Annotated in this window: 57 protein-coding genes, 1 pseudogene and 1 other annotated feature (1 of these 59 only partly in view); of the genes and pseudogenes, 29 read left to right on the top strand and 29 right to left on the bottom strand. The window is 51.3% G+C overall.

The annotated features are described in order from the left end of the window. Positions 1-255, top strand: the 3' portion of a protein-coding gene (locus OGX89_RS07100) for a MarR family winged helix-turn-helix transcriptional regulator (protein WP_126957487.1). Its footprint begins 309 nt before the window's first position; only the last 255 of its 564 coding nucleotides appear in the window; its start codon lies off the left edge, out of view; its stop codon occupies positions 253-255. Positions 256-292: 37 nt separating this feature from the next. Here OGX89_RS07100 and mppA read toward each other — a convergent pair whose 3' ends face one another. Next, on the bottom strand, positions 293-1,906 hold the full coding sequence (gene mppA, locus OGX89_RS07095) for a murein tripeptide ABC transporter substrate-binding protein MppA (RefSeq protein ID WP_003833254.1): 1,614 nt from the start codon (positions 1,904-1,906) through the stop codon (positions 293-295). Positions 1,907-2,090: 184 nt separating this feature from the next. Here mppA and mpaA point away from each other — a divergent pair, with 184 nt between their 5' ends. Then, positions 2,091-2,819 carry a murein tripeptide amidase MpaA gene (gene mpaA, locus OGX89_RS07090; protein ID WP_126957560.1) on the top strand — a complete coding sequence of 243 codons (729 nt, stop codon included), beginning with the start codon at positions 2,091-2,093 and terminating at the stop codon, positions 2,817-2,819. On the opposite strand, the gene ycjG is transcribed toward mpaA, so the two are convergent. Continuing rightward, on the bottom strand, positions 2,794-3,759 hold the full coding sequence (ycjG, locus tag OGX89_RS07085) for an L-Ala-D/L-Glu epimerase (protein WP_126317911.1): 966 nt from the start codon (positions 3,757-3,759) through the stop codon (positions 2,794-2,796). The genes mpaA and ycjG overlap by 26 nt on opposite strands. Before the next feature lie 115 nt (positions 3,760-3,874). Here ycjG and tpx point away from each other — a divergent pair, with 115 nt between their 5' ends. Beyond that, the gene (gene tpx / locus OGX89_RS07080; protein WP_286560148.1) at positions 3,875-4,381 is read left to right on the top strand and encodes a thiol peroxidase; all 507 of its coding nucleotides are present in this window, start codon (positions 3,875-3,877) and stop codon (positions 4,379-4,381) included. A 53-nt stretch (positions 4,382-4,434) separates the two neighbouring features. Here tpx and tyrR read toward each other — a convergent pair whose 3' ends face one another. From tyrR to pspE, 4 genes are all read right to left on the bottom strand, one after another. Further along, positions 4,435-5,979 carry a transcriptional regulator TyrR gene (gene tyrR / locus OGX89_RS07075; RefSeq protein WP_003833259.1) on the bottom strand — a complete coding sequence of 515 codons (1,545 nt, stop codon included), beginning with the start codon at positions 5,977-5,979 and terminating at the stop codon, positions 4,435-4,437. A 147-nt stretch (positions 5,980-6,126) separates the two neighbouring features. Continuing rightward, on the bottom strand, positions 6,127-7,188 hold the full coding sequence (locus tag OGX89_RS07070; protein ID WP_032943592.1) for a YcjF family protein: 1,062 nt from the start codon (positions 7,186-7,188) through the stop codon (positions 6,127-6,129). Beyond that, positions 7,185-8,582: a YcjX family GTP-binding protein gene (locus tag OGX89_RS07065; protein WP_126957489.1), complete on the bottom strand. Its 1,398-nt coding sequence runs from the start codon at positions 8,580-8,582 to the stop codon at positions 7,185-7,187. Before OGX89_RS07065 ends, OGX89_RS07070 begins: the two co-directional genes overlap by 4 nt. Positions 8,583-8,724: 142 nt before the next feature. Beyond that, entirely contained in the window at positions 8,725-9,042 is a 318-nt protein-coding gene (pspE, locus tag OGX89_RS07060; RefSeq protein WP_003833265.1) for a thiosulfate sulfurtransferase PspE, read from the bottom strand. Positions 9,043-9,197: 155 nt separating this feature from the next. On the opposite strand from pspE, the pseudogene OGX89_RS07055 reads away from it, so the two are divergent. Then, positions 9,198-9,323: pseudogene (locus OGX89_RS07055) on the top strand (LacI family DNA-binding transcriptional regulator); the annotation flags it as partial. 165 nt (positions 9,324-9,488) lie between these two features. Here OGX89_RS07055 and pspD read toward each other — a convergent pair. From pspD to pspA, 4 genes are read right to left on the bottom strand one after another with little or no spacing between them, the layout of a single operon-like run. After that, entirely contained in the window at positions 9,489-9,719 is a 231-nt protein-coding gene (gene pspD, locus OGX89_RS07050) for a phage shock protein PspD (RefSeq protein ID WP_003833267.1), read from the bottom strand. A gap of 8 nt (positions 9,720-9,727) precedes the next feature. Next, complete coding sequence (gene pspC, locus OGX89_RS07045) at positions 9,728-10,087, bottom strand: envelope stress response membrane protein PspC (protein ID WP_126957491.1); 360 nt, start codon at positions 10,085-10,087, stop codon at positions 9,728-9,730. Beyond that, entirely contained in the window at positions 10,087-10,311 is a 225-nt protein-coding gene (gene pspB, locus OGX89_RS07040) for an envelope stress response membrane protein PspB (RefSeq protein WP_003020509.1), read from the bottom strand. The genes pspC and pspB overlap by 1 nt, the downstream gene beginning before the upstream one ends. Before the next feature lie 54 nt (positions 10,312-10,365). Further along, positions 10,366-11,034 carry a phage shock protein PspA gene (pspA, locus tag OGX89_RS07035; protein ID WP_003020532.1) on the bottom strand — a complete coding sequence of 223 codons (669 nt, stop codon included), beginning with the start codon at positions 11,032-11,034 and terminating at the stop codon, positions 10,366-10,368. A 155-nt stretch (positions 11,035-11,189) separates the two neighbouring features. Here pspA and pspF point away from each other — a divergent pair, with 155 nt between their 5' ends. Together pspF and OGX89_RS07025 are read left to right on the top strand one after the other, a co-directional pair. Then, a complete protein-coding gene (pspF, locus tag OGX89_RS07030; protein WP_185879297.1) occupies positions 11,190-12,179 on the top strand; it encodes a phage shock protein operon transcriptional activator in 990 nt (329 codons plus the stop codon). Between the two features lie 94 nt (positions 12,180-12,273). Next, positions 12,274-12,918, top strand: a complete 645-nt coding sequence (locus OGX89_RS07025) for a quinolone resistance pentapeptide repeat protein QnrB9 (RefSeq protein WP_004201260.1) — start codon at positions 12,274-12,276, stop codon at positions 12,916-12,918. 41 nt (positions 12,919-12,959) lie between these two features. Here the strand turns inward: OGX89_RS07025 and OGX89_RS07020 are convergent, their stop codons facing one another. Beyond that, the gene (locus OGX89_RS07020; protein ID WP_126957497.1) at positions 12,960-13,370 is read right to left on the bottom strand and encodes a DUF4440 domain-containing protein; all 411 of its coding nucleotides are present in this window, start codon (positions 13,368-13,370) and stop codon (positions 12,960-12,962) included. 534 nt (positions 13,371-13,904) lie between these two features. Between OGX89_RS07020 and sapA the strand changes: the two genes are divergently transcribed. From sapA to sapF, 5 genes are read left to right on the top strand one after another with little or no spacing between them, the layout of a single operon-like run. Beyond that, positions 13,905-15,548, top strand: a complete 1,644-nt coding sequence (sapA, locus tag OGX89_RS07015; protein ID WP_003833288.1) for an ABC transporter substrate-binding protein SapA — start codon at positions 13,905-13,907, stop codon at positions 15,546-15,548. Further along, positions 15,545-16,510, top strand: coding sequence for a peptide ABC transporter permease SapB (gene sapB, locus OGX89_RS07010; RefSeq protein WP_003020545.1), 966 nt, complete (start codon positions 15,545-15,547; stop codon positions 16,508-16,510). The genes sapA and sapB overlap by 4 nt, the downstream gene beginning before the upstream one ends. Further along, positions 16,497-17,387, top strand: a complete 891-nt coding sequence (gene sapC, locus OGX89_RS07005; RefSeq protein ID WP_003833291.1) for a peptide ABC transporter permease SapC — start codon at positions 16,497-16,499, stop codon at positions 17,385-17,387. The genes sapB and sapC overlap by 14 nt, the downstream gene beginning before the upstream one ends. Further along, positions 17,387-18,379: a peptide ABC transporter ATP-binding protein SapD gene (gene sapD, locus OGX89_RS07000; RefSeq protein WP_003020556.1), complete on the top strand. Its 993-nt coding sequence runs from the start codon at positions 17,387-17,389 to the stop codon at positions 18,377-18,379. The genes sapC and sapD overlap by 1 nt, the downstream gene beginning before the upstream one ends. Before the next feature lies 1 nt (position 18,380). Then, on the top strand, positions 18,381-19,187 hold the full coding sequence (gene sapF / locus OGX89_RS06995; RefSeq protein ID WP_003020558.1) for a peptide ABC transporter ATP-binding protein SapF: 807 nt from the start codon (positions 18,381-18,383) through the stop codon (positions 19,185-19,187). A gap of 38 nt (positions 19,188-19,225) precedes the next feature. Here the strand turns inward: sapF and OGX89_RS06990 are convergent, their stop codons facing one another. Beyond that, positions 19,226-19,918, bottom strand: coding sequence for an EAL domain-containing protein (locus tag OGX89_RS06990; RefSeq protein WP_003833297.1), 693 nt, complete (start codon positions 19,916-19,918; stop codon positions 19,226-19,228). A gap of 442 nt (positions 19,919-20,360) precedes the next feature. Here OGX89_RS06990 and fabI point away from each other — a divergent pair, with 442 nt between their 5' ends. From fabI to osmB, 7 genes are all read left to right on the top strand, one after another. Next, a complete protein-coding gene (fabI, locus tag OGX89_RS06985) occupies positions 20,361-21,149 on the top strand; it encodes an enoyl-ACP reductase FabI (protein ID WP_020996373.1) in 789 nt (262 codons plus the stop codon). A 213-nt stretch (positions 21,150-21,362) separates the two neighbouring features. Beyond that, complete coding sequence (locus OGX89_RS06980; RefSeq protein ID WP_126957499.1) at positions 21,363-22,508, top strand: carboxymuconolactone decarboxylase family protein; 1,146 nt, start codon at positions 21,363-21,365, stop codon at positions 22,506-22,508. A gap of 89 nt (positions 22,509-22,597) precedes the next feature. Further along, complete coding sequence (locus tag OGX89_RS06975) at positions 22,598-24,532, top strand: exoribonuclease II (RefSeq protein WP_126957501.1); 1,935 nt, start codon at positions 22,598-22,600, stop codon at positions 24,530-24,532. Between the two features lie 265 nt (positions 24,533-24,797). Then, positions 24,798-26,789, top strand: coding sequence for a cyclic di-GMP phosphodiesterase (gene pdeR, locus OGX89_RS06970; RefSeq protein WP_063940813.1), 1,992 nt, complete (start codon positions 24,798-24,800; stop codon positions 26,787-26,789). 182 nt (positions 26,790-26,971) lie between these two features. Further along, positions 26,972-27,154: a YciZ family protein gene (locus tag OGX89_RS06965; protein ID WP_003833313.1), complete on the top strand. Its 183-nt coding sequence runs from the start codon at positions 26,972-26,974 to the stop codon at positions 27,152-27,154. Between the two features lie 95 nt (positions 27,155-27,249). Continuing rightward, positions 27,250-28,002 carry a DNA-binding transcriptional regulator YciT gene (yciT, locus tag OGX89_RS06960; RefSeq protein ID WP_003020580.1) on the top strand — a complete coding sequence of 251 codons (753 nt, stop codon included), beginning with the start codon at positions 27,250-27,252 and terminating at the stop codon, positions 28,000-28,002. Between the two features lie 268 nt (positions 28,003-28,270). Continuing rightward, entirely contained in the window at positions 28,271-28,489 is a 219-nt protein-coding gene (osmB, locus tag OGX89_RS06955; RefSeq protein ID WP_003020583.1) for an osmotically-inducible lipoprotein OsmB, read from the top strand. A 91-nt stretch (positions 28,490-28,580) separates the two neighbouring features. On the opposite strand, the gene yciH is transcribed toward osmB, so the two are convergent. The 5 genes from yciH to pgpB all read right to left on the bottom strand — a co-directional run bounded on the left by yciH (position 28,581) and on the right by pgpB (position 32,233). Continuing rightward, positions 28,581-28,907, bottom strand: a complete 327-nt coding sequence (yciH, locus tag OGX89_RS06950; protein WP_003833315.1) for a stress response translation initiation inhibitor YciH — start codon at positions 28,905-28,907, stop codon at positions 28,581-28,583. Beyond that, on the bottom strand, positions 28,908-29,645 hold the full coding sequence (pyrF, locus tag OGX89_RS06945; protein ID WP_003833316.1) for an orotidine-5'-phosphate decarboxylase: 738 nt from the start codon (positions 29,643-29,645) through the stop codon (positions 28,908-28,910). Between the two features lie 189 nt (positions 29,646-29,834). Continuing rightward, a complete protein-coding gene (gene lapB / locus OGX89_RS06940; RefSeq protein WP_003833317.1) occupies positions 29,835-31,004 on the bottom strand; it encodes a lipopolysaccharide assembly protein LapB in 1,170 nt (389 codons plus the stop codon). 6 nt (positions 31,005-31,010) lie between these two features. Beyond that, positions 31,011-31,319, bottom strand: coding sequence for a LapA family protein (locus OGX89_RS06935; protein ID WP_003020595.1), 309 nt, complete (start codon positions 31,317-31,319; stop codon positions 31,011-31,013). A gap of 149 nt (positions 31,320-31,468) precedes the next feature. Beyond that, positions 31,469-32,233, bottom strand: a complete 765-nt coding sequence (gene pgpB / locus OGX89_RS06930) for a phosphatidylglycerophosphatase B (protein ID WP_126957503.1) — start codon at positions 32,231-32,233, stop codon at positions 31,469-31,471. Positions 32,234-32,434: 201 nt separating this feature from the next. Between pgpB and ribA the strand changes: the two genes are divergently transcribed. Next, entirely contained in the window at positions 32,435-33,025 is a 591-nt protein-coding gene (gene ribA, locus OGX89_RS06925) for a GTP cyclohydrolase II (RefSeq protein ID WP_003020601.1), read from the top strand. 49 nt (positions 33,026-33,074) lie between these two features. On the opposite strand, the gene acnA is transcribed toward ribA, so the two are convergent. The 5 genes from acnA to topA all read right to left on the bottom strand — a co-directional run bounded on the left by acnA (position 33,075) and on the right by topA (position 40,473). Next, positions 33,075-35,750, bottom strand: coding sequence for an aconitate hydratase AcnA (acnA, locus tag OGX89_RS06920; protein WP_003833319.1), 2,676 nt, complete (start codon positions 35,748-35,750; stop codon positions 33,075-33,077). A 308-nt stretch (positions 35,751-36,058) separates the two neighbouring features. Then, the gene (locus OGX89_RS06915; RefSeq protein WP_185879298.1) at positions 36,059-36,235 is read right to left on the bottom strand and encodes a YciX family protein; all 177 of its coding nucleotides are present in this window, start codon (positions 36,233-36,235) and stop codon (positions 36,059-36,061) included. A 2-nt stretch (positions 36,236-36,237) separates the two neighbouring features. After that, positions 36,238-36,378, bottom strand: a complete 141-nt coding sequence (locus tag OGX89_RS06910) for a YmiA family putative membrane protein (RefSeq protein WP_213194281.1) — start codon at positions 36,376-36,378, stop codon at positions 36,238-36,240. 314 nt (positions 36,379-36,692) lie between these two features. Beyond that, the gene (gene cysB, locus OGX89_RS06905; RefSeq protein ID WP_003020610.1) at positions 36,693-37,667 is read right to left on the bottom strand and encodes an HTH-type transcriptional regulator CysB; all 975 of its coding nucleotides are present in this window, start codon (positions 37,665-37,667) and stop codon (positions 36,693-36,695) included. A gap of 208 nt (positions 37,668-37,875) precedes the next feature. Further along, on the bottom strand, positions 37,876-40,473 hold the full coding sequence (topA, locus tag OGX89_RS06900; RefSeq protein WP_003833325.1) for a type I DNA topoisomerase: 2,598 nt from the start codon (positions 40,471-40,473) through the stop codon (positions 37,876-37,878). 398 nt (positions 40,474-40,871) lie between these two features. Here topA and OGX89_RS06895 point away from each other — a divergent pair, with 398 nt between their 5' ends. After that, entirely contained in the window at positions 40,872-41,123 is a 252-nt protein-coding gene (locus OGX89_RS06895; protein ID WP_003020616.1) for a YciN family protein, read from the top strand. A gap of 108 nt (positions 41,124-41,231) precedes the next feature. On the opposite strand, the gene sohB is transcribed toward OGX89_RS06895, so the two are convergent. Beyond that, positions 41,232-42,278 carry a protease SohB gene (sohB, locus tag OGX89_RS06890; RefSeq protein WP_032934465.1) on the bottom strand — a complete coding sequence of 349 codons (1,047 nt, stop codon included), beginning with the start codon at positions 42,276-42,278 and terminating at the stop codon, positions 41,232-41,234. Positions 42,279-42,499: 221 nt separating this feature from the next. Between sohB and OGX89_RS06885 the strand changes: the two genes are divergently transcribed. Together OGX89_RS06885 and cobO are read left to right on the top strand one after the other, a co-directional pair. Continuing rightward, a complete protein-coding gene (locus tag OGX89_RS06885; protein WP_003833331.1) occupies positions 42,500-43,261 on the top strand; it encodes a YciK family oxidoreductase in 762 nt (253 codons plus the stop codon). Further along, on the top strand, positions 43,258-43,848 hold the full coding sequence (cobO, locus tag OGX89_RS06880; RefSeq protein ID WP_003833333.1) for a cob(I)yrinic acid a,c-diamide adenosyltransferase: 591 nt from the start codon (positions 43,258-43,260) through the stop codon (positions 43,846-43,848). The genes OGX89_RS06885 and cobO overlap by 4 nt, the downstream gene beginning before the upstream one ends. Positions 43,849-43,931: 83 nt before the next feature. Here cobO and rluB read toward each other — a convergent pair whose 3' ends face one another. The 3 genes from rluB to rnm all read right to left on the bottom strand — a co-directional run bounded on the left by rluB (position 43,932) and on the right by rnm (position 46,403). After that, a complete protein-coding gene (rluB, locus tag OGX89_RS06875) occupies positions 43,932-44,807 on the bottom strand; it encodes a 23S rRNA pseudouridine(2605) synthase RluB (RefSeq protein WP_003020625.1) in 876 nt (291 codons plus the stop codon). Positions 44,808-44,907: 100 nt separating this feature from the next. Continuing rightward, positions 44,908-45,528 (bottom strand): L-threonylcarbamoyladenylate synthase, encoded by a 621-nt coding sequence (locus OGX89_RS06870; protein ID WP_003833336.1) that lies wholly within the window; start codon positions 45,526-45,528, stop codon positions 44,908-44,910. Continuing rightward, positions 45,525-46,403: an RNase RNM gene (rnm, locus tag OGX89_RS06865; RefSeq protein ID WP_008784938.1), complete on the bottom strand. Its 879-nt coding sequence runs from the start codon at positions 46,401-46,403 to the stop codon at positions 45,525-45,527. The genes OGX89_RS06870 and rnm overlap by 4 nt, the downstream gene beginning before the upstream one ends. A 135-nt stretch (positions 46,404-46,538) precedes the next feature. Here rnm and trpL point away from each other — a divergent pair, with 135 nt between their 5' ends. From trpL to trpA, 6 genes are all read left to right on the top strand, one after another. Then, positions 46,539-46,583 carry a trp operon leader peptide gene (trpL, locus tag OGX89_RS06860; RefSeq protein WP_012905981.1) on the top strand — a complete coding sequence of 15 codons (45 nt, stop codon included), beginning with the start codon at positions 46,539-46,541 and terminating at the stop codon, positions 46,581-46,583. Further along, positions 46,560-46,654, top strand: a sequence feature (Trp leader region). (Overlaps the previous gene by 24 nt.) A 23-nt stretch (positions 46,655-46,677) precedes the next feature. Further along, entirely contained in the window at positions 46,678-48,240 is a 1,563-nt protein-coding gene (locus OGX89_RS06855) for an anthranilate synthase component 1 (RefSeq protein WP_126957507.1), read from the top strand. Continuing rightward, on the top strand, positions 48,240-49,835 hold the full coding sequence (gene trpD / locus OGX89_RS06850; protein WP_003020639.1) for a bifunctional anthranilate synthase glutamate amidotransferase component TrpG/anthranilate phosphoribosyltransferase TrpD: 1,596 nt from the start codon (positions 48,240-48,242) through the stop codon (positions 49,833-49,835). The genes OGX89_RS06855 and trpD overlap by 1 nt, the downstream gene beginning before the upstream one ends. Continuing rightward, positions 49,836-51,197 carry a bifunctional indole-3-glycerol-phosphate synthase TrpC/phosphoribosylanthranilate isomerase TrpF gene (gene trpCF, locus OGX89_RS06845; protein WP_370613117.1) on the top strand — a complete coding sequence of 454 codons (1,362 nt, stop codon included), beginning with the start codon at positions 49,836-49,838 and terminating at the stop codon, positions 51,195-51,197. Between the two features lie 10 nt (positions 51,198-51,207). Continuing rightward, positions 51,208-52,401 carry a tryptophan synthase subunit beta gene (trpB, locus tag OGX89_RS06840; protein WP_003020645.1) on the top strand — a complete coding sequence of 398 codons (1,194 nt, stop codon included), beginning with the start codon at positions 51,208-51,210 and terminating at the stop codon, positions 52,399-52,401. After that, a complete protein-coding gene (trpA, locus tag OGX89_RS06835; protein WP_126317892.1) occupies positions 52,401-53,207 on the top strand; it encodes a tryptophan synthase subunit alpha in 807 nt (268 codons plus the stop codon). Before trpB ends, trpA begins: the two co-directional genes overlap by 1 nt. 32 nt (positions 53,208-53,239) lie before the next feature. Here the strand turns inward: trpA and OGX89_RS06830 are convergent, their stop codons facing one another. Both OGX89_RS06830 and OGX89_RS06825 read right to left on the bottom strand, forming a co-directional pair. Next, positions 53,240-54,712: a GGDEF domain-containing protein gene (locus OGX89_RS06830; protein WP_003833346.1), complete on the bottom strand. Its 1,473-nt coding sequence runs from the start codon at positions 54,710-54,712 to the stop codon at positions 53,240-53,242. A gap of 186 nt (positions 54,713-54,898) precedes the next feature. Then, positions 54,899-55,174 carry a hypothetical protein gene (locus OGX89_RS06825; RefSeq protein ID WP_063940823.1) on the bottom strand — a complete coding sequence of 92 codons (276 nt, stop codon included), beginning with the start codon at positions 55,172-55,174 and terminating at the stop codon, positions 54,899-54,901. Positions 55,175-55,434: 260 nt separating this feature from the next. Between OGX89_RS06825 and OGX89_RS06820 the strand changes: the two genes are divergently transcribed. Continuing rightward, positions 55,435-55,761, top strand: a complete 327-nt coding sequence (locus OGX89_RS06820; RefSeq protein ID WP_286560136.1) for a hypothetical protein — start codon at positions 55,435-55,437, stop codon at positions 55,759-55,761. Here OGX89_RS06820 and OGX89_RS06815 read toward each other — a convergent pair. Continuing rightward, positions 55,754-56,874 (bottom strand): IS3-like element ISSen4 family transposase gene (locus OGX89_RS06815; protein ID WP_136754148.1). Its coding sequence is split into 2 segments (ribosomal slippage): positions 55,754-56,616 and positions 56,616-56,874, totalling 1,122 coding nucleotides; the frame shifts between segments, so codons are not numbered across the junction. The two genes, OGX89_RS06820 and OGX89_RS06815, sit on opposite strands and share 8 nt — an antisense overlap. Positions 56,875-56,946: the final 72 nt, after the last annotated feature.

The raw sequence follows: 56,946 nt of genomic DNA, 5'->3' as shown, positions 1-56,946 counted from the left end.
GCCCTGCTGCCCCCCACGTTTTTAGTGGAGGGTGAATCGGCAATGGGTGAACGGGCGATCGTGCTCAGAGAGCTGCTGTTAGAACTGTTACGCGGGATCCAGAGGACCAACAATGTGCCTGGCTTTGGTCTTTGCCATAGCTGTCGGTTCCACCAAAAAATTGATGGTCAGGGATTTTGTAATCTGACGAAAGAGAGATTGAGTGAAGAAGATTCATTGCTGATTTGCCGGGAGCATCAGCCGCCGGAAACATAAAATGGCTGATGCAAAATCACACCAGCCATTATCTCTGTTAGTGCTTAACGATATACATTGTGCGGCTATAGGCCACATCTTCAGGGTTAGTAATCGGATACCCTTTCAGCCACGGTTTAATTAAACGCCCGTTGGTATACTGATAAATCGGCGCAATAGGTGCCTGTTCCATCAGAATTTTCTCCGCGGCGTTATAATCGGCATTGCGCGCTTTCTCTGTATTCTCCAGAGTTGCCTGGGTCAACACTTTGTCGTACGCCGGATCATTAAAGCGGGAGATATTGCCCGTATGAGTCGATGTTAATAGCGACAAGAACGTAGAAGGCTCATTGTAGTCACCCACCCATGAGGCGCGGATCACATCAAAATTACCGGTATTACGGCTGTCGATATACGTTTTCCATTCCTGGTTCTGCAGTTTTACGTCAACACCGAGGTTCTTCTTCCACATAGAAGCCACTGCGATAGCAATCTTCTGATGATTTTCTGAGGTGTTGTACAGCAGCGTCAGTTTAAGCGGTTTCTGCGGGCCATAGCCCGCCGCGCGCAGCAGCGTTTTCGCCTGCGCGTTCAGCTCTTCCTGACTCATTTGCTCAAACGGTGAAGGTTCCGGCACAAATCCTGCCGTTACATCCGGCGTAAAATGCCATGCTGGTTTCTCACCGGTACCCAAAACTTTCTCCGCCATCAGACGACGATCGATAGTCATGCTGAGCGCCAGGCGCACGCGTGAGTCGGCAGTCGGTCCCTTCTGGGTATTGAAGGCATAATAATAAGTACCAAGCTGCGGCGGGGTGTAAACCTGACCCGGGATATCCTTCAACAGTTTCTGGTACATATTTTTCGGGAAGGACTCGGTAATATCAATATCACCAGCAAGATAGCGCTTGGTCGCAGCTGATTCCTGGTTGATCGGCAGGAAGGTGACTTTTTGCAGCACTGTTTTGGCGTTGTCCCAATAATGCGTGTTCGGCACCACTTCCAGTTTTTCGTTTACGACGCGATCTTTGAGCACATAGGCGCCGTTACCAATCAGATTGCCTGGTTTGGTCCACTCTTTGCCGCTCTCAACGTTGGCTTTTTGTACCGGATAGAATGCAAAACTCGCCGTCAGATTGGCAAACCAGGGCAGCGGTTTATCCAGTTGAACTTTCAAGGTCCGTGCATCGACAGCACTAACGCCAAGTTTATCGGGTGTGGCTTTGCCATCGATAATAGCCTGAGCATTATTAATACCCGCCAGCGCAGCAAACCAGGCAAACGGCGACAGCGTTTTTGGATCAACCAGACGCTGCCAGCTATAGACAAAATCCTGCGCCGTTACTGGCGTACCATCCGCCCATCGCGCATTGTCGCGCAGCGTAAACGTCCAGATGCGGTTATCGTTACTCTTCCACTGGGTAGCGACGCCAGGCACGATCTCACCCTTCTCATTCTGGTTGACCAGCCCTTCAAATAGATCACGAATCACCTGTATTTCAGGCAGCCCAACGGCTTTTGCCGGATCAAGCGACGCCGGTTCGTCTTTTATATGACGCACCAGTTCTTGTTTCTCTGCCAGTACCGTTCCGCTGGGAACATCAGCAGCCCAGGATAAAGAAATGCTGCTAACCAACAACGCACAACAGGTTACTGAAACAGAATGCTGCATAAGGTACCCTCAATTCCGGCTACTAAGTGAATGTGTAATTATTTGTATCGCCAGCAGGAAATGCAATTAACTTCCGACAAGAAAGTGATATTACACCTGAAAAGTTAAGTGTGTGAAAACGATTTGATTATCCATACATTTTGCACAACACTGCGAGTAACAATCCAAGCATTCAGAGATGACTATGACCGTTACCCGTCCCCGTGCCGAGCGCGGCGCATTCCCACCTGGAACCGAACATTACGGACGCTCCTTGTTAGGCGCACCGCTAATCTGGTTTCCTGCACTGGCAGCCGATCGTGAAAGCGGCCTGATACTGGCGGGAACGCACGGCGACGAAAACTCCTCGGTCGTTACCCTTTCCTGCGCATTGCGTACGCTTAACCCTTCCCTGCGTCGCCACCATGTGGTGCTGGCCGTAAACCCTGACGGTTGCCAGCTTGGGCTGCGCGCAAATGCGAACGGCGTCGATCTGAACCGTAATTTTCCCGCCGCAAACTGGAGAGCGGGCGAAACGGTGTATCGCTGGAACAGTAGTGCAGAAGAGCGTGATGTGGTGTTGTTGACCGGCGAAAGTCCGGGTTCGGAACCAGAAACCCAGGCGTTGTGTCAGCTTATTCACCGAATTCATCCCGCCTGGGTAGTCTCTTTCCACGATCCACTGGCCTGTATTGAAGATCCCAGAAGCAGCGAGCTGGGTTCGTGGCTGGCACAGTCGTTTGAATTGCCTCTGGTCACCAGCGTAGGTTATGAAACGCCCGGCTCTTTTGGGAGGTGGTGCGCAGATCTGAATTTACACTGCATAACCGCCGAATTTCCGCCCATTTCATCGGATGAAGCGAGCGAAAAATACCTGCTGGCCATGTCCAATCTGCTGCGCTGGCACCCTAGAGATGGAGCTGCCCGGTCGTAAAATGCAGGGCTGGCTCCGCATCGCTGGCCAGCCAGGTCGGGCCATCAAGATCGGCAAAGTTAACCTGCGGCGTAAGCGGCAACGCCGCACCGATCGCCCGGGAGGTACACAGCATGCAGCCCAGCATCAGCGCAAATCCCTGCTCGCGGGCTTCCGTTGCCAGCGCCAGTGCTTCCGTCAGACCGCCTGTTTTGTCCAGTTTGATATTGACCATTTCATAGCGTCCGTGCAGCGCTTTCAGGCTACTGCGAGTGTGGCAACTTTCATCTGCGCAGATGGGCAGCGGATGCACAAAATTCTCCAGCGCGGCATCATCCTGAGCCGGCAGCGGCTGCTCCAGCATCGCCACCCCTAGATCAGCCAACAGCTGACAGCGTGCCGCAAGGCCTTCTGCCCGCCAGGATTCGTTGGCGTCGACAATAATCGTGGCGTCAGGAACAGCCGCACGAATGGCAACCATCCGCTCACTAATCAAGCGAGCATCCAGTTTAACTTTCAGCAGTCTCGCACCATTTCCCCACAGCGCAGCCGCGCTCGCGGCCATTTGTTCCGGCGAGCCAATCACCACGGTTTGCGCCGTCGTCACCACTTCCGCCAGTTCACTTCCCACCAATTCCGCCAGCGACGTCTGCTGTTGACGCGCACTCAGATCCCACAACGCACAATCTACGGCATTTCGCGCAGCCCCTGCTGGCAGCAGCTTTTGCAGCTCTTCACGCGTCAGTCCGTTTTCCAGTTGTGGCGCAATGCTCATAATTTGCGCCAGGACAGAGGCATCGCTTTCACCGTAGCGCGGGTACGGTGTGCACTCGCCAATACCTGTGACGCCATTTTCTGTCAATTCGACGACAACCACATGCGCTTCGGTCCTGCTCCCACGGGCGATGACAAAGGGAGTGTGCAGCGGCCAGGCTTCCTCATATACCTTAACTGTTCTCATTTGTTTTCCTTAATGCAGTCCCTGAAGCGGATATCCGCAAATAGCGTTTGCCGTGTTAACTGTTGATGGCATAAACTAGCCTCGACGTTAACTATATGTAAACAGGAAGATAACCATGTCACAAACCGTTCATTTCCAGGGCAACCCGGTTGCAGTTGCCGGCTCCATTCCTCAAGCTGAAAGCAAAGCTCAGGCTTTTACCCTTGTGGCTAAAGACCTGTCTGACGTTACGCTGGGCCAGTTTGCAGGCAAGCGCAAAGTGCTGAATATTTTCCCAAGCATCGATACTGGCGTTTGCGCGGCATCGGTACGTAAGTTTAACCAACTGGCGACAGAAATCGACAATACCGTCGTACTGTGTATTTCGGCCGACCTGCCATTCGCCCACTCTCGTTTTTGCGGCGCGGAAGGTCTGAGCAACGTTATCACGCTGTCCACCCTGCGCAACGCAGAATTCCTGAAAAACTACGGTGTTGAAATCGCTGAAGGCCCGCTGAAAGGTCTGGCCGCACGTGCCGTAGTTGTTATCGATGAAAATGACAACGTCGTCTTCAGCCAACTGGTCAATGAAATCACCAACGAACCAGACTACACAGCGGCGCTGGACGTACTGAAAGCGTAAGCTGCGTTTGCATACAAAAATGCCTCCACATGGAGGCATTTTCATTTACGGCATTACTCTTCGCTTTTTTTCTGTTGGCTCAGGCCGTACTCGCGCAATTTATTGGCAATCGCGGTATGCGAAACGCCGAGGCGCTTGGCCAGCTTGCGCGTGCTGGGATAATTCATATACAGCTGCGTCAGCACGGAGCGTTCAAAGCGGCTGGTAATTTCATCCAGCGACCCTTCCATTACCTCTTCTCCGACCGCAACCGTTGCCGCATCATAATCCGGCAGCAAAATATCCTGTGGCCGCAGTTCATAGCCTTCAAGCTGGGTCAGCGCCCGGTAGATAGCATTTTTAAGCTGACGCACGTTGCCCGGCCAACCGTAACGGGTTAACACCGTGCTGAGATCGGCGGACAGCTTCGGACGCGGCACGCCCTGCTCATCGGCAAAACGCGCCACGAACAGTTCGGTGAGCGGCATAATATCTTGTGGGCAATCGCGCAGCGGCGGCAGGTTTAACGTCAGTACATTCAGACGATAATAGAGGTCTTCACGGAAAAGTCCTTTCTGCACCAGCTCCACAAGGTTCTTTTGCGTGGCGCAAATCACACGGACATCAACATGAACTTCGTGATCTTCTCCCACGCGACGGAACGTACCGTCATTGAGAAAACGCAGCAATTTGGTCTGCATACGCGGCGACATTTCGCCAATTTCATCTAACAGAACCGAACCGCCATTCGCCTGCTCAAAGAACCCTTTTTTACCTTCCGGCGCATGGCCAAACAGCTCGCTTTCAACCGCATCTTCAGGGATTGACGCACAGTTCAGCGCCAGATACGGTTTCGACGCACGCGGGCTTGCCAGATGGCAGGCATGAGCAAAGAGATCTTTGCCGGTGCCGGTATTACCAGTAATCAGTAGCGGCGCGCTCAGCGTCGCCAGCTTGCGCGCTTGTTCTACGACGTGTTTCATTTTGGTGCTGACGGCAATAATCTGGCTAAACGCACTGAGATCCTGCGTTGTCATATTTTGCAGCTGACGTCCCATTCGGATGGTGGAGCGCAACATCACCACCGCGCCGGTCAACATCTGCTCCTGATTTTCGCCCTGCAAATGGACGGGCGTAATTTCCATCAGGAAATTCTGCCCGTTAATCACGACATGTTCGCTATGGGAATCCTGCGGATTGCTTTCCAGCCAGCGCTGGAAGTTAAACCCATTGATTAACTGGGCTGCGGTATGGTTGCGCATCCGCTCCTGGGTGTGCGCAAAAAGTTGACAGCTCGCAGGGTTCGCCATCTCAACTTTGCTTTTCATATCAAGAGAAAGAACCGGCTCTGGCAACGCTTCAAGCAGCGCACTTAGTGCCAGATGTTCACGTTCGGAAGGCATCCATGGCACGGTACGCACATCCGTAACCCCTGAAATACGGCGAATTTCAGCCATCAGGCTGCTGAAGTTGGTGAACTCCAGCTCCGCAAAATTAAGGTAAATCCGCCCGATGGGGTCAATTTCGATGCCGCGTAAATCAATGCTTCTCAGCACCAGTAAATCGAGCAATTCGCGGGTCAGACCAAGACGGTCTTCACAAAAGACTTCCAAACGCATAGGAACCTTCATCAGGACAAGGGATTATGTAGTAAATGATAAGACAGTATTTGGTTCGCAGGAAGAACTCTGTCAACAAATATTGACAGCGCGCTGGAAAATTGGGCGCCGGGGCGTAAAGTTATACGATCGGCGCCTGTTTTTTAGCTAACTTTCGCGCGGAGATTTGTTTTTTTGTAAGGTCTCTTTCACCTGGCCAATCAGTTGACGGCGAAAATCGCCCAGTCGTGGCTTATCATCATCGATCCACGGCAGCGGTCGGCAAAGTTCCATAGCTTTAATGCCCAGACGCGCCGTTAACAACCCCGCGCCAATGCCCTGTGCGGCACGCGTTGATAAGCGGGCGGCTAAATCCTGCGACATCCAGTCCATCCCTACTTCCCGCACCAGCTCACTGGCCCCGGCAAAAGCGATATTCAGCAGCACCAGGCGGAACAGACGCAGACGGCTGTAATAACCAAGTTCAATGCCATACAGCGATGCAATGCGATTAATCAGCCGTAGATTTCGCCAGGCGATAAACGCCATATCCACCAGCGCCAATGGGCTGACGGCAATCATCAGCGTGGACTCTGCCGCAGAACGGCTAATCTCACGCCGGGCTTGCGCATCCAGTACCGGCTGCACAAGATGGGCATACAGACTGACCACCTCGCGATCGTTCTGCGTTTCATGAATTGAGGCATACCAACGCTGCAATGCTGGATGCGACTGATCGATACCCGCCTGCTGCGCCAGTTTTTCACAAAATGCACGACCTTTTCCGGTTCCATGGCTGTGGAGCAAGTCTCGCGCTTCATCACGTTCGTGCGCGCGCTGACGCAATCGCCACAATCTGCGCCACTCGGTCGCCACCGATCCGACACCTGCGCCGATAATCAATGCGCCTGCGGCACATCCTCCCAGCGCGACCCAGTCCTGAGTCTGCCAGGCGTTCATGGTCCACTGCACACCCTGAGCAACAACGCTCACGCCAAACAGCGCCAGCCCCCCCATCACCATCTTGCGCCACAGACTGCGTTTGGGGCGTAAGGCCGCATCAATGACGGCCTCCGCCTGACCTTCGTCTTCCAGGGGTTCATCCACTTTCGCCGGAGAAAAAGTCTGCGCCTCCGTTTCGTTGAACATTTGTTGTGCTTTAAACGCCGTGTTTTGTTCCACGTCCAGCGGACCTGAGAAATCGATACGCGGTTTTAACGGCTCGCTCATCGCAATTTATCTCCTATTAAAAACTCCAGCGCGGCATCGAGGCGGATATGTGGTAAGGGTTTATCGACATCCATAACCTGCGGGCGAAACGCCTCAAACTGAAAGCCCTGGCTGTCCCAAAATGCCTGCCCAGGTAAACGCGCGGGCACTTCCCCCGGATAGACTGTCAGCGGTTCGCCATCGCTCAGACGATTACCACGCAACGCCGGGATCTTTTCACCTTTCACATCGATCAAGCCGCTGGTGGTTGCCTGCACCGATGCCAGCCCCAGACAATCCATGCTGATACCTTCGAACGCAGCGTTTTGCCATGCGTCCTGGATCAGCTGCTGCAATAACGACACCATATTGGCGTGCTGATCCACCGTGACGTGGTCGGCTTTGGTGGCGGCAAACAGCAGCTTGTCGATCACTGGAGAAAATAGCCGACGAAACAGCGTACGCTGCCCGTAATGGAAGCTTTGCATCAACTGAGTAAGCGCCAGGCGCATGTCGTTGAACGCCTGTGGCCCGCTGTTGAGCGGCTGCAGGCAATCGACCAGCACAATCTGGCGATCAAAGCGCAGGAAGTGATTCTTATAAAACCCTTTGACGACCTTTTCGCAGTAATAATTGAATCTTTCGCGCAACATGCCCGCGTTGGTGTGTTTGTCAGCCTGCGCCATCTTTGATTCCCCCCAGGCATCGACATCCGGCCACGGGAAGAATTGCAGCGCAGGCGCGCCCGCCATATCCCCGGGCAGGACAAAACGGCCCGGTTGAATAAAATGTAGGCCCTGCTGTTTACACTGATGCAGATACTCCGTCCAGGCGGCAGCAATTTCCGCCAGACGGTTTTCATCAGCAGGCGCCAACGGATCCAGCCCCTGGCATAACTGCCGCCATTTTGCCGACCATTCGCCCCGCTGCCCCTGCAATAATCCGGTCATTTGCCGCGACCAGCTCAGATAATCCTGGGCAAGCATCGGTAAATCGAGCAGCCACTCCCCCGGATAATCGACGATCTCCAGGTACAGCGTGGAGGTGTCTTTAAAGTGGCGCAGTAAAGAGTCATTGGATTTATAGCGTAGCGCCAGACATATTTCACTCACGCCGCGCGTAGGGGTCGGCCAGGTCGGCGGAGAGCCGTACAGCTGAGCCAGTCCCTCATCATAGGTAAAGCGCGGAATGCCAAAATCGCGTTGAGGAACCCGTTTCACGCCGAGCAAACGCTCTTCGCGCACGCAGCTGAGCAACGGCAGACGTGCACCGGCATGAATATTGAGTAACTGATTTACCATCGCGGTGATAAACGCCGTCTTACCGCTGCGGCTAAGTCCGGTAACAGCCAGGCGTAAATGCCGGTCTACGCCGCGATTAACCAGCGAATTGAGTTCATTTTTAAGTCGCTTCATCGCCATCCCGTTTTGCTGAAGGAACCGAAGAAATTATAACAAACAGGAAGTAAAGATAGGGGTCAATTCTTACTTATCAACTACCTGGGCAGTTCCTGGCGGCATTATTCTTACCGCCAGGAGCAGAAGAACTGCGTACGGATTATTTATTCTCTACTTTAGGAAGCGAGATCTGGTTGATGCCACCTTCATTCGTCACCTGCGTATAGCCCATTTCAGTCAACATATCCTTCGCTTGTCCCGATTGACGCCCGGAGTTGCAGTACAGCTTTACAGTGTCGTTCTTATCAGGAACTTCAGCTGCAATACGTGCCTTCATCTCTTTTAACGGAATATTGACGGCCCCCTGAATATGCTGCTGTTGATACTGTTCAGGAATGCGAACATCGATCCAATGTTCCGCAGCATAAACCGGCATGCCGATGGCCAGAGCCAACGCTAATACACCTTTTTTCAACATAATATCTTCCTGACTGATAGTTGGATTTACCTCTACACTATACGCCAGTTCTTAAGAAAATATTGCGACCGCATTATCACCGTCTGCAGGCGCGGACGATTGTTCCTCAGGTTACCCGTGCTGCAGTTAGCCTGTTGATTTTTCTACCCGCATTTGATGTTCCTACCCAACAATTAGGTGAGCAAAGCTATAATTTATTATTTAATCTGATTGCAGGTGAGAAAGGATTACAGAATATCACTATAGGAACACAAATATTGCTGACCGACTTCCTGATATAAAACCTGTGTATTAATGCCCTGCGAAATAGATTTTTTAGTTCACCTTCAATACCCGTGGTAACGACCCAAAAGAATTTTGACAGCCCCAAAATTATATTTGTGAGCTGCCGCAAATTAACTGAGGGAATGTTGATTAATTGTTGCTTGCTTTTGCTGATTCAAATATCAGGGTTGATTACCTGAATAACGTTTCGACAATTTTGCCGCAGCCCGACTCAACACCGGTTCCAGAACCAACGCCAGCAGCATTTTTAGCGGGCGTCGGGCGACGGACTTCACCGCCCACCCTGCTACACCCGCCGGGCCGTAGCGCAGCGCGGTCAGAAGCACCAGCTTACCTGCTATTTTAAAGCCCGGCTTAACCCTTTGCCCGGCACGTTGCCAGCGATTGTTCATTTCTGTCCTCACAATTGACGGAAGCGACTACGTAAGGAAAAAGTATCGGACGTCACATAACGCTCCATTTCACGTAAACGCTTTTCACTAGCCGCCAGCTCGCGATCGACGGCATCCAACAGCTCACCGCTTGATGGCTGCTGCTCGCCGGAAACCACATTGTCCGGCATCGGATCCAACACAAAGGTCAGCACGATGTAAGCGACGAAGGTGAAAAAGGCCAGGCCAAAAAAGACTGACAACACCACCAGGATCCGTATCAGCTTCACAGGCACATCGAGATAATGCGCAATCCCAGCGCAAACCCCCTTCACCATGCCCTGCTGCGGAATACGCCACAGTTTTTTGTTCAGGTTAACGCCTCCCATTAGCGGTCCCTCCAGTTTGGATGTTCAGCATCGAGGATGTCTTCCAGCGCCTGAATGCGCTCGCGCATCCGCTGTGCGTCATCGTTGAGTTCGACCAGACGTTGCTGTTCACTTTGCGACAGTTCGCCACGACTGGAACGGTTGCTGTAGTGCAGCCAGAGCCAAATCGGTAAAACGAACAACACAAAGATGGTTAACGGGATGGCCAGAAATAGCGCGCTCATGAGTACTCCTTACAGGTGATGAGCGGCGGCGCGTTCGGGCGCCGCCAGATGTTATTATTGCTTGTCTTGCTGCATTTTGGCTTTAAGTTGCGCCAGCTGCTCGCTGATTTCATCATCTGCTTTCAGGTCAGCAAATTGCTGATCCAGAGACTTCTGTTTACCGAAGTTATGGCTTTCAGCCTCGGCTTCCATCTGATCGATACGACGCTCGAAAGATTCAAAGCGCGCCATCGCTTCATCGAGTTTACCGCTGTCCAGTTGACGACGAACATCACGCGAAGAACTCGCTGCCTGATGACGCAGCATCAACGCCTGCTGACGAGCACGGGTTTCACTGAGTTTATTTTCCAGCTCACCGATCTCTTTTTTCATACGCGCCAGCGTATCGTCAACCAGCGTCACCTCATGCTCCAGAGAGGCAATTAAATCGGTCAGTTTCTGCTTTTCAATTAACGCAGAACGCGCCAAATCTTCTTTCTCTTTACGCAGCGCAAGTTCTGCTTTTTCTTGCCACTCTGCCTGTTGGGCACTGGCCTGTTCGATACGGCGAGATAATTGTTTCTTTTCTGCCAGCGCACGCGCTGAGTTAGAACGTACCTCAACCAGCGTGTCTTCCATTTCCTGGATCATCAACCGCACCAGTTTCTGCGGATCTTCAGCCTTTTCCAGCAACGCATTAATGTTGGCGTTCACGATGTCGGCAAAACGAGAAAAAATACCCATAATGTAATCCTCACTTACTGTTCTGATATCGGGCTATGCCCTGCTGTTTTCATAATGCACTTGGCGTGCCAACTTTTTATGTAATTGATTTTATTGTAATTATATAATTTTACCTGCCAGGCTAATTAGCGTAAATTGGTGAATAACACTAACAAATGGTGAATTTCATCATGGCTGGATACAAAGATAATCTTCTGGGTGAAGCGAACAGCTTTATTGAAGTGCTGGAGCAGGTTTCTCATCTGGCACCGCTGGATAAACCTGTACTGGTTATAGGTGAGCGCGGGACCGGGAAAGAACTTATTGCCAACCGCCTGCACTACCTCTCCACCCGCTGGCAAGGCCCGTTTATTTCGCTTAACTGCGCGGCGCTAAACGAAAATTTGCTTGATTCCGAACTGTTTGGTCACGAAGCGGGTGCCTTTACCGGCGCGCAAAAACGCCATCCGGGACGTTTCGAACGCGCCGACGGCGGTACGCTGTTTCTCGATGAACTGGCAACCGCCCCGATGTTGGTACAGGAAAAATTACTGCGGGTTATTGAATATGGCGAGCTGGAGCGCGTTGGTGGCAGCCAGCCGTTGCAAGTTAACGTACGACTTGTTTGTGCGACCAATGCCGACTTACCTCGCATGGTCAGCGAAGGCACTTTCCGCGCGGACCTGCTGGATCGCCTGGCCTTTGACGTGGTGCAACTCCCACCGTTACGCGAGCGTCAAAGTGACATTATGTTAATGGCCGAACATTTTGCCATTCAGATGTGCCGCGAGATCGGGTTACCTCTGTTTCCGGGTTTTAGTGCCGAGGCCAGAGAAACGCTTCTCCACTACCGTTGGCCGGGCAATATTCGTGAACTGAAAAACGTCGTGGAGCGATCCGTTTACCGGCATGGAACCAGTGATTACCCGCTGGATGAGATAATCATTGACCCCTTCCGCCGCCACACTACGCAGCCGCAGCCACCGGAAACTAAACCGATGTCTGTAGGGTTACCGCTGGATCTGCGTGAATTCCAGCAGCAGCAAGAGAAAGACTTTCTACAAACCAGCTTACAGCAGGCAAAATTTAACCAGAAAAAAGCCGCTGAATTACTGGGTCTGACTTACCATCAGCTTCGCGCTTTGCTGAAAAAACACCAGATTTAAAGCACATTTGCAGATGTCATATTGGCGGATTTGACGCATAACCTCATCAGGGTTTACCATGACGCCATTACTGTATAAAAAAACAGGTACAAATATGGCTCTGGCACTCGTTGGCGAAAAAATTGACAGAAACCGTTTCACCGGTGAGAAAATTGAAAATAGTACATTTTTTAACTGTGATTTTTCAGGTGCCGACCTGAGTGGCACTGAATTTATCGGCTGTCAGTTCTATGATCGTGAAAGCCAGAAAGGGTGCAATTTTAGTCGTGCAATGCTAAAAGATGCCATTTTTAAAAGCTGTGATTTATCCATGGCGGATTTTCGCAATGCCAGTGCGCTGGGCATTGAAATTCGCCACTGCCGCGCACAAGGCGCAGATTTCCGCGGCGCAAGCTTTATGAATATGATCACTACACGCACCTGGTTTTGCAGCGCATATATCACTAACACAAATCTAAGCTACGCCAATTTTTCGAAAGTCGTGCTGGAAAAGTGTGAGCTGTGGGAAAACCGTTGGATGGGTGCCCAGGTACTGGGCGCAACGTTCAGTGGTTCAGATCTCTCCGGCGGCGAGTTTTCGACTTTCGACTGGCGAGCAGCAAACTTCACACATTGCGATCTGACCAATTCGGAGTTGGGTGACTTAGATATTCGGGGCGTTGATTTACAAGGCGTTAAGTTGGACAACTACCAGGCATCGTTGCTCATGGAACGTCTTGGCATCGCGATTATTGGCTAGTCTTCAGGGAGCGGTGAATATTCCGCCCCCTGCACTGCTTTTTACCCCTCAGGCATCGCTGAAGAGTGGTGTGTGGAAATTTTCCACTCTTTACCGTCCCATGCATAAGTGAATGTGTAGGTACCGGTGTCTATCGCCTTATTACACCCCAGGCGAATGGTACGCATGTCAATTTTCCCGGTCGGCTTTTTCGCAAGAAAATGCTCGAAATAATCAACACGCTCAGCGTCCGTTAAACGCGCTTTATTGGATACAGTAGGCAGCAATACCGCATCGCTAAGATAATTTTCAGATACCGTCTGCGCGTTACCTGTTTTCAATGACTCGTTCCACTTATCAAATAGCGCTTCGATTTGCGCTTTATTCACCTTCACACAGTCTGGAGTCGACGCAGCAAAAACGGCTCCAGGCAATAGGGCAAGTGAAACAACAAGGCTCAGTAATTTATTCATACAATTCATTCCATTAGAGGTTATATGGCAACAGAAAACCGTTCATAACCAGGATCAAAGCCAAAATGCATTTAATAACCAATGGAAATCATCACCATAAATGGGTGAGAAGATTAAGATGCCATGAAGAAAAAATGGAATTAACATATTGAAATAATTATAGATACTTTAGCTATTACAACTCACATAACGTGTACTACTTCCTGAATGATTATAGTTCAGCATTGATAGTGACACTCTAAATGCTCGCTCCACACTTCGTTATCGATGCCATACTCCATCTTCCGAGTACACACTGATATCAATCAGTAAACAACGACAGGAACGCCCCCACGTTTATAGCAAGTCAGATGGGCCATGAAAATGCTAAGATAGTTAACAGAGTAGATTCAAAGTAGATAGCAGGTATGAATTTTGACCATGTCGCGGTGTTGAACTCGCGCTTATCGAGCCTGTTACTCCCAAAAACAAACGGTAATGGCAAATGTCATTAAGTATTAGTAAGATAGCCTCTTTATATAATCCATTAAAATTATGCGCCTGGTTTTATCATCTCTGATCGTGATGGCTGGATTTCTGAGTGGTCAGGCTGCTGCTGCGCCTGAGCAAGCTCCGCATGCTGATATCCGTGACAGTGGGTTTGTCTATTGCGTCAGCGGGCAGGTCAATACGTTCAACCCACAAAAAACGAGCAGCGGTCTCATCGTCGACACGTTAGCGGCCCAATTGTATGACCGACTGCTTGATGTAGATCCCTACACCTATCGGCTGGTGCCTGAGCTGGCTGAAAGCTGGGAAGTGCTGGATAACGGCGCAACCTACCGTTTCCATCTGCGTCGTGACGTTCAGTTTCAGAAGACTGCCTGGTTCACCCCCACCCGCAAACTAAATGCGGACGATGTGGTGTTTACCTTCGAGCGCATCTTTGATCGCCACCATCCGTGGCACAATGTGAACGGTAGCAGTTTCCCCTACTTCGACAGCCTGCAGTTTGCCGATAACGTCCAAAGCGTGCGCAAACTGGACAACAACACCGTTGAATTCCGCTTAACGCAACCGGATGCCTCCTTTATGTGGCACCTTGCCACACACTATGCCTCCGTAATGTCGGCCGAATATGCCGCTAATCTGGCAAAACAGGATCGCCAGGAGTTGCTCGACAGACAACCCGTCGGCACAGGCCCGTACCAGCTTTCGGAGAATCGTGCCGGCCAATATATTCGGTTGCAGCGACATGAAAAATTCTGGCGTGGTACCCCCCTGATGCCGCAGGTCGTAGTGGATCTCGGCTCTGGTGGAACCGGACGCTTATCGAAATTACTCACTGGCGAGTGCGACGTCCTGGCCTGGCCTGCCGCCAGCCAGCTCAGCATATTGCGTGATGACCCTCGCCTGCGCCTGACGCTGCGCCCGGGGATGAACATTGCCTATCTGGCGTTCAACACCAATAAACCGCCGTTGAATAACCCTGCCGTGCGGCATGCGCTGGCGCTGGCCATTAACAACCAGCGCTTAATGCAGTCTATCTACTACGGGACGGCAGAAACCGCGGCATCTATTTTGCCTCGCGCCTCGTGGGCTTATGATAACGAAGCTAAAATTACAGAATACAACCCGGCAAAATCGCGCGAGCAGCTAAAAGCGCTGGGGCTGGAGAATCTAACATTACAACTTTGGGTCCCTACCAGCTCTCAGGCCTGGAACCCCAGTCCGCTGAAAACCGCCGAGTTGATTCAGGCAGATATGGCTCAGGTGGGTGTGAAAGTGAAGATCATCCCGGTAGAAGGTCGTTTTCAGGAGGCGAGATTAATGGATATGAACCATGATCTGACGTTATCCGGCTGGGCGACGGACAGTAACGATCCTGACAGTTTTTTCCGGCCGTTGCTCAGCTGTGCCGCCATCAATTCGCAGACCAACTTTGCCCACTGGTGTAATCCGCAGTTTGACAGCATTCTGCGCAAGGCCCTCTCTTCGCAGCAGCTTTCATCGCGAATAGATGCCTATGACGAAGCGCAAAATATTCTTGCACAAGAGTTACCTATTCTGCCGTTGGCCTCTTCACTGCGTCTACAGGCTTATCGCTACGACATCAAAGGATTGGTACTCAGTCCATTCGGTAATGCCTCTTTTGCCGGCGTGTCCAGGGAAAAGAAAGATGAGGTGAAAAAACCATGATTATCTTCACCTTGCGTCGATTTTTATTGCTACTGGTAACCCTGTTCTTCCTGACCTTTATTGGCTTCAGTCTGAGCTACTTTACGCCTCATGCGCCGTTACAGGGTGCATCGCTGTGGAACGCCTGGGTATTCTGGTTCAATGGTCTCATTCACTGGGATTTCGGCGTATCCAGTATTAACGGTCAGTTGATCTCAGAGCAGCTGAAAGAGGTGTTCCCGGCCACAATGGAACTGTGCATTCTTGCCTTTGGTTTTGCACTAATGGTTGGGATCCCCGTTGGTATGCTGGCCGGTATCACGCGGAACAAATGGCAGGACCGCTGCATCAGCGCATTGGCTCTGATGGGGTTTTCTATCCCCGTTTTTTGGCTGGCGCTGCTGCTAACATTGCTCTTCTCACTGACCCTCGGCTGGTTACCCGTTTCCGGGCGTTTTGATCTTCTCTACGAGGTGAAACCTGTTACCGGTTTTGCCATTATTGATGCGTGGATCTCCGACTCGCCCTGGCGCGATGAAATGCTGGTCAGCGCTATCCGTCATATGGTGCTCCCGGTGCTGACGCTCTCCGTTGCGCCCACCACCGAAGTCATCCGCCTGATGCGTATCAGCACCATTGAGGTCTTTGACCAGAACTACGTCAAAGCGGCGGCCACACGCGGTTTGTCACGATTAACGATTCTGCGTCGTCACGTCCTGCACAACGCTCTTCCGCCGGTGATCCCGCGTCTGGGCTTACAGTTTTCCACCATGCTGACGCTGGCGATGATCACCGAGATGGTCTTTAGCTGGCCAGGTCTTGGCCGTTGGCTGATTAACGCGATTCGCCAGCAGGATTACGCGGCGATTTCAGCGGGCGTGATGGTGATTGGTTCCCTGGTTATCATCGTTAACGTCATCTCTGATATTTTGGGTGCTATGGCTAACCCTCTGAAACATAAGGAATGGTATGCCTTACGATAGCGTCTATAGCGAAAAACGCCCGCCGGGTACGTTGCGCACCGCATGGCGCAATTTCTATGGTGATGCGACTGCGATGATCGGCCTGTACGGCTGTGCGGGACTGGCTATTCTGTGTATTTTTGGTGGTTGGTTTGCCCCTTACGGTATCGATCAGCAATTTCTCGGCTATCAGCTTTTACCGCCGTCATGGTCGCGCTATGGCGAAGTCTCATTCTTCCTCGGGACTGACGATCTGGGACGTGACGTTTTAAGTCGTCTGCTCAGCGGCGCGGCCCCGACCGTTGGCGGCGCGTTTGTCGTTACTCTTGCCGCCACGCTGTGTGGCCTGGTATTGGGCGTAGTTGCCGGTGCGACGCACGGATTGCGCTCTGCGGTGCTGAACCACATTCTGGACACCCTACTGTCGATCCCTTCTCTGCTGCTGGCGATTATTGTGGTGGCCTTTGCCGGGCCGCATCTGACACACGCCATGTTTGCCGTCTGGCTGGCGCTGCTGCCGCGCATGGTGCGCTCCGTTTACAGCATGGTGCATGACGAGCTGGAGAAAGAGTACGTCATTGCCGCTCGCCTGGACGGTGCAACCACACTGAATATTCTGTGGTTCGCCGTTCTGCCCAATATCACCGCTGGCCTTATTACTGAAATCACCCGCGCACTGTCGATGGCGATTCTGGATATCGCCGCGCTGGGTTTTCTCGACCTTGGCGCACAGCTGCCGTCCCCGGAATGGGGAGCCATGCTCGGCGACGCGCTGGAGCTGATTTATGTCGCACCTTGGACGGTGATGCTGCCAGGCGCGGCAATTATGATAAGCGTGTTGCTGGTTAACCTACTGGGTGACGGCGTGCGCCGCGCAATTATTGCGGGGGTGGAGTAATGCCATTACTGGATATCCGCAACCTAACCATTGAATTCAGGACCGGTGACGACTGGGTAAAGGCTGTTGATCGTGTCAGCATGACATTGAATGAGGGTGAAATCCGCGGGCTCGTCGGCGAATCTGGATCCGGCAAGAGTCTGATCGCTAAGGCCATTTGCGGTGTCGCTAAAGATAACTGGCGCGTAACCGCAGACCGTATGCGTTTTGATGATATCGATCTGCTACGCCTTTCCGCGCGTGAACGACGCAAACTGGTCGGTCATAACGTCTCCATGATCTTTCAGGAGCCGCAGTCATGTCTCGATCCGTCCGAGCGTATCGGACGTCAACTGATGCAAAATATTCCGGCATGGACCTACAAAGGTCGCTGGTGGCAGCGCATCGGTTGGCGCAAACGCCGTGCGATTGAACTCTTGCACCGCGTCGGGATAAAAGACCATAAAGATGCCATGCGCAGCTTCCCATATGAGCTGACCGATGGCGAATGCCAGAAGGTCATGATCGCTATTGCATTAGCGAATCAGCCGCGTTTGCTGATTGCCGATGAACCAACGAATGCGATGGAGCCAACCACCCAGGCGCAAATTTTCCGTCTGCTAACCCGTCTGAATCAAAACAGCAATACCACCATTTTGTTGATAAGCCATGACCTGCAAATGCTCAGCCAGTGGGCTGACAAAATCAACGTGATGTACTGCGGACAAACGGTCGAAACCGCGCCAAGTAAAGATTTGGTCACCATTCCACATCATCCTTATACTCAAGCGTTGATTCGCGCTATTCCTGATTTTGGTAGCGCAATGCCGCACAAAAGCCGCCTGAATACCATGCCAGGAGCCATTCCATTGCTGGAACAATTACCCATCGGCTGTCGTCTGGGGCCACGCTGCCCTTATGCACAACGCGAATGTATTGAAACCCCAAGACTGACCGGAGCAAAGAATCATCTCTACGCCTGTCATTTCCCGCTGAACATGGAGAGAGAGTGAGATGGTAGAAACCCTGCTCGAAGTTCGTAATCTGAGCAAAACCTTTCGCTACCGGACAGGTTTATTTCGCCGCCAGACCGTTGAGGCCGTTAAGCCCCTAAGTTTCACCCTGCGCGAACGTCAGACGCTCGCCGTCATTGGTGAAAACGGCTCGGGGAAATCTACGCTGGCAAAAATGTTGGCGGGTATGATTGAACCCACCAGCGGTGAGCTGCTGATTGACGATCATCCGTTAAAATATGGCGATTATTCATTTCGTAGTCAGCGGATCCGTATGATTTTCCAGGATCCGTCAACATCGCTTAATCCTCGGCAACGTATCTCGCAGATCCTCGATTTTCCGCTACGTCTGAATACCGACCTCGAGCCTGAGCAGCGTCGTAAACAGATCGTGGAGACCATGCGCATGGTCGGATTGCTGCCCGATCACGTAAGTTATTACCCACATATGTTGGCCCCAGGGCAAAAACAGCGTCTGGGCCTTGCCCGCGCGCTCATTTTACGCCCCAAAGTCATTATCGCCGACGAAGCCCTGGCCTCTCTGGACATGTCGATGCGTTCGCAGCTCATCAATCTGATGCTGGAATTGCAGGAAAAACAGGGGATTTCGTATATCTATGTGACCCAACATATTGGCATGATGAAGCACATCAGCGATCAGGTATTAGTCATGCATCAGGGCGAAGTGGTAGAACGCGGCAGTACAGCGGATGTTCTGGCGTCCCCTCTTCATGAGCTTACCCGCCGCCTGATTGCAGGTCATTTCGGCGAAGCGCTTACCGCTGATGCCTGGCGAAAAGATCGTTAACAAACGGCTGCCCTCCTCAACCGGGGGGCATTCTGCCATCAGTGACACAATGTGGGTAAGAGCAGCGTATCAACTTCGGTAAACGCGACTGAAGGGTAAAGGGCACCACCTTGCATTGCCCAGACACCTGCGGTACTGGCCTCGTCGATAAGTCGTACTGTTTCTACTCCCTTCACCACAACACGGTCGCAATATTCCCTGATATTTTTGATCAGCACCGGGAACATCGGTTTTTCTACCTGTTCCAGGAAGAAACCGCGATCCAGCTTCACAACGTCAAAATGACCGCAAACCAGCGGACTGGCCCCTACGCTGCCGGAGCCAAGATCGCCCAACCACAATGCGTTTGGGCCGTCGCGAAGTGAATTAATCAGCAGATTATTCAGGCACATGGTATTCGACAGAAAACGTTCTGAAAGTTCCAGTGCAATAAATGGTAGAGCATGTAAGGCCGACTTGATGGCTGGATCACCAATCGCCAGCAGTGCCATTTCGTCAATGAGGTTCAGGGTGCAAATAAGGCTGTTGTGCTCAAACCAGTCACGCTTTTCGGCAATTAATCGAATTTGCTCGAGCATGAAATTACGCTTTTGTTCGCTATCCCACGCTGAAATGATGAAATCTGGATGCAACGGGTGAACCGTATCTGAAGTAAACCGGGCGTTAATCTCCACACCCAGTAATTTATCTGTTGTGTCTCTCATCGGTTCCGCGATGAAATGATAGTGCATAAGACCACTCCAATTGATCATAACATCCTGATAATGCACTTCTAATCACAATCAATCAATAATATCGATCAATGATTCGATATTGATCGATAAAAACAATATATCATAACAAGCTGAATATTGTCACATTTATTGTTTTAAGAAAGTTCCTACCTTGCTATGTTTATTAACATCAGCTAGCAATGAAATAATACCATTTCAATGCCTTTGAAACCTCGTATTTTCTCTGATTCACCGACGTTAGATGCCTGAACGAAGCACAAGCGGAGGGGGATGATATACTCCCCACATGTAATGACGTGACAGGTCACGTGAGGCGGATAACCATTCTCCAGGGAAAAAGCGTGGGATATAATTTCAGGCCAATTTCGAGTGTGTTTAATGCGTCAATCATAACTCATTGATTGATATAATATAAGTGTTAGCCAAAAGGATTAAAGCCATGGGTTTTTTATCAGGTAAGCGCATTCTGGTGACAGGCCTTGCCAGTAAATTGTCTATCGCATGGGGAATCGCTCAGGCGATGCATCGCGAAGGTGCCGAACTGGCGTTCACCTACCAGAACGACAAGCTGAAAGGTCGTGTGGAAGAATTTGCAGCGCAATTAGGCTCCAACATTGTTTTGCAGTGTGATGTGGCTGAAGATGCCAGCATTGACGCCATGTTTGCTGAACTGAGCAAAGCCTGGCCGAAATTCGACGGTTTCGTACACTCCATCGGCTTCGCACCTGCTGACCAACTGGATGGCGATTATGTGAACGCAGTTACCCGCGAAGGATTTAAAATTGCGCATGACATTAGCGCTTATAGCTTTGTTGCGATGGCAAAAGCATGTCGTTCCATGCTAAACCCTGGCTCTGCGCTACTGACGTTGTCCTATCTGGGGGCAGAGCGTGCAATCCCTAACTATAACGTGATGGGCCTGGCGAAAGCCTCATTGGAAGCAAACGTCCGTTATATGGCTAACGCAATGGGGCCTGAAGGCGTACGCGTAAACGCAATTTCCGCAGGTCCAATCCGCACCCTCGCCGCTTCCGGTATCAAAGATTTCCGTAAAATGCTGGCCCATTGCGAAGCTGTTACGCCGATTCGCCGCACTGTTACCATTGAAGATGTGGGCAACTCTGCGGCATTCCTGTGTTCCGATCTTTCTGCCGGTATCTCTGGTGAAGTCGTACACGTTGACGGTGGTTTCAGCATCGCTGCAATGAATGAACTAGAACTGAAATAATCTTCCACTGTTCTCTGGGCGGCCCGCTGTCGCCCATGATGCTCGTTTTTAATTCCCCTCTACCCTGTCCCATATATGCTTTTCTGATATTTATTATCACGTAACAATCTTTCATCCCCCCTTCTGCTTACGTCAGGATATTGCAGCGCAAACGATCCGGCGAGTGGTATGACGACGTGTCCGGGTCGCCACTTTTTAGACCAAGGACCGCCCATGGAACAACGCCGAATTGAAGGCAAAAGCCACTGGTATCATGAGACGCAATCCAGCATGTATCCACAAGATGTTCTGCCGCTGGTGCCGGAAGCCGCTCATGTCGACGACTGCTTTTTACTGGAACTGCCGATATCTGATGACGCCCTTTTACCTTTTCAATCCTGGTTAATCCCTGCCCGTAAACTTGCACAGATTCTCTTCCCGACCCACGTAAACCTGAGTCAGATGCACACATTCAGCGCCTATGAACGGATGAGTACGGCGTTAACCGTCGCTCAGGTATATGGCGTCCAGCGATTATGTAATCACTATGCCGCGCGTCTAGCACCGCTTCCTGGGCCGGACTCCTCGCGGGAAAGTAACCATCGACTGGCGCAAATCACCCAATATGCTCGTCAACTTGCCAGCTCTCCTGCCGTGATAGGCGCGCGCGATCGCCAGCATCTGGATGCTGTCGGGCTAACCACCAGCGATAGCATTCTGATGAATCAAATTATCGGATTCGTCGGTTTTCAGGCCCGTATCGTGGCCCTGTTTCAGGCCTGGTGTGGACATCCGGTGCGCCGAATTCCGGGTCTCGATATACAACAATTCGCTCACGCTGCGCCATTTAATGCAACAAACACAACCTGGCACGCTGCGCCATTCCCGATAGAAAAACATCTTAATCATGATGAGTCGGTAGACAGACGTTATCCCGAGGAACTGCAAGCGTTACTGCCATTACTGATACATTCCCCCGTCATTTTGGATTTACTCGGGTCGCTCATTTCCAGCACGCAACGTAGCGGGATACCGGTACAGGCATTTTCATTGGCGACGCTGATGACTTCACGGATTAATGGCAGCGTGGCCTGTTTTAATGAACATGCGTATTCAGCTCATGAATTAACCGAGGCCATTACCGTTCTTCGCCAGGATGAACGTGAATTACAACGTTGGGAACAACGACATCCGGTTGAGCGCGTTACCCTACAGGCGGTACAATGGCTGACCCGGGCGCCCGACCGCTTTAGCACCGCACTGTTAACGCCTTTGTTCGATCAGGGAATCTCTTCAGAGCAGGCCATTAACCTGCTAGCCTGGAGTGGATTGTGCGGATGGTTGAATCGCTTGAAAATCGCGCTGGGCGACACTGATTAACCGATCCACTTACTGAAAGAGCGCTTGCTGCCACTGGCAGAATCGCGTAAAACTGTCAGCCGCTCTTTTAGCCACGAAAATAGACAATTATGCTTCAGGACAACCCGCTGCTAGCGCAGCTTAAACAGCAACTACATTCCCAGACGCCACGTGCTGAAGGGGTGGTAAAAGCCACGGAAAAAGGCTTTGGCTTCCTGGAAGTCGATGCACAAAAAAGCTATTTCATTCCACCGCCGCAGATGAAAAAAGTGATGCATGGCGACCGTATTGTTGCGGTTATCCATACAGAAAAAGATCGTGAGTCTGCTGAGCCGGAAGAACTGATCGAACCCTTCCTGACGCGCTTCGTGGGTAAAGTTCAGGGCAAAAATGACCGTCTGTCCATTGTGCCGGATCATCCGTTACTGAAAGATGCTATTCCTTGTCGTGCAGCCCGCGGCGTTGAACATGAATTTAAAGAAGGCGACTGGGCTGTTGCAGAAATGCGCCGCCATCCGCTGAAAGGCGATCGCACCTTCTACGCCGAGTTAACCCAATTTATCACTTTTGCTGATGACCACTTTGTCCCGTGGTGGGTCACACTGGCACGCCATAATCTGGAAAAAGAAGCCCCAGACGGTGTAGCAACCGAAATGCTGGACGAAGGCCTGGTTCGTGAAGATTTAACCGCCCTCAATTTCGTCACCATCGACAGCGCCAGCACCGAAGATATGGACGATGCGTTGTATGCTGAAGAACAAGCTGACGGCACACTACAATTAACCGTCGCCATTGCCGACCCAACAGCCTGGATTGCAGAAGGCAGCAAGCTGGATAAAACGGCAAAAATTCGCGCGTTCACCAATTATTTACCGGGGTTCAATATCCCGATGTTACCACGTGAATTGTCTGACGATCTCTGCTCTCTGCGCGCGAACGAAGTGCGCCCGGTTTTAGCTTGTCGTATGAGCATTACTGCCGATGGCACGATTGAAGACAACATCACCTTCTTCGCCGCAACCATCGAATCTAAAGCGAAGCTGGCCTATGACAATGTTTCCGACTGGCTGGAAGGTACAGGCGAGTGGCAACCAGAAAACGACGCGATTGCGGAACAAATCCGTCTGCTGCATCGTATTTGCCTGAGCCGAGGAGAGTGGCGTCATAACCACGCGCTGGTCTTTAAAGATCGCCCGGATTACCGTTTCGTTCTCGGTGAAAAAGGTGAAGTACTGGACATCGTCGCTGAGCCACGCCGCATCGCAAACCGTATCGTGGAAGAATCCATGATTGCGGCAAATATTTGCGCCGCCCGTGTGCTTCGCGACAAGCTGGGCTTCGGTATTTATAACGTCCATATGGGATTCGACCCGGCCAACGCCGACGCTCTGGCCGCGCTGCTGAAAACCCACGGTATGCACGTCGATGCCGAAGAAGTACTGACACTGGAAGGTTTCTGCAAACTGCGCCGCGAACTGGATGCACAGCCATCCGGTTTCCTCGACAGCCGAATTCGTCGCTTCCAGTCTTACGCTGAAATTAGTATTGAGCCAGGTCCACACTTTGGGTTGGGTCTGGAGGCATATGCCACCTGGACTTCCCCAATCCGTAAGTATGGCGATATGATCAACCACCGTCTGCTTAAGGCCGTCATCAAAGGCGAAACCGTCGCCCGACCTCAGGATGATACCACCGTGCAGATGGCAGAACGTCGTCGCCTGAACCGGATGGCTGAGCGCGATGTGGGTGACTGGCTATACGCCCGTTTCCTGAGTGATAAAGCCGGAACCGACACCCGCTTTGCGGCCGAGATCATCGACGTCAGCCGCGGCGGCATGCGCGTACGTTTGGTTGATAATGGCGCTGTTGCCTTTATTCCTGCCCCCTTCCTGCACGCCGTGCGTGACGAACTGGTCTGCAGCCAGGAAAGTGGTACCGTACAAATCAAAGGTGAAGTGGTTTACAAAGTCACTGATGTGATTGACGTAACTATCGCCGAAGTTCGCATGGAAACCCGTAGCGTTATCGTGCGTCCAGCAGCGTAAACTGACAAATCCAACGACCTTTCTCTTTTTTGAAAGGTCGTTTTCTTTTTTTACCGACCAAATTTCAACCACACACTACACTTCTCTCATCCAGTCAAAATTTTTTTTTACTATTTTTCAGTTCCGCTGGCTTTGCTTTTTATGGATTCTGGATTACATATAAATATATAAATAAAACAATACGTTCAGCCATAATCACCCTGAATGAATCATGGCTACCCTTACTTTTGAGGCTTTATGCGCTTTAAACGGGATAGTACACATCATGAAAGACGTCCGGGAGCTGGTTACGTTGTATAGCTATGTGGGCACTCATAACCCCTACTGGCGTTTGTCAGAGGATTGCAACATCCTGCATTTCTCTATTGATGAAACAGCAGAAGCTGAGCAGACCATCGAATTATCACCCGAACAGGCCGACCGCATTCGCGAGATGACGGTAATTACGTCAAGCCTGTTGATGACGTTACCCATTGAAGATGACGATATTCCGGTACATTTGGTCGGGCGGAAAATCAATAAGCGCGAATGGGCCGGTAGCGCATCAGCCTGGGATGACACCCCTTCCGTCGCACGCGACCTGGCTCAAGGTCTCTCTTTTGCCGAACAGGTGGTTTCAGAAGCCAATTCCGTTATTGTCATTCTTGACCGCATGGGCAACATTCAGCGTTTTAACCGTTTGTGCGAAGAGTACACCGGACTCAGAGAACGTGAAGTCATTGGACAAAGCGTATTCACACTGTTTATGAGTCGACGTGAAGCCGCAGCCTCCAGACGTAACATCGAGGTTTTTTTTCGCGAAGGCAACTCATATGAGGTCGAACGTTGGGTGAAGACCTGCAAAGGTCAGCGCCTGTTTCTTTTTCGCAATAAGTTTGTACATAACGGTAGCGGCAAGAACGAAATATTTCTGATCTGTTCCGGCACCGATATCACTGAAGAACGCCGCGCGCAGGAACGCCTGCGGATGTTGGCTAATACCGACTCCATCACCGGATTACCGAACCGCAACGCCATTCATGAGCTGATAAGCGACGCGATTGAGAACGCAGGTGATACTCAGGTTGGGATTGTATATCTCGATCTGGATAACTTCAAAAAGGTGAACGATGCCTACGGGCATATGTTTGGCGATCAGCTATTACAGAGTGTGTCGCTTGCAATCCTCAGTTGCCTTGACGACAACCAGCTATTGGCTCGGTTTGGCGGTGATGAATTTATCGTCCTTGCCACCGAAACATCCCAGAGCACACTGGAGGCTACCGCATCGCGCATTCTGACACGCCTGCGTCAACCCTTTCGCATTGGCCTGATTGAAGTCTATACAGGCTGCTCTATTGGTATTTCCCTCGCTCCACAGCATGGTCAGGACTGCGAAAGCGTCATTCGTAACGCCGATACGGCCATGTACACCGCGAAAGAAGGCGGCCGCGGACAGTTTTGTGTTTTCTCTCCGGAAATGAATCAGCGGGTTTTTGAATACCTGTGGCTGGATACTAACCTGCGCAAGGCACTGGAAAACGATCAACTGGTTATCCATTATCAGCCAAAGATAACCTGGCGAGGCGAAGTGCGCAGCCTGGAGGCGCTGGTACGCTGGCAGTCTCCGGAACGCGGCCTCATTCCACCACTGGAATTTATCTCCTACGCCGAAGAATCAGGGCTTATTGTTCCGCTAGGGCGCTGGGTTATTCTGGACGTTGTGCGTCAGGTTGCAAAATGGCGCGCCAAGGGAATCAATCTGCGCGTGGCGGTAAACGTTTCTGCCCGCCAACTCGCCGATCAGACGCTATTTACCGATCTCAAACAGGTGCTTCATGAACTCGACTTTGAATATTGCCCCATTGATGTCGAGTTAACGGAAAGCAGTTTGATTGAAAATGAACAGTTGGCACTGTCCGTCATTCAGCAGTTTAGCCAGTTGGGAGCGCAAATCCATTTGGATGATTTTGGTACCGGATATTCGTCACTGTCTCAACTGGCCCGCTTCCCGCTTGATGCAATTAAACTGGATCAAACCTTTGTCAGGGATGTACACAAACAACCTATTTCGCAGTCGCTGGTACGTGCCATTGTTGCGGTCGCACAGGCACTCAATCTGCAGGTCATCGCCGAAGGTGTTGAAAGCGCGAAAGAGGATGCGTTTTTAACCAAAAATGGTGTCAACGAGCGTCAGGGTTTTTTGTTTGCCAAACCAATGCCAGCAGTTGCATTTGAACGTTGGTATCGACGGCACCTGAATAAAAAAACACGCTAATGCAGTGGGATCAAACGTTGAAAATAGCCATAAATGGACATTACCTAACGATCCTATCTGCATGTAATCACAGAATATATAATATTCTTCTATCATTGAAGTTAATACTATTTTTCCCTTCTCTTTTGCCATGAAATTCTGCATCATGAAATTCAAACTCTATTGCCATTAGGATGATAACCATGTCTGATATCGACGCTCAGCGTCTGGCCGAACGCATTGATACCGTGCTGGATATCCTCGTTGCAGGTGATTACCACTCAGCCATCCACAATCTCGAAATTCTGAAGGCTGAGCTGCTAGACACGGCCAAAGAAGATGCCGAGTCTTTGCCCAAAAAGCACAAGGCTCCCTGGGAGATCTGATGACATTAACCCTTTAATGTCGCTGCTATCAGCAAACTGCATATGAGGCAGTTTCCGTTTAATTTCCGATACGATATCGCAATAAAATTAATATTATGAATTCCCGACAACAATCTATTTTGCAGATGGTGACTGATAAAGGTCAGATGAGCGTTGCCGAACTGGCAAAAATCACCGGTGTCTCAGAAGTGACGATTCGACAGGATCTGAACACACTGGAAAAACAGAGTTATTTACGCCGTGCGCACGGTTTTGCTGTTTCATTGAACAGCGATGATGTGGAAACGCGCATGATGACTAATTTTACGCTGAAGCGTGAGCTGGCCGAATTCGCCGCATCGCTGGTAAGCCCAGGCGAGTCCGTATTCATTGAAAACGGCAGCAGCAATGCGCTCTTGGCCAGAACGCTGGCGGAGCAAAAAGATGTCACCATCATTACCGTCAGCAGCTATATAGCCCATCTGCTGAAAGAAACCCCCTGCGAAGTGATTCTCCTTGGCGGCATCTATCAGAAAAAAAGCGAAAGCATGGTGGGGCCCTTAACTCGCCAGTTTATCCAGCAGGTACACTTCAGCAAGGCCTTTATCGGCATTGATGGCTGGCAGGCTGACACCGGCTTCACCGGACGCGACATGATGCGTTCTGATGTGGTTAACGCGGTGCTGGAAAAAGGTGCAGAAGTTATTGTGCTTACTGACAGCTCAAAATTCGAAGCCATTCACCCTTACACGCTGGGTCCATTAGAGCGATTCAGCCGCGTAGTCACGGATTCCAGACTCAGCGCCAGCGTACAAATGCAGCTTGAGCACTCGGGTTTAACCGTCAATATCATTGATGCGCACGCATAAAATCTTCAGCAGATGATTTGTCAGTCGGCAAATCATCTCCTCTCTGAGAGTTATCTGACAGTCCAATTAAGACTTTTTACCTGTCGTTAACAGGATTAAGTCGTAAAATTAATGTTAGCGATATAACAGGAACGAACCTCCAATCTCAGGATAGTGTTTGTCATGCCTTCGCTAAACGGTTTCACGGAAATATCTTCGTTAGCCTAAATTTAGCGCTATTCTTAAAGAACACTGGATTCCGTGAATCAATAATTCAGGAGAAAGTATTATGTTAGTAACGAGCAAAAAAATGACCGCTGCCATTTTGGCGATTACTCTGGCAATGTCGCTGAGTGCCTGCTCTAACTGGTCCAAACGTGACCGTAACACCGCAATTGGTGCTGGTGCTGGTGCAATCGGTGGTGCAGTCCTGACTGACGGCAGCACGCTGGGAACGCTGGGTGGTGCTGCAGTAGGTGGTATTATTGGCCACCAGGTGGGTAAATAATTTACGGTTAAACGGCTCGATATAATAATACGTTTACTTTTTCAGGTCTGTATTATTAAAAAGCCACGGAAAAATTCCGTGGCTTTTTTTATTAACCGCCAGCCAATTTAACTTTCATTCCTTTGGCTTCCAGCAGCGATTTAATCAGGTCGCGTTTATCACCCTGTATCTCAATCACGCCATCCTTCACTGCCCCGCCGCAACCACATTTTTTCTTCAGTTCCGCAGCTAATTTGGTCAGTTCAGCATCGTCCTGATCTATTCCAGTAATCAGGCACACACCCTTACCTTTGCGGCCACTGGTCTGTCGTTGGATGCGGACAATGCCATCGCCTTTGGGACGCTCTGGGACGGCTTTTGGTTCATCAATACGCCCGGTGTCAGTTGAGTAGACCAGACGAGAATTTGAGTCGTTCATTTACGCACCTCGTTTCAGGGAGGCATTGATCATCTTCAGCGTCTGAGCCGGATCTGCCGACTGTGTGACCGGACGACCAATAACCATATAATCGACGCCAGCTGACTGTGCCTGTTCCGGCGTCATAATACGACGCTGGTCGCCTGCCTCGCTGCCTTCAGGACGAATACCGGGCGTTACCAGTTTAAATGCCTGGCCAAATGCCTGCTTGAATCGCACTGCTTCCTGCGCGGAGCATACGACGCCATCCAAACCACAATGTTGGGTTAAGCGCGCCAGCCTTTCCGCATGCTCCGCAGGTGACAACGTCACGCCAAGGTCGGCAAGATCGCTGGCTTCCATACTGGTCAGAACTGTTACTGCAATCAGCAGCGGCGCATCCTTGCCAAAAGGCACCAGGGCTTCACGTGCGGCGGTCATCATACGCGCCCCACCTGAAGCATGAACGTTAACCATCCACACGCCAAGCTCAGCCGCCGCCGCAACGGCATGCGCGGTAGTATTGGGAATATCATGAAATTTCAAATCAAGAAAAACGTCAAAGCCACGCTGTTGTAAATCGCGAACCAACTGAGGTCCAAAAAGCGTGAACATCTCTTTGCCCACTTTCAAACGGCAATCACGAGGATCAATTCTGTCGACAAAAGCTAATGCTTTATCACGATTGGAATAATCGAGAGCGACAACGACAGGAGAATCAGTAACAGCACGAGAAGAAGATGAAGCAGTAAACGTCATGACCAGACCTTCCTGAGGATGGGCGCCATCGGCGGCGCAAAATGGGTAAACGGCGTGCATTCTACCTGCGGCAATAGAAAATTAACAGGCGCGATTACATTTCTGCCGGGCAAATTTGGCAACGGAGGTTGAGGAAGGATCTGTTATAGATCATTAGTATGTTGTAACTAAAGTGAGGTTTTTTAAAAATTACAGCCCATCAAGTCCGCGAATAGGCTTAATGGTTGACCATGAGCGACAGGATGGGCAGTGCCAGTACAGTGTATATGCGGTAAATCCGCACTTCTGGCAACGATACCGAGGCTTGCTGCGCACCTGCTCCCCGACCATATCGCGCAGAACCATCAGGCTCTCTTTCGCGCGCCCTTCTTCTGCTTCGTTAAGATGGTAATCCATCAACTTGTGGAACACGCGCATCGTAGGATGGCGTTGTAGCTGGCGGGTAATATAAACCTGAGCGGTATCAGTCCCCTCACGCGCTTCAAGAATATCGGCCAGCATCAGCTCGGCGGCGGCGCCAGTATTCTCCTCAACAGCCCGACGTAAAAACTCGGCCCACTCATCGTTTTTCCCCAGATGCTGGTAGCAGCTTTGCAGCATTTCCAGCGTTTCGCTGACCAGTTCTTTATCCTGAGAAATCACGCGTTGTAGACATTCGACGGCCTTCGCGTAATCGCCTTTCACCATGTACACACGGCCCATCATGATGGAAACACGGGCACTGTTTTTGTCTGCCGCAGCCCCTTTTTTCAACAGCGTCATGGCGCGATCCATATCGTCGCTACCCATCTGCTGTAAGGCCAGTTCGCAGTAGAAGTGAGCTATCTCAATACGCTGTTTATCTTTACCGAGCTTCACCAGGCGTTCTGCGACATCAATCGCTTTCTGCCATTCGCTGGTCGCCTGATAAATTTGCAGCAGTTGCTGTAATGCACCGACGCGAAAATCTGTTTCATCGGTAAGCTGATTAAACATGTCTTCCGCGCGGTCGTACAGACCTGCGGCCATGTAGTCGCGCCCCAGCTGTTGCACGGCCAACAAACGCTGCTCGTAGGTCAGCGAAGCACTTTCCATTAACGTTTGATGGATGCGGATTGCGCGGTCGACTTCACCGCGCGAGCGAAACAGGTTTCCGAGGGTGAGATGAGCCTCAACGGTGCCCGTATCCTCTTTTAGCATATCGAGGAACAGATCCACCGCTTTGTCTTGTTGGTTGCTCAGGAGGAAGTTAACCCCGGCGACATAGTCACGGGAAAGACGGTTAGCTTCATCCTGCTTGGTTTGTTGCGCACTTCTGCGACCCATATACCACCCATAGGCAGCGGCTACAGGCAAAAGCAGAAACAACAACTCCAACATAAATAATTATTCCTTCACAACCGACGAATCGGCAGAAACCGCAACGTCGGTCGCAGGCGTAAGCTGGTTTTCCAGTCGTTTGATTTTACGTTCGGCGCGCGCAAGAGACACACGAACCTTCAGCCAGAAAAGGCCGCAAATTAACCAACCAATCGCAAAACCTGCGGCAAACAATACAGCAAGCAGCGTAGAGATACGATACTCACCCTGAGCCAGCAGGTAATTAAACGTAACCTGTTGATCGTTTTGCGCACCTAATGTCACCGAAATAACAAAAATCGCCAACACCAGTAAGAAAATGAGTAAATATTTCACATTACTTCCCGTTATGTGGTTTGAGCGAATAAATCGTGTACAACTTACCGCGTTGAGCCCTTTAAATTACCATTTTCACAACGAGTGCGAAACGGAAAAGCGCTTTCCCCTTTCTGATTTAAGGGCAAAATTCGAAAAATCAATCATGGCTAACTTTCTTGTTCACGCTGAGCGATTTCTTTTTCCTCCTGCACAGGCGGCGTTAATGGTCCGCATACCCGCTGCGCAAGCCATGTCGCCAGTGTTACCAGCAACCATGAAATCAGCGTTGCAACGACCAAATCACGGGGCCAGTGCATGCCTAATAATAAGCGACTACCCATAACACCCGTAGCCCAGATAAGTAAAAAAACAATTGTCAGCGTACGTCGGCGTGGCCATAACAGCCCTACTGCAAGTAAAGCCCAACTGGCGGCAAACATCGTATGCCCTGACGGAAAGGCAAACCCTGTTTCTTTTTGCCAGTGCTTACGTAGAAACGTCGGAATATCCTGTTGTTCGGCCAATTGCTCTTTAACTAAGTGACCACGATCTTTACGTTTTAAAGTGTAGAACTCATCAACAGGGATATGGTGCGTTTTTTCCAGCCACACGACAAAGGGCCGAGGTTCCTGCACCCTGTCTTTAACCCAGGACTTTACGCCCTGACCGACTAAAATTGCCGCAGCCAGGATCGCAAACAGCATTACCGCAGCTTTCAGACGAAAACGCAGACACCACAGAAACCATGCGCAGAGAACAACGTGAGTGATAATACCCCACGGCTGCGTCACCGTTTCCGTTATCCAGTACAGAGATTTTAGCCACCAAACGTTATGTCCCGGCTGCCAGTTCCAGCCCGATACCCATACGGCAACCGGCATAATAAGTAGCAGTCCGGCCCCGACCGCAGTGCGCTTTGCAATTGACAGCATTGCCTCTCCTTTCGTCGATAAGTCTCACAATCATAACTGAAAAAAGCGCATGCCGGGGAAATTGACAATTTTGTGCCATTCCAAAAGCGAATCCGTTGTCGCGATTAGGTGAACATCGTTGCCTTATGGCAAAATAGTGCAATATAGAACAGAAGCCAACAGGCGACGGCACGACAGTGCCAGCATAATCTGGAGAATTACATGCAGCTTAAACGTGTGGCAGAAGCCAAACTGCCAACCCCCTGGGGTGATTTCCTGATGGTGGGATTTGAAGAACTGGCAACCGGACACGATCACGTCGCACTGGTTTTTGGCGATATCACAGGCCAAACGCCTGTCCTGGCGCGTGTCCACTCCGAATGTCTGACTGGCGATGCATTGTTTAGCCTGCGTTGCGATTGCGGCTTCCAGCTCGAAGCGGCTCTCACCCATATTGCTGAAGAAGGGCGCGGTATCCTGCTTTATCATCGTCAGGAAGGACGCAATATCGGTCTGCTCAATAAAATCCGCGCCTACGCGTTGCAGGACCAGGGTTATGATACCGTTGAAGCTAATCATCAGTTGGGCTTTGCGGCAGATGAGCGTGATTTCACGCTGTGTGCGGATATGTTCAAGCTGCTTGGTGTGGACGAAGTTCGTTTGCTGACCAATAACCCGAAAAAAGTGGAAATTCTGACCGAAGCGGGAATCAATATTGTTGAACGCGTGCCGTTGATTGTGGGTCGTAACCCGAACAATGAACATTACCTGGACACCAAAGCCGCCAAGATGGGACATTTGCTGGGCAAGTAATAGTTGTTACCGCCGATAAAAAAGCCTGCTCTCGCAGGCTTTTTACATTCTAGCTCAACATATTACGAATCACGTAGTGCAGAATGCCATCGTTTTGGTAGTACGTTAGCTCCGTCGCGGTATCGATACGGCAGCGGCATAAAACCACCTCTTTACGTCCATCCGAGCGAACCATACTCACCGGCACTGTTGCACCCGGTTTGATGTTTTGCAGATCCGTAATATCGATCGCTTCCTCACCGGTTAGTCCCAGCGTTTTACGCGTGACGCCCTGTGGGAATTCCAGCGGCAAAATCCCCATACCAATCAGGTTAGAACGGTGAATTCGCTCAAAGGACTCTGCGATAACCACGCGAACCCCCAGTAAGCGCGGGCCTTTTGCCGCCCAGTCGCGACTGGAGCCAGAGCCATACTCTTTCCCGGCAATAACCGCCAGGGGGATATTCTCCTGTTGATATTGCATAGCCGCATCATAGATAGCCACTACCTCAGTTCCCGGCAAATGACGCGTCATCCCACCTTCAACGCCGGGCACCATCTCATTGCGAATACGAATATTGGCAAAGGTACCGCGCATCATTACTTCATGATTCCCGCGCCGTGAACCGTAGGAGTTAAAATCTTTACGCTCCACGCCGTGGCTTTGCAGATAACGACCTGCCGGGCTATCCGGCTTGATACTGCCGGCAGGAGAAATATGGTCGGTGGTGACGGAATCTCCAAGCATTGCAAGGATACGCGCACCATGAATGTCCTGGACCGGATCCGGCGTCGCCTGCATACCATCGAAGAACGGCGACAAGCGGATATAGGTTGAGTCAGACTGCCAGCCATAGGTATCAGCACGATCTACCTGGATAGCTTTCCATTCCGGCGTGCCTTCAAAGACTTCAGCGTATTCTTTATGGAACATGGCGGTAGAAACCTGTTCCACGGCACGTGCAATTTCCTGAGCCGTCGGCCAGATATCTTTCAGATATACGGGATCGCCCTTTCTGTCATGCCCTAACGGATCTTTCGTCAGATTGATATTCATATTCCCCGCCAGCGCATAGGCCACCACCAGCGGCGGAGACGCCAACCAGTTGGTCTTCACGAGCGGATGGATACGCCCCTCAAAGTTTCGGTTGCCGGAAAGCACAGCACCAACGGTGAGGTCGCCTTTTTTGATAGCTGTCTCGATAGGATCGGGTAACGGGCCCGAGTTACCAATACAGGTGGTACAGCCATAACCTACAAGGTTAAATCCCAGCTCATCAAGGTACGGCGTGAATCCTGCCTGCGCCAGATAATCAGACACCACCTTCGATCCTGGCGCCAGCGAGGCTTTCACCCATGGCTGACGTTTCAGACCAAGCGTCACTGCTTTTTTCGCCAGCAGCCCCGCCGCCATCAATACGCTTGGGTTAGAGGTGTTGGTACAGGAAGTTATCGCCGCAATAACCACAGCACCATCCGGCAGCTGGTACTGGTGACCGTTCATTGTATAGTCCACTGGCTGGCGATCTTTCAGCGAACTATTCACTTCGAGTTCATTACTCGCCGAAAACGCTTTCGGGACATCAGCCAGTGCTACCCGATCCTGCGGACGCTTCGGTCCGGCAAGACTAGCTTCTACACTGCCCATATCCAGCTCCAGTGAACTGGTAAATATGGGTTCATCCCCAGGATTACGCCACATTCCCTGCGCTTTGGCATAGGCGCTGACCAGCTCAACCTGCTCTTCACTGCGCCCACTCAGACGCATATATTCAAGAGTGATGCTATCGATCGGGAAGAAACCGCAGGTTGCGCCGTATTCCGGTGACATGTTCGCAATGGTTGCCCGATCGGCCAGCGGTAAGGTGTCCAGTCCATCACCGTAGAATTCAACGAATTTACCGACCACGCCGTGCTTACGCAGCATCTGGGTGACGGTTAAAACCAGGTCGGTAGCGGTGATACCTTCCCGCAGTTTACCCACCAGTTTGAAGCCCACAACATCCGGGATAAGCATAGAAACCGGTTGACCCAGCATTGCTGCTTCAGCTTCAATGCCTCCAACGCCCCATCCCAGCACACCGAGACCATTAATCATTGTCGTATGGGAATCGGTTCCGACCAACGTGTCAGGGTAAGCCACCCACTCACCGTCCTGTAACTCGCTCCAGACGGCTTTGCCCAAGTATTCAAGGTTAACCTGGTGGCAAATCCCCGTTCCCGGTGGCACAACGCTGAAGCGACTAAATGCCTGCTGTCCCCATTTCAGGAACACATAACGCTCATGGTTACGTTCCATTTCCAGGCGAACGTTTTCTTCGAAAGCATCATCATCACCAAAACGGTCCACCGTTACCGAGTGGTCAATGACAAGGTCCACTGGCGAAAGCGGATTCACTTTTGCTGTATCTCCGCCCAGACGTTTCACCGCTTCGCGCATGGCGGCCAGATCGACCACCGCCGGCACGCCGGTAAAATCCTGCATCAGAACACGAGCGGGTCGATAGGCAATTTCACGATCGGCATGGGCAGTCTTCAGCCAATGCGCGAGCGCATGAATATCATCTTCGGTTACGGAATTACCATCCTGCCAACGAAGCAGGTTTTCCAGCAACACTTTCAGCGATTTGGGTAGTCGGGTGATATCACCCAGTGATTTAGCGGCCAGAGGTAAACTGTAGTAGCGGTAGGTTTTATCTTTAACCTGCAATGTGTCCTTACTGGCTTCTCGTAGGGTCGACGACATAGCTCCTCCTTAAATGACAGGGTTGGATCCCCTGATTTCCTCAGGGTTAGTATTAAAGATAACACAAACAAAATGTAACGCTTTGATAACAACTCAAATTGATAAAAGTAGCGCGCGATACAAAAGCGCGAAGTGAGGTCAATGGTAGGGTGGAAGGTCTAGCCGTGTAGATTAATAGGATGGATATTCAGCAGGCAATAGCGCAATCGATAATACGTTGATTAGGTGGCTGATGGTGAATACATGGGATAAACGATTCGATATTTAAGGTCACGAGGTAATCGTTATTATTATAAAATACGTACGAACTATTGTTTCTGTTCATCATCACCCGTAAACAGATCAATAAACGCCCGTTGTTCAGGAGAAAGTTTCCAGGATTCGGGTATCTTCGGCCCCTTCTCGGCGACGGTTTTGCTCTCGTGTTCATGTTCATGTTCATGAGACGCTGGCGTCATAGTAGAGTGCTGCTTCGGTGCGGACATACTTACCCCCACACGTTCCAGGCCACGAGCGCGACAATAATCCAGAATACGGCAGAGCCAAGAAACACGGCGAACCAGGCTTTACGTTTCATCGCGGGATCCCGGCGTGCTGGCTGGTTTCCTGAAGGCATCGCTAACCTCATACTATCGAAATCACTTATCATTTAGGCACCAAACAATTGGTACAATTAATCATCAGATAGGAGGAATCCTAATAAAAAAGGTGAGAAAAAGCCAGTTAATTTTCGGACTCAATCTGATAAATAAATCAATTGTTTGATCAATTATGAATATTTGAGAGTGATTTTTGGCAAGCTGACTAATTTGAAACTACTTTAGAGAACTTTTTCCATAAATAATATATGGTTAATATATGTGGGGAGAAATAATGATTAAATACAAACGCTGCGTCGGTATCGCTTTATGCTTATGGATACCGACGAGGTTACAGCCGTTATTATTTCTCAGGCAATTTAATATCTTTAAACATGGCTTCAATATCATCGTTGGAACGCAGCGCCACCGCCGTGTCCACCACATCACGCGTCAGATGCGGCGCGAAACGTTGAATGAAATCATACATGTAACTGCGTAAGAAGGTGCTGCGACGAAAACCAATTTTGGTGGTGCTATGGCTGAAGATATCGTGCGCATCCACACGTACCAGGTCAGGATCGGAAACAGGATCTACCGCCATACTGGCAATTACACCCACGCCGAGACCCAGACGGACATAGGTTTTAATAACATCGGCATCGGTCGCGGTAAAAACAATACGCGGCTCCAGACCCGCACGGTTAAACGCGGTGTCCAGCTCCGAACGCCCGGTAAATCCAAAGGTGTAGGTCACCAGTGGATACTGTGCCAGTTCCTCAATAGAAACCGAAGATTTTCCCGCCAACGGATGATCCGGCGTGACGACAATCGAACGGTTCCAGTGGTAGCAAGGCAACATCACCAGGTCGTCATACAGGTGCAAGGCTTCCGTCGCAATAGCAAAATCCGCATTCCCTTTCGAGACGGCTTCGGCAATTTGCGTTGGCGATCCCTGGTGCATATGCAATGAAACTCGAGGATATCGCTCAATAAAACCTTTAATCACGTTCGGCAATGCGTAACGTGCCTGGGTGTGCGTGGTGGCAATATACAGCGAGCCTTTGTCCGGCCAGGTATGTTCGCCAGCAACGGACTTAATAGCATCTACCTTAGACAGTACTTCGCGCGCAATACGGATAACTTCCTGCCCCGCTGGCGTAACCTGGGTCAGATGCTTACCGCTACGGGCGAAAATCTGGATGCCAAGTTCATCTTCCAGCATACGAACTTGCTTACTGATACCGGGCTGGGAGGTATAGAGCCCTTCTGCCGTTGAGGAGACATTAAGGTTGTGGTTCACCACCTCAACGATGTAGCGAAGCTGCTGTAATTTCATGTTATGCCATCCCGATTTGCGCCATCAAATCATCGTTTCTGTGCAGGCTCGTGGGCGCTGCTAATACGATTTAATAATAAAAAGCTTGTTAACTATAACCACTATATCATTTATATGTACGCTGTATAGGTATGACAAAAAATAATATGCCATAAACAAAAAGGGCCGCTTACGCGACCCTTTGAGGAGGAACTCAGCCAGAATGCTGTTATTTCTTCCCTTCTACCCATTTGCCGTCAACGAAGAACGCGGACCAGCCAGTCGCCTTACCGTCTTTCTCAGCGGCAACGTATTGCTGCTTGGTTTTACGGCTGAAACGAACCATGGACTTGTTACCATCCGGGTCAGTTTGCGGTGCGTCTGCCAGATAACGCAGTTTTTCCGGCAGGCGATCGCGGAAGCGATACAACTCTTCCACCAACGGCGCACGAGTCTCACGTGATTTTGGGAACGTATTGGCCGCAAGGAAGATACCTGCAGCACCATCACGTAACACGAAATACGCGTCAGATTTTTCACACGGCAGTTCCGGCAGCGGAACCGGATCTTCTTTCGGCGGAGCAACTTCACCGTTACGCAGGATCTTACGGGTGTTTTTACACTCGTCGTTGGTACACGCCATGTACTTGCCGAAACGTCCCATTTTCAGGTGCATTTCAGAACCACATTTTTCGCACTCTACGATAGGACCGTCATAACCCTTGATACGGAATTCACCCTCTTCGATCTCGTAGCCGTCGCAGGTTGGGTTATTACCACACACATGCAATTTACGCTTAGGATCGATGAGATAACTGTCCATTGCCGTACCGCACTTCTGGCAGCGGCGTTTGGCGCGCAATGCGTTCGTTTCCGCGTCGTCGCCTTCCAGCACGTTCAATACTTCGTTTTCCGGCACCAGGTTGATGGTGGTTTTGCAACGCTCTTTCGGGGAAAGTGCGTAGCCGGAGCAACCAAGGAAAACGCCAGTGCTGGCAGTACGAATACCCATCTTGCGTCCGCAGGTCGGGCAATCAATGCTGGTCAGTACCATCTGGTTCGGACGCATACCGCCCTCTTCAGGATCTTTCTCGGCTTTATCCAGCTGCTGAGTAAAATCAGTGAAGAAGTTGTCGAGTACGCCCTTCCATTCGGCTTCGTGATTCGCCACCTGGTCGAGGCTGTCTTCCATCTGCGCGGTAAAATCGTAGTTCATCAGTTCACGGAAGTTTTCTTCCAGACGATCGGTGACGATTTCACCCATTTTTTCAGCGTAGAAACGACGGTTTTCAACGCGAACATAACCGCGATCCTGAATCGTAGAGATGATCGACGCATAGGTGGATGGACGACCAATGCCACGCTTTTCAAGCTCTTTAACCAGCGAAGCTTCACTGAAGCGTGCAGGCGGCTTGGTGAAGTGCTGCGCAGGTGTCAGCTCGATAAGCGTCAAGGTATCGCCTTTGTCCACCGCCGGTAGGATGCGATCTTCATCGCCCTTACGCAGCGCGGGCATCACTTTGGTCCAACCATCGAAGCGCAGAATACGACCGCGCGCTTTCAGACGGAAATCACCCGCCCCCACGGTCAGGGTGGTAGAGTCATATTTCGCTGGCGTCATCTGACAAGCTACAAACTGGCGCCAGATCAGCTGATACAGTTTTTGCGCATCGGCCTCCATATCTTTCAGCGATTCCGCCAGTACGGCGACATCGGAAGGACGGATAGCTTCGTGTGCTTCCTGCGAGTTCTCTTTGCTGGCGTACTGGTTCGCGCTCTCCGGCAAATATTTTTTGCCAAAATTATCACTGATGTAATCGCGAACCATGGTGACAGCATCCTGGCTCAGGTTGGTTGAGTCAGTACGCATGTAAGTGATGTAACCCGCTTCATACAAGCGCTGCGCCATCATCATGGTTTTCTTCACACCAAAGCCCAGACGCGTGCTCGCAGCCTGCTGTAGCGTGGAGGTAATGAACGGTGCGCTCGGCTTGCTGCTGGTCGGTTTATCTTCACGTTCCAGGACGCTATAGCGCGCTTTTTCCAACAGGCTAACAGCGGCAAGCGTTTGTTCCCGATTTACAGGACGGAACGGTTTATCATTTTGATGCGTCACCTCAAGCGGCAACGCGTCGCCGCCCGGCGTGGTCGTGTTAGCATCAATTTCCCAGAACTCTTCTGGAACAAATGCTTTGATTTCGCGTTCACGCTCAACCACCAGACGCACAGCCACAGACTGTACGCGACCGGCAGACAGACCACGCGCAATTTTTTTCCACAGCAGTGGCGACACCATATAGCCCACAACACGGTCCATAAAGCGGCGCGCCTGTTGCGCATTAACACGATCGATGTTCAACTCGCCCGGTTTTTCAAACGCCTGGCGAATAGCATTTTTGGTAATTTCGTTAAACACCACGCGGCTGTAGCGGGTATCGTCGCCACCGATGACTTCCCGCAGGTGCCATGCAATGGCTTCCCCTTCGCGGTCAAGGTCGGTTGCGAGATAGATGTGGTCGGCTTTTTCAGCCAGTTGCTTCAGTTCAGAAACAACTTTCTCTTTACCAGGCAGCACTTCATAGCGCGCATCCCAGTTGTGCCACGGGTCAACACCCATACGGTTGACGAGAGCGCCACGTTCATCCTTTTTGGGCTTTTTAGCCGTTTTGGTGGAGGTTGAGTCGGCGCTCTTTTTAGTTGCTGAGCCACTGGTCGGCAAATCACGGATATGACCGACGCTGGATTTCACCACGTAGTCATTACCCAGATACTTGTTGATCGTTTTGGCTTTTGCCGGGGACTCAACGATGACAAGAGCTTTACCCATATTCACCTTTACCTAATTTGATTCTTCCAGAATGCGTCGCACGTTGATTCACCTTCCACTGGCGACGAGACATCGATATAGTCTCTGCGTCGGCGGATATCAACCCCTTAAACTGATTTGCGCTTGTAATGTAACTCTCATGTAACTGAGTTAACAGGCTTTTTTGCTCACAAACGCTCTAGCACGACGAAGTATTGGTCGAATGTCAAGCAAATCTGTTGCCAGATTGACGAAAGCGTCACACTGTACCTGATAAAATGCGTTACGCAACTTTATTAGCATGCAAAAACAAATCTCGCCAGTTGTAACACTGTCGTAAAACCTTCATTTATGTCAGGGAATATTTGCCCATAAGGCGGGCTCAGCGTAGACTAATGTCCTTGTTTAAGGAGTAAATCATGCATAAAGACACTCAACCCATCGATCGCGAAACACTGCTGATTGAAGCCAACAAAATCATTCGTGAGCATGAGGACACGCTGGCGGGGATTGTCGCCACCGGCGTTACGCAGCGAAACGGCGTGCTGGTTTTCAGCGGAGATTACTTTTTAGACGAGCAAGGGCTACCAACGCCCAAAAGTACGGCTGTGTTTAATATGTTTAAACACCTGGCGCACGTACTTTCTGAAAAGTATCACTTGATCGATTAATACGAGAAATAATTTGCCGGATGGCAGCAACGCCTTATCCAGCCTACATTGATGCATATTTGTAGGCCGGATAGGATATGTGAGCAGCGCTATCCGGCAATGACAATTTTACATCAGTGGCTTCTGCCCCCGCTGCCACCAGCGCATCAGCAAACGATCGGCACTCTCCGCCGCACTACCGGTAAAACGATCCATCAGCTTTTTACGCTGCAGATAGCGAACGTTCAACACTTCACGACCTTCCATCAGCCCGAGGATCACCTCATCGCTGGTATTGATCTCATCCACCAGCCCATTTGCCAGCGCCTGTTGACCAAACCAGTGTTCACCCGTGGCAACCTGTTCAATGTCCAGAGTCGGACGCATGCGATGCACAAAGTCTTTAAACAGATGATGCGTTTCGTTCAGATCTTCGCGGAATTTCTGCCGCCCTTCTTCCGTGTTTTCACCGAGTAAGGTCAGCGTACGCTTGTACTGTCCGGCGGTGTGCAGTTCGATATCAATATCTTTCCCTTTCAGGAAGCGATTAAAGTTCGGGATCTGCGCCACCACGCCAATTGAGCCGACGATAGCAAACGGCGCCGAGACAATTTTATCTGCCACGCAGGCCATCATATATCCGCCGCTCGCAGCGACTTTATCCACCGTGACGGTTAGCGGTATCTGCTTATCGCGCAGACGTTGCAATTGCGATGCAGCCAGGCCATAGCCATGTACCACACCACCAGGGCTTTCCAGACGAACCACCACCTGATCCTGAGGTTTAACAACCGCCAGCACCGCCGTCACCTCTTCGCGTAATGCGCTGACCTCATGGGCATCCATACTGCCTTTAAAATCAAGCACCCATACACGAGGTTTATCAGATGACGTGCTGTCACCCAGTTTCGCTTTTGCCTTAGCGGCCTTCGCCTCCAGCTTCTGTTTCTTTTTCTGCGCCTTATGCCAGAATTTTTGCTGATGCCCATCCAATAAGGCCAGCGACAGATCTTCCTTCATCTCTTTATATTGATCGCTGAGGTTAATAACCCGCAATTCCCCACGCTGACGTTTGCGTTGTGTCGCGTTTACGATCAGCATCACCACCACTGCAATAGCCACCACGACAGTGACAATTTTTGCCAAAAACAGCCCATATTCAGACAACAATTCCACAAGACCCACCTTGGTTAAACAACGCGACTTCCGCTCAGTGTACAACAGGCGTGTCACCTCGTCTTGCTTCATACATCCAGTGCTGAATCAGTAAAAAGCATGACAAAGCGTTCATTTTGCGGTGTTATTGCCTTTGGCTGATTGAAAAAGAACAGGGTTTAAGGCATAAAGCCCAAAAGTTATTGCGAACGAGATGGCCAGGGCGTCGCCGAGGAGTAGCCGTGCATTACCAACCTAAACAAGACCTTTTACAGGGCCGCATTATTCTTGTCACCGGTGCCAGCGATGGTATCGGACGCGAAGCCGCGCAGACCTATGCACGCTATGGCGCGACCGTTATCCTGCTTGGGCGTAACGAAGAAAAACTGCGTCAGGTTGCCCGCACTATCGCCAATGAAAACGGAACACAACCACAGTGGTTTACACTGGATTTACTGACCTGTACCTCTGAAGAATGTCACCAGCTTGCGCAGCGCATTGCCGCACATTTCCCGCGTCTGGATGGCGTACTGCATAACGCCGGATTACTCGGCGATATTTGCCCAATGAGTGAACAAAACCCGCAGGTCTGGCAGGATGTAATGCAGGTAAATGTGAATGCTACTTTTATGCTGACTCAGGCATTGCTGCCGTTGTTACTCAAATCCGATGCCGGATCGCTGGTCTTTACCTCTTCCAGCGTCGGCCGCCAGGGACGCGCCAATTGGGGAGCATATGCCACCTCAAAATTTGCTACCGAAGGGATGATGCAGGTGCTGGCTGATGAGTATCAAAACCGTCATCTGCGCGTAAACTGTATCAATCCTGGTGGAACACGTACTGGCATGCGAGCCAGCGCATTCCCCACGGAAGATCCACAAAAATTGAAAACTCCCGCCGATATTATGCCGCTCTACCTGTGGCTGATGGGCGATGACAGCCGCCGTAAAACCGGTATGACTTTTGACGCCCAGCCGGGCCGTAAACCAGGAATTGCCCAATGAGTGAAGAACGCTATCAGCAACGTCAACAGCGCGTAAAAGATCGGGTTGACGCACGCGTTGCCGCCGCTACGGACGAGCGCGGGATCATCATCGTGTTCACCGGAAATGGTAAGGGTAAAACCACCGCCGCATTCGGTACCGCAACACGCGCGGTGGGCCACGGTAAAAAAGTCGGTGTCGTACAATTTATTAAAGGTACGTGGCCAAACGGAGAACGTAACTTACTTGAACCCCACGGCGTAGAGTTTCAGGTTATGGCAACAGGATTTACCTGGGAAACGCAAAACCGTGAGTCCGACACCGCGGCCTGTATGGCCGTGTGGGAACACGGCAAGCGGATGCTGGCCGACGATGAACTGGATATGGTGGTGCTGGACGAGCTGACCTATATGGTGGCATACGACTATCTGCCGCTTGAAGAGGTCATCACTGCCCTAAACGCGCGCCCTGCCCATCAAACGGTGATTATCACCGGCCGTGGATGTCATCGCGATATTCTGGAGTTAGCGGATACGGTCAGCGAGCTGCGCCCGGTCAAGCATGCGTTTGAAGCGGGCGTGAAGGCCCAGATAGGGATCGATTACTGACACCAGGCCGGATAAGGCGCTTGCGCCGCATCCGGCTCCACGCTAACGCCTGATAGCGCTTTGCTTATCAGGCCTGGTCATGATTAACCGTTGTTGCTACGGCCACCCGGACGACGGCTGCTACCGACCTGTGAGTGGCGCTTCACCGCACGACGGATCTGATTTGCCTTCATGCGACGACGATCTTTCTCGACGGCAACTTTAGATGTCGTTTCCGGCTTCAGCTCCACCAGTTCACGCAGATAGTTGGTCTGCGCGAGGTCAAGCTCGGTCCAGCCACCACGCGGCAGGCCTTTCGGCAGCGGGATATCACCGTAACGAACACGAATAAGACGGCTTACCTGCACACCTACAGCTTCCCACAGGCGACGGACTTCACGGTTACGCCCTTCGGTCAGCGTGACGTTATACCACTGGTTGATCCCTTCACCACCGCTGAACTTGATCGTTTTAAATGCCGCCGGACCATCTTCCAGCTGTACGCCACGACTCAGATCGCGCAGTTTTGCATCATCAACCTGACCAAACACACGTACCGCATATTCACGTTCAACTTCACGGCTTGGGTGCATCAGACGGTTAGCCAGTTCACCATCGGTGGTAAACAGCAGTAAACCGCAGGTATTCACGTCCAGACGCCCTACGGCAATCCAGCGCGCATCACGCAGTTTTGGTAAACGATCGAACACGGTCGGACGACCTTCCGGGTCGTTACGGGTACACAGTTCACCTTCTGGCTTGTAATAGGCCAGAACGCGGCAGATTTGCTCCGCAGACTCTTTAACCGAAATCAGATGACCGTCGATACGGATTTTCAGACCCGGAGTGACTTCAACGCGATCGCCGAGCGTGGCAATTTTGCCATCAACGCTCACGCGACCCGCGGCAATAATAGATTCGATTTCACGGCGAGAACCGTGGCCAGCGCGCGCCAGCACTTTTTGTAACTTTTCGCTCATAGAGCTTCCTTTAGATGTCGCCTTCACAGGCGTCGAACAGGAGAATCAACGGCGCCAGTCAGCGCCATTTTAAGGCCGCGTAGTATAGCGGTTCGCGCCCTTATAAGAAAGGTTTAACGTCGCCGACGCCTTCACGTAACACCACCGGGGAATCGTCGGTTAAATCGATGACCGTGGTCGGCTGCTGACCGAGATAGCCACCGTGGATAATCAAATCCACCAGTTTTTCCAGACGGTCTTTAATCTCTTCCGGGTCTGACTCAGTAAATTCACTGCCCGGCAGCATCAGCGATGTAGAGAGCATCGGCTCACCCAGTGCTTCCAGCAGCGCCAGCGCAATCGGATTCGATGGCACACGCAGGCCGATGGTCTTACGTTTTTCCTGCAACAAACGGCGCGGAACTTCTTTCGTTCCTTTCAGGATGAAGGTGTAGTTACCCGGCGTGTTGTTTTTAATTAAACGAAAGGCCACGTTGTCGACAAACGAATAGGTCGACAGTTCAGACAAGTCACGACACATCAGCGTAAAGTTGTGCCCGTCCGGCAGGTGACGAATGCGGCAAATTCGCTCCATGGCGCCTTTATCTTCAATTTTGCAGCCCAACGCATAGCCGGAATCGGTTGGATAGACGATCACCCCACCTTTACGCACGATTTCAACGGCCTGATTGATCAGTCGCTGCTGCGGGTTTTCGGGATGAATATAAAAAAACTGGCTCATACTTTCCTCTCTGTGATCTCGGGCTGCTCCCAAAGTTGCCAGACGCCTTCTACGCCTGCGGGCAACCAAAGTTTACGACCCAACTCAATCCATGGGCAGGGTAAATGAAAATCAGACCCTTGCGATGCCCACAGTTGATGCGAACGCGCAAGCGTCGCCAGATGGGTGCGTTCATTGGGAGACTGCTGGCACTGTGCTACTTCCATCGCGTCGCCGCGATGTTCAGCAAAATGCGCAACCAGTCTTTTCAGCCACTTAGCGCTAAGATCGTACCGCCCAGGATGAGCCAGAACAGCCTTACCGCCAGAATGATGAATGACATCAATAGCTTGTTCTATTGTACACCACTGTGGCGGAACGTAACCGGTTTTCCCACGGGCAAGATATTTTTTAAAGACATCCGCCATGGTTGTGGCTTTTCCGCATTCCATCAGGAAACGCGCAAAATGGCCCCGCGTAACCGCCCCGCCATCAGCCAGGCGTAACGCCCCTTCCCACGCGCCGGGGATATGCGCTTTGTCGAGTCGTTCGGCAATCAGGCGCGCACGCTGCTGACGACGTTCCGTTTGTTGCGCCAGAAACTCACACATCATGGGATGGGCGATATCAATGTTCAGACCCACTATATGGATCTCATGGTTTTCCCAGACCGTTGATATCTCGACGCCAGGGATTAAATTTAAGGCTAAACCTGAACGTGAAATTTCTTCTCTTGCCGCCGCAATGCCGGCCGTGGTGTCATGATCGGTGATCGCCAGTGTACCGACTCGCATCTCTACCGCACGGTGTACTAAGGCTTCTGGCGTTAACCGCCCATCGGAGGCTGTAGTATGACTGTGCAGGTCATAAATCACTGCGTAATTCGTGTCGCTCAAGGCGGCTCCCGTTTCAATAAATGTCGTATCACGCCCATCATAGCGGTTTCGACAAATATACTGAAATCAGGTGTTGACTTTATTCCATTGAACTAGTTAACTAGTACGCAAGTTCACATGAAGAAGGTATCTGAGATGAAAGCAACATTTGTTCTGCACGGTTGGTGGCGCACTTCCTGATTTCGGGCAGTGTCTTACGTCTGCAATATGCAACCAGATACCCGGCCCGCAAAATGAGCGGGCTTTTTTTTGAACAAAATTAATGAGAATAACGATGCAAACTCAAAAACCGACACTCGAACTGCTTGCCTGCGATGCCGCCTACCGAGAGAATCCGACGGCGCTGTTTCATCAGGTGTGTGGCGCACGTCCAGCAACACTGCTGCTGGAATCTGCAGATATCGACAGCAAAGACGATCTGAAGAGCCTGCTGCTGGTCGACAGCGCATTACGCATTACCGCTCTAGGTGACACTGTCACTATTCAGGCGTTGTCCGCAAACGGCGCATCGCTGCTGCCCCTGCTGGATGCTGCCCTGCCCGCTGGCGTTGAGAACGAACAACAGCCGAATGGTCGTCATCTGCGATTCCCCGCCGTCAGCCCGCTGCTGGATGAAGACGCCCGCTTATGTTCTCTTTCCGTATTTGACGCTTTTCGCTTACTGCAGGAGCTGGTGAATGTTCCAGCGCAAGAACGTGAAGCGATGTTCTTCGGCGGTCTGTTTTCTTACGATCTGGTTGCGGGTTTTGAAGAGTTGCCACAGCTTGAAGCGGGCAACCGTTGCCCTGACTATTGCTTCTATCTGGCAGAAACGCTGATGGTTATCGACCACCAGAAAAAAAGCACCCGTATTCAGGCCAGTATTTTTACCCCCAATGATGCTGAAAAACAGCGTATTAACGCTCGTCTGGCGCAGTTGAGCCAGCAGCTTACCGAGCCTGCGCCGCCATTGCCGGTCACTGAAGTCCCACAGATGCGCTGCGAGTGCAATCAGAGCGATGAAGAGTTTGGCGCCGTAGTACGTGGCATGCAAAAGGCGATTCGCGCGGGCGAAATTTTCCAGGTGGTGCCATCCCGCCGTTTCTCGCTGCCCTGCCCATCTCCGCTGGCGGCCTACTATGTGCTGAAGAAAAGTAACCCCAGCCCATACATGTTTTTCATGCAGGACAACGATTTCACGCTGTTTGGCGCCTCCCCGGAAAGCTCGCTGAAATACGATGCCACCAGCCGCCAGATTGAGATCTACCCGATTGCTGGTACTCGCCCGCGCGGTCGTCGTGCGGACGGTTCGCTTGATCGCGATCTCGACAGCCGTATCGAGCTGGAGATGCGTACCGACCATAAAGAGCTTTCTGAGCACCTGATGCTGGTTGACCTTGCGCGTAACGACCTGGCGCGCATCTGTACGCCTGGCAGCCGCTATGTTGCTGACCTCACCAAGGTCGATCGTTACTCCTTCGTTATGCACCTGGTTTCGCGCGTGGTCGGCGAATTGCGTAGCGATCTGGATGTGCTGCACGCTTACCGCGCCTGTATGAATATGGGCACGTTAAGCGGAGCGCCAAAAGTTCGCGCCATGCAGCTTATCGCCGAGGCAGAGGGTCGTCGCCGTGGCAGCTACGGCGGTGCGGTAGGTTACTTCACGGCGCATGGCGATCTGGATACCTGTATTGTCATTCGCTCCGCCCTCGTGGAAGACGGTATTGCCACCGTACAAGCCGGTGCCGGGATTGTTCTGGATTCTGTACCGCAGTCTGAAGCCGATGAAACCCGTAATAAAGCGCGCGCGGTTCTGCGTGCTATCGCCACCGCGCACCACGCACAGGAGACCTTCTAATGGCTGACATTCTGCTGCTCGATAATATCGACTCTTTTACCTATAACCTGGCGGATCAGCTGCGTACTAATGGTCACAACGTGGTGATTTACCGCAACCATATTCCGGCCCAGACGTTGATTGACCGCTTAGCAACGATGAAAAATCCGGTGCTGATGCTCTCTCCAGGCCCAGGTGCGCCAAGCGAAGCAGGTTGCATGCCGGAGCTATTAACCCGCCTGCGCGGCAAGCTGCCAATCATCGGTATTTGTCTGGGACACCAGGCCATTGTTGAAGCCTATGGTGGATATGTGGGTCAGGCCGGAGAGATCCTGCACGGCAAAGCGTCCAGCATTGAACACGACGGTCAGGCGATGTTTGCCGGTCTGGCGAATCCGCTGCCGGTGGCACGCTATCATTCACTGGTTGGCAGCAACGTACCTGCAGGATTGACCATTAACGCCCACTTTAACGGCATGGTGATGGCGGTACGTCACGATACCGATCGCGTCTGCGGCTTCCAGTTCCATCCGGAGTCAATTCTGACCACCCAGGGCGCGCGATTGCTGGAACAAACGCTGGCCTGGGCGCAACAGAAGCTTGAACAAACCAATACGCTGCAACCCATTCTGGAGAAACTGTATCAGGCCCAAACGCTGTCCCAGCAGGAAAGCCACCAGCTGTTCTCTGCCGTGGTACGCGGTGAACTGAAACCGGAACAACTGGCTGCGGCGCTGGTAAGCATGAAAATTCGTGGCGAACACCCGAATGAAATTGCCGGTGCGGCAACCGCGCTGCTGGAAAACGCAGCCCCGTTCCCGCGCCCTGATTATCTGTTTGCCGATATTGTCGGTACCGGCGGTGACGGCAGCAACAGTATCAATATTTCTACCGCCAGCGCCTTTGTTGCGGCGGCTTGCGGACTGAAAGTTGCCAAACACGGCAACCGCAGCGTCTCCAGCAAGTCTGGCTCTTCGGATCTGTTAGCGGCATTTGGCATCAATCTGGATATGAACGCTGATAAATCCCGTCAGGCGCTAGACGACCTCGGGGTGTGCTTCCTGTTTGCGCCGAAATATCACACCGGTTTTCGCCATGCCATGCCAGTACGCCAGCAGTTGAAAACCCGCACGCTGTTTAACGTGCTCGGCCCGTTGATTAACCCGGCGCATCCGCCGCTGGCGCTGATCGGCGTTTACAGCCCGGAACTGGTGCTACCCATTGCCGAGACGCTGCGCGTGCTGGGATATCAACGAGCAGCCGTGGTGCACAGTGGTGGCATGGACGAAGTTTCGCTGCATGCGCCGACCATTGTGGCAGAGCTGCACGATGGGGAAATCAAGAGTTATCAACTGACGGCAGAAGACTTTGGTCTGACGCCTTACCACCAGGAACAGCTGGCTGGCGGCACGCCGGAAGAAAACCGTGACATTCTTAGTCGCTTGTTACAAGGTAAAGGTGAAGCCGCTCATGAGGCTGCTGTTGCCGCAAATGTCGCCATGTTAATGCGCCTGCACGGTGAAGAAGATTTAAAAGCCAATGCGCAAACCGTGATTAATGTACTGCGTAGCGGTGCGGCCTATGACCGCGTTACTGCACTGGCAGCAAGAGGGTAAATGATGCAAACCGTTTTAGCGAAAATTGTCGCAGACAAGGCGATTTGGGTAGAAGCCCGTAAACAGCAACAACCGCTGGCCAGCTTTCAAAATGATGTTCAGCCTGGCTCACGTGATTTCTACGATGCGCTGCAAGGTGCGCGCACCGCCTTTATTCTGGAGTGCAAAAAGGCATCTCCATCAAAAGGCGTGATCCGTGATGATTTCGACCCGGCACAAATTGCTGGCGTCTATAAACATTATGCTTCCGCGATCTCTGTACTGACCGATGAGAAGTATTTCCAGGGGAGCTTTGATTTCCTGCCCATCGTCAGCCGCATCGCACCGCAGCCGATTCTGTGCAAGGACTTTATTATCGATCCTTACCAGATTTACCTGGCACGTTTCTACCAGGCGGACGCCTGTTTATTGATGCTGTCGGTGCTCAATGATGAGCAATATCGTCAACTCGCCGCCGTCGCCCACAGTCTGAAAATGGGCGTACTGACCGAAGTCAGCAACGAAGAAGAGCTGGAGCGTGCTATCGCACTGGGCGCCAAAGTCGTTGGTATCAACAACCGTGATTTACGAGACCTGTCGATTGATCTGAATCGTACCCGTCAACTGGCACCGCGACTGGGTCACGGTGTTACCGTCATCAGCGAGTCCGGGATCAACACCTATGGTCAGGTGCGCGAGCTCAGCCACTTCGCCAACGGTTTTCTGATTGGCTCCGCGCTGATGTCGCATGATGATTTGCACGCCGCCGTGCGTCGCGTACTGCTCGGCGAGAATAAAGTCTGCGGTTTAACCCGGGCTCAGGATGCAAATGCGGCATACGAAGCGGGTGCCATTTACGGCGGCGTGATTTTTGTCCCCACATCACCGCGCGCGGTCAACGTTGAACAAGCGCGAGAGGTCATGACCGGCGCGCCGCTGCAATACGTCGGGGTGTTTCGCAACTCAGATATTACCGACGTGAGCGCAACAGCGGCGGAGCTGGGACTAGCTGCAGTGCAACTGCACGGTAACGAAGACCAGGTCTATGTTGACGCCCTGCGCGAGGTGCTGCCCGCACAGGTACAAATCTGGAAGGCGCTCAGCGTCAGCGAGACGTTGCCAGCCCGTGATTATCAGCATGTCGATAAATACGTCTTCGACAACGGCCAGGGCGGCAGCGGTCAACGCTTCGACTGGTCACTTTTAGGCGGACAATCGCTGGATAACGTTTTACTGGCAGGCGGACTTGGTGCAGATAACTGCGTTGACGCAGCAAAAACCGGCTGTGCCGGTCTCGATTTCAATTCTGGCGTAGAGTCACAGCCGGGCATCAAAGATGCACGTCTTCTGGCTTCGGTCTTTCAGACGCTGCGCGCATATTAAGGAAAAGGACATGACAACATTACTCAATCCGTACTTTGGCGAATTTGGCGGTATGTATGTGCCACAGATTCTGATGCCTGCCCTGCGCCAGCTGGAAGAAGCTTTTGTCAGCGCGCAAAAAGATCCTGAATTTCAGGCCCAGTTTACAGACCTGCTGAAAAACTATGCGGGTCGCCCAACCGCACTGACCAAGTGCCAGAACATTACTCAAGGCACCAACACAACGCTGTATCTCAAGCGTGAAGATTTACTGCACGGCGGCGCGCACAAAACCAACCAGGTGCTGGGTCAGGCGTTGCTGGCGAAGCGCATGGGTAAAACGGAAATCATCGCCGAAACAGGCGCGGGTCAGCACGGTGTTGCATCTGCTCTCGCCAGCGCACTGCTGGGGTTGAAATGCCGTATTTACATGGGTGCGAAAGATGTTGAACGTCAGTCGCCTAACGTTTTCCGTATGCGTTTGATGGGCGCTGAAGTTATCCCCGTTCACAGCGGTTCCGCAACACTGAAAGATGCCTGTAACGAAGCGCTTCGCGACTGGTCTGGCAGCTACGATACCGCGCACTACATGCTCGGTACGGCGGCTGGTCCACACCCCTTCCCGACCATTGTGCGTGAGTTCCAGCGCATGATCGGTGAAGAAACCAAGGCGCAGATTCTGGAAAAAGAAGGCCGTCTGCCGGACGCCGTTATCGCCTGCGTGGGCGGCGGTTCTAACGCCATCGGTATGTTCGCCGATTTTATTAATGAAACCAGCGTAGGTCTGATTGGCGTAGAGCCGGGCGGTCACGGAATTGAGTCTGGAGAGCACGGCGCACCGTTGAAGCATGGTCGTGTCGGGATTTACTTCGGCATGAAGTCCCCAATGATGCAGACTGAAGAGGGACAGATCGAAGAGTCTTACTCTATTTCTGCAGGGCTGGACTTCCCGTCAGTTGGGCCACAGCATGCGTACCTGAACAGCATTGGTCGCGCTGATTATGTTTCAATCACCGATGATGAAGCACTGGAAGCCTTCAAAACGCTGTGTCTGCACGAGGGAATTATTCCGGCACTGGAGTCCTCCCATGCCCTGGCGCACGCGTTGAAAATGATGCGTGAGAATCCGGAAAAAGAGCAGTTACTGGTGGTTAATCTCTCCGGTCGCGGCGACAAAGACATTTTCACCGTACACGATATTCTGAAAGCGCGAGGGGAAATCTGATGGAACGTTACAAAAACCTGTTTGCACAGCTGAAGGACCGCAAAGAAGGCGCTTTTGTCCCCTTCGTAACCCTGGGCGATCCGTCTGTTGAGCAGTCACTGAAAATCATTGATACGCTGATTGAAGCCGGTGCCGACGCGCTTGAGCTCGGCATTCCGTTCTCCGATCCGCTGGCAGACGGTCCGACCATACAGGAAGCCACCCTGCGAGCGTTTGCCGCCGGCGTTACACCGTCGCAATGCTTTGAAATGCTGGCGCTGATTCGCCAGAAGCATCCGACGATTCCCATTGGGTTGCTGATGTATGCCAACCTGGTCTTCAGCAAGGGCATTGACGAGTTTTACGCCCAGTGCGAAAAAGTGGGTGTGGATTCTGTGTTAGTGGCCGATGTGCCTGTTGAGGAGTCAGCTCCATTCAGAACTGCAGCGCTCCGCCACAATATTGCACCAATTTTCATCTGCCCTCCGAACGCTGATGAAGAACTGCTACGCCAGATTGCCTCTTATGGCCGTGGCTACACTTATCTGCTTTCACGTGCAGGTGTGACCGGTGCAGAAAATCGTGCGGCATTACCGCTGTATCATCTGGTTGAAAAGCTGAAACAATATGATGCTCCGCCTTCTTTACAGGGCTTTGGTATTTCTGCGCCTGAACAGGTCGCTGGTGCTATTGAAGCCGGTGCTGCCGGCGCAATTTCCGGCTCGGCAATTGTGAAGATCATTGAGAAAAATGTTGCGGCACCGGATCAGATGCTGGCTGAGCTGAAAGCGTTTGTCAGCGCGATGAAAACCGCCACCCAGCAGTAAGTTAAATCAACCGCCAGTGACAGCTGGCGGTTTCACCCTTCTTTCGTGTGCTTCATTCTATACATAGCGCTATCCGCATTCTGAATGGCCACATCCAGTTCATCGTTCACCTCTGCAATTCCCCACGATACTGACAATGGCACGGTATGGCCGTCCACAACGAACACATGACTGGTCACCTGCCCGCTAATACGTTGCGCGATTGCTATAGCGTCAGTTGCCTGCGATCGAAACAGCAGGATCATAAATTCATCCCCGCCGGTACGAATCACAATATCGTGGCTGGTGCGGGTGTTTGACAGCATCCTGTTGGCGATAATTTGCAGCGCGCGATCGCCTGCCGCGTGGCCCCAGGTATCATTGACGGCCTTGAATTTATTGCAGTCCAGTAGCACCACCGAACAGTGTGATAAATCCCGGCGCTTGATAATGTCGAGTATTCGGCGGTTAAAACAGCCGGTCAGAGTATCGATATAAACCTTGAGGTCGCTTTCATTCAGCCATGATTTGAGTGAGAAACTGATCATGATGAAAAAGAACGGCGCCAGCAGAATCACGATCCCAGCATGTGTGTCGCGTACCATAAAACGACCTAATGATAGCGAATAGTGCAGTGCATATTTCTCCGAAAAATTGCGCACCATAAAGCGGGATTGACTTGTACATTTGCCGGATAAACAGAGACTCTCATGGTTTGTTAAATTCACCAACTCCACGTTCAGCTCCGGTGGAATTTGGTTGTCAAATGCCTGGGCTAACGCTTCCTGCAATTCGGGCTTTGAATGGTCATAGACCAGATAGGCTACGATTTGGTCTGATATCTCTTTGCCAGACAGATCGTAGATATAACTCACCACGCTGTAAGCTTTTTCACCGGTAATTTTATCGGTATAAAAATTCGTCGAACTTAGGGCTTTGTTTTTGACGTTTTTTTGCAGTAATCGGGTATAGAAATCGACGGGCGGGTAGAAAAATTGAGTGATATCCCGCGCCATTTCAGAATTTGAGAAACTGAAATTGCGTGAATCGGAAGCCATAAACCAGTAAAAATAATCTGAATTTTTGGCGATGATATAACGATGTGCATCGAAGCTGCCCGGGTTTAGCTCATTGACCATACCGCGAATAAATTCAGCCGCCGTATACATACACAGCGCGTTGTGACTGGTTTGCTGGGCAACCATTGTCCCCGTCGCCGAATGCAGTCGCTTTGGATCGGCGTTAATTCCCCATTCATCCTCATCCCGGAGAACAAATTTTGAAATATCGCCGCATTGTTCCCCCGTTTTGATATGGTGATAACGCTCACCAATCGCATCGGCGATCAGCTCGTTATCGTTAAAAATGTCCATCATGCGCGCTTGCAGGCGGTTGACACCTTCGCTGGCAGCGGCCATTCGCTGTTCATAAATAATAAACAGAAACAACGAAGTAAATATCAACGTAATGAGCCCTGATACCAGCAGTGCCTGCCTGTTTCTGAGCTTATCCTGCACAATCTTCACGAGTCCACCCTGATAGTTAACAGTATTGCCAAATCGGTTACCCGTTTATGTTGTTGCATAACAGCGTTGTACGTTGATAGAGAATGTTTGCCACTCCGAAGCAGGTAAGTTGATGTAGCCCGCAGTCGCGCGCTTAGGTTACATATTTATACAATAAAATCACATATTTGTTAACATAAACGCAAACTAATCATCACCTTCGATAGGATATCCTGCCCGCCGGATGGCCTCGCGGCAGTCGTTTACGCCTGCGGCATAGCCCGCCTCAATCTCGCAAACCGGACTTGCGCTGCAATAAGGTAGTGTAACTGGAGTCGCAATAATTTTCTCCAGCACCTCAATTTTATCCATGTAAAGTAATAACTCACGTGCAGCACTCACGGCAAACGCTGCCGTTTGATCTTCGGAGAACGGTTCCAGAAGTGTGATTTTTTGCTGTAGCAGATGGCGGGTCAACATCATCAGCAATACCCTCAAAGTTGGTTTGCTTAAAGAGTAGCACTACATCAAAGGGGAGAAAGGCTCGATGTTTTCCCCCAGAATGTTTAAATGAAGAACGAGGGGAATGTTTCCTGGTTGCTAACTACTGTCAGGCATGCTCGGAATCTATACAGTTCAATCATCCTGGTTGTGCAGCTATTAATTAAGTTGACTTCAAAAAGTCCCTTGCGAGACACTGCTTTAAAGCATACCAAATATGGGTGAACTTGTTGAGACATCTGTTGATTAAATTAGTTGTGTTAAGCGTTGGATTTTTAAGCGCTGAGGACTTACTGGCAAATACTCCGGAACAGGTAGTCACCGCTTTCCAGAGGGATTATAAATATTGGAATGACCAGTCATTCCTGAGAAATCAGAACGATGGAAAGCAAGAAGTTATGTTCCAGGCCCAGAAGGGTTGGAATGAGCTTTTGAAAAAATATACAAAACCTGGTTTTCAGGGCGAGCCTATAGCTTTTGGTTCTGAGTCTAGTCATGACCCTGAGCAAGAGAAGATCATATCGGTTCAGATTGACCTGCCCCCACGATTAGATACAACACTCAGTTAGTAACGTCGGAATCTTCATTCTCAGAATGACCCTTTCTCCAGCCCGCTGCAAATTCAGACGGTGTCTGATAATTCAGCGTGGAGTGCGGGCGGCATTCGTTATAATCCTGCCGCCAGTCATTAATAATTTTCCTGGCATGAACGATATCGCTGAACCAGTGCTCATTCAAACATTCATCGCGAAATCGTCCGTTAAAGCTCTCAATAAATCCGTTCTGCGTTGGCTTGCCCGGCTGGATTAAGCGCAACTCAACACCATGCTCAAAGGCCCATTGATCCAGTGCACGGCAAGTGAACTCCGGCCCCTGGTCAGTTCTTATCGTCGCCGGATAGCCTCGAAACAGTGCAATGCTGTCCAGAATACGCGTGACCTGAACGCCTGAAATCCCAAAGGCAACAGTGACCGTCAGGCATTCCTTTGTGAAATCATCGACGCAGGTAAGACACTTGATCCTGCGACCGGTGGAAAGTGCGTCCATGACGAAATCCATCGACCAGGTCAGATTGGGCGCCGCCGGACGGAGCAGCGGCAGACGTTCTGTTGCCAGCCCTTTACGACGTCTTCTGCGTTTTACGCCCAGGCCACTGAGGTGATAAAGCCGGTACACGCGCTTATGATTAACATGAAGCCCTTCACGGCGCAGCAACTGCCAAATACGACGGTAGCCAAAACGCCTGCGCTCCAGTGCCAGCTCAATGATGCGCCCTGATAAATGCGCATCAGCAGCCGGACGGTGAGCCTCATAGCGGCAGGTCGACAGGGATAAACCTGTAAGCCTGCAGGCACGACGTTGCGACAGACCGGTCGCATCACACATCAACATCACGGTTTCCCGCTTCTGGTCTGTCGTCAGTACTTTCGCCCAAGAGCCACCTGAAGCGCCTCTTTATCCAGCATGGCTTCGGCAAGCAGCTTCTTGAGTCTGGTGTTCTCTTCCTCAAGCGACTTCAGGCGCTTAACTTCAGGCACCTCCATACCGCCATACTTCTTACGCCAGGTGTAAAACGTGGCATCGGAAATGGCATGCTTGCGGCAGAGTTCACGGGCGGGTACCCCAGCTTCGGCTTCGCGGAGAATACTGATGATCTGTTCGTCGGAAAAACGCTTCTTCATGGGGATGTCCTCATGTGGCTTATGAAGACATTACTAACATCGGGGTGTACTAATCAACGGGGAGCAGGTCAA

This window comes from Citrobacter sp. Cpo103 (assembly GCF_030332605.1).
GTDB classification, from domain to species: domain Bacteria; phylum Pseudomonadota; class Gammaproteobacteria; order Enterobacterales; family Enterobacteriaceae; genus Citrobacter; species Citrobacter portucalensis.
Note: the sequence above shows the minus strand (reverse complement) of the source record. Positions and strands in the feature narration are given on the sequence as shown.

What these genes read in the sequence shown, in the direction of transcription:
- ribA (WP_003020601.1), top strand. Translation starts at nt 32,435, where the DNA reads ATGCAGCTTAAACGTGTGGCAGAAGCCAAACTGCCAACCCCCTGGGGT.
- pspA (WP_003020532.1), bottom strand. Translation starts at nt 11,034, where the DNA reads ATGGGTATTTTTTCTCGTTTTGCCGACATCGTGAACGCCAACATTAAT.
- OGX89_RS06855 (WP_126957507.1), top strand. Translation starts at nt 46,678, where the DNA reads ATGCAAACTCAAAAACCGACACTCGAACTGCTTGCCTGCGATGCCGCC.
- sapA (WP_003833288.1), top strand. Translation starts at nt 13,905, where the DNA reads ATGCGCCTGGTTTTATCATCTCTGATCGTGATGGCTGGATTTCTGAGT.
- OGX89_RS06915 (WP_185879298.1), bottom strand. Translation starts at nt 36,235, where the DNA reads ATGTCCGCACCGAAGCAGCACTCTACTATGACGCCAGCGTCTCATGAA.
- cysB (WP_003020610.1), bottom strand. Translation starts at nt 37,667, where the DNA reads ATGAAATTACAGCAGCTTCGCTACATCGTTGAGGTGGTGAACCACAAC.
- tyrR (WP_003833259.1), bottom strand. Translation starts at nt 5,979, where the DNA reads ATGCGTTTGGAAGTCTTTTGTGAAGACCGTCTTGGTCTGACCCGCGAA.
- OGX89_RS07020 (WP_126957497.1), bottom strand. Translation starts at nt 13,370, where the DNA reads ATGAATAAATTACTGAGCCTTGTTGTTTCACTTGCCCTATTGCCTGGA.
- pspC (WP_126957491.1), bottom strand. Translation starts at nt 10,087, where the DNA reads ATGGGAGGCGTTAACCTGAACAAAAAACTGTGGCGTATTCCGCAGCAG.
- pspB (WP_003020509.1), bottom strand. Translation starts at nt 10,311, where the DNA reads ATGAGCGCGCTATTTCTGGCCATCCCGTTAACCATCTTTGTGTTGTTC.
- osmB (WP_003020583.1), top strand. Translation starts at nt 28,271, where the DNA reads ATGTTAGTAACGAGCAAAAAAATGACCGCTGCCATTTTGGCGATTACT.
- topA (WP_003833325.1), bottom strand. Translation starts at nt 40,473, where the DNA reads ATGGGTAAAGCTCTTGTCATCGTTGAGTCCCCGGCAAAAGCCAAAACG.
- sapB (WP_003020545.1), top strand. Translation starts at nt 15,545, where the DNA reads ATGATTATCTTCACCTTGCGTCGATTTTTATTGCTACTGGTAACCCTG.
- lapB (WP_003833317.1), bottom strand. Translation starts at nt 31,004, where the DNA reads ATGTTGGAGTTGTTGTTTCTGCTTTTGCCTGTAGCCGCTGCCTATGGG.
- OGX89_RS06895 (WP_003020616.1), top strand. Translation starts at nt 40,872, where the DNA reads ATGCATAAAGACACTCAACCCATCGATCGCGAAACACTGCTGATTGAA.
- pspF (WP_185879297.1), top strand. Translation starts at nt 11,190, where the DNA reads ATGGTGAATTTCATCATGGCTGGATACAAAGATAATCTTCTGGGTGAA.
- OGX89_RS06910 (WP_213194281.1), bottom strand. Translation starts at nt 36,378, where the DNA reads ATGAGGTTAGCGATGCCTTCAGGAAACCAGCCAGCACGCCGGGATCCC.
- pgpB (WP_126957503.1), bottom strand. Translation starts at nt 32,233, where the DNA reads ATGCTGTCAATTGCAAAGCGCACTGCGGTCGGGGCCGGACTGCTACTT.
- sapF (WP_003020558.1), top strand. Translation starts at nt 18,381, where the DNA reads ATGGTAGAAACCCTGCTCGAAGTTCGTAATCTGAGCAAAACCTTTCGC.
- trpD (WP_003020639.1), top strand. Translation starts at nt 48,240, where the DNA reads ATGGCTGACATTCTGCTGCTCGATAATATCGACTCTTTTACCTATAAC.
- OGX89_RS06965 (WP_003833313.1), top strand. Translation starts at nt 26,972, where the DNA reads ATGTCTGATATCGACGCTCAGCGTCTGGCCGAACGCATTGATACCGTG.
- OGX89_RS06990 (WP_003833297.1), bottom strand. Translation starts at nt 19,918, where the DNA reads ATGCACTATCATTTCATCGCGGAACCGATGAGAGACACAACAGATAAA.
- trpA (WP_126317892.1), top strand. Translation starts at nt 52,401, where the DNA reads ATGGAACGTTACAAAAACCTGTTTGCACAGCTGAAGGACCGCAAAGAA.
- ycjG (WP_126317911.1), bottom strand. Translation starts at nt 3,759, where the DNA reads ATGAGAACAGTTAAGGTATATGAGGAAGCCTGGCCGCTGCACACTCCC.
- fabI (WP_020996373.1), top strand. Translation starts at nt 20,361, where the DNA reads ATGGGTTTTTTATCAGGTAAGCGCATTCTGGTGACAGGCCTTGCCAGT.
- yciH (WP_003833315.1), bottom strand. Translation starts at nt 28,907, where the DNA reads ATGAACGACTCAAATTCTCGTCTGGTCTACTCAACTGACACCGGGCGT.
- OGX89_RS06870 (WP_003833336.1), bottom strand. Translation starts at nt 45,528, where the DNA reads ATGAGCCAGTTTTTTTATATTCATCCCGAAAACCCGCAGCAGCGACTG.
- OGX89_RS06975 (WP_126957501.1), top strand. Translation starts at nt 22,598, where the DNA reads ATGCTTCAGGACAACCCGCTGCTAGCGCAGCTTAAACAGCAACTACAT.
- OGX89_RS07025 (WP_004201260.1), top strand. Translation starts at nt 12,274, where the DNA reads ATGGCTCTGGCACTCGTTGGCGAAAAAATTGACAGAAACCGTTTCACC.
- yciT (WP_003020580.1), top strand. Translation starts at nt 27,250, where the DNA reads ATGAATTCCCGACAACAATCTATTTTGCAGATGGTGACTGATAAAGGT.
- rluB (WP_003020625.1), bottom strand. Translation starts at nt 44,807, where the DNA reads ATGAGCGAAAAGTTACAAAAAGTGCTGGCGCGCGCTGGCCACGGTTCT.
- mpaA (WP_126957560.1), top strand. Translation starts at nt 2,091, where the DNA reads ATGACCGTTACCCGTCCCCGTGCCGAGCGCGGCGCATTCCCACCTGGA.
- pdeR (WP_063940813.1), top strand. Translation starts at nt 24,798, where the DNA reads ATGAAAGACGTCCGGGAGCTGGTTACGTTGTATAGCTATGTGGGCACT.
- acnA (WP_003833319.1), bottom strand. Translation starts at nt 35,750, where the DNA reads ATGTCGTCGACCCTACGAGAAGCCAGTAAGGACACATTGCAGGTTAAA.
- sapC (WP_003833291.1), top strand. Translation starts at nt 16,497, where the DNA reads ATGCCTTACGATAGCGTCTATAGCGAAAAACGCCCGCCGGGTACGTTG.
- OGX89_RS07065 (WP_126957489.1), bottom strand. Translation starts at nt 8,582, where the DNA reads ATGAAGCGACTTAAAAATGAACTCAATTCGCTGGTTAATCGCGGCGTA.
- tpx (WP_286560148.1), top strand. Translation starts at nt 3,875, where the DNA reads ATGTCACAAACCGTTCATTTCCAGGGCAACCCGGTTGCAGTTGCCGGC.
- mppA (WP_003833254.1), bottom strand. Translation starts at nt 1,906, where the DNA reads ATGCAGCATTCTGTTTCAGTAACCTGTTGTGCGTTGTTGGTTAGCAGC.
- pspD (WP_003833267.1), bottom strand. Translation starts at nt 9,719, where the DNA reads ATGAACAATCGCTGGCAACGTGCCGGGCAAAGGGTTAAGCCGGGCTTT.
- pspE (WP_003833265.1), bottom strand. Translation starts at nt 9,042, where the DNA reads ATGTTGAAAAAAGGTGTATTAGCGTTGGCTCTGGCCATCGGCATGCCG.
- trpB (WP_003020645.1), top strand. Translation starts at nt 51,208, where the DNA reads ATGACAACATTACTCAATCCGTACTTTGGCGAATTTGGCGGTATGTAT.
- OGX89_RS07070 (WP_032943592.1), bottom strand. Translation starts at nt 7,188, where the DNA reads ATGAGCGAGCCGTTAAAACCGCGTATCGATTTCTCAGGTCCGCTGGAC.
- OGX89_RS06980 (WP_126957499.1), top strand. Translation starts at nt 21,363, where the DNA reads ATGGAACAACGCCGAATTGAAGGCAAAAGCCACTGGTATCATGAGACG.
- pyrF (WP_003833316.1), bottom strand. Translation starts at nt 29,645, where the DNA reads ATGACGTTTACTGCTTCATCTTCTTCTCGTGCTGTTACTGATTCTCCT.
- cobO (WP_003833333.1), top strand. Translation starts at nt 43,258, where the DNA reads ATGAGTGAAGAACGCTATCAGCAACGTCAACAGCGCGTAAAAGATCGG.
- sapD (WP_003020556.1), top strand. Translation starts at nt 17,387, where the DNA reads ATGCCATTACTGGATATCCGCAACCTAACCATTGAATTCAGGACCGGT.
- trpCF (WP_370613117.1), top strand. Translation starts at nt 49,836, where the DNA reads ATGATGCAAACCGTTTTAGCGAAAATTGTCGCAGACAAGGCGATTTGG.
- OGX89_RS06825 (WP_063940823.1), bottom strand. Translation starts at nt 55,174, where the DNA reads ATGATGTTGACCCGCCATCTGCTACAGCAAAAAATCACACTTCTGGAA.